The sequence below is a fragment of the Streptomyces sp. XH2 genome (assembly GCF_049725035.1).
GTDB classification, from domain to species: Bacteria; Actinomycetota; Actinomycetes; order Streptomycetales; family Streptomycetaceae; genus Streptomyces; species Streptomyces roseoverticillatus.
In genome coordinates this window covers 123905-181575 of sequence record NZ_JBMMMZ010000010.1, presented here as the reverse complement: position 1 = coordinate 181575, position 57671 = coordinate 123905, and the positions used below count along the sequence as shown (strand labels likewise).

Genomic DNA, 57671 nt, shown 5'->3' with positions numbered 1-57671 from the left:
CGGTACGCCTCGACCTGGTCCTCGGTGATCTGGTTGGTCTTCAGCAGGTACGGGCGAAGCTTGTCCCGGTACAGCTTGTCTGCGGCTTCGAAGTGAACACTGGTCTCGCCGCTGAACGCCTTGTCACCGCCGCCCGCGATCGCCGGGTACAGATCGCCCAGCGGTACGAGCTGCCCGAGCCGCCAGTCCTCGCGGTGGTCGACGAGCAGCTGGCTCATCAGCTTCAGGCCGGTGCGGGAGCGCTGCAGAGCGGCGGAGATGTGCACCAGGGTGTCCATGAACGCCGGCGGGAACGGATACGTCCGCCGGAAGGCGTCCTCGTCCGCGCCGGTGGTGGACTTGTCGTGGCCGAGCAGGGTGTCCCACACGTCCGGACCGAGCCTCTTGGCCCCGGCGAACGCAGCCTCCACCTTTGCCTCGGCCTCCGGGCTGGTGGGCTTGAGCAGGCGGGCCTGCGCGATCTGCGGGAGGTTGCGGTCCTCCAGAACGATCTTGTCAAAACGCCCGCCGCTGAGCTTCAGACTGTCCTGGACGGCGGCCTCGGCGGCCCCCGACATCTCCTCACCGACCAGCTCACGCAGGTCGCGCTGACGGGCGATGAACGACACCACCGGGATGGAGCGCCGCTCGTCGCCGCCCTCCACGAAGTTCGTGATCTTGTCAGCTTCGCGTGAGACGAACCTCTGATCGTGGATGCGGGAGGCCAGCCACAGGATCAGCTCGTCCATGAAGAGGACAAGACCGTCGTAGCCCAGGGACTTGGCGTGCGCGGATATGATGCCGAGCCCCTTGTCCAGGGAGACGAACCCGTCAGCATCCTCCACGGCGTTACGAGAGAACGACGGGAACAGGGTCTGGGTGAGGTCCTGCACGAGACGCGCCCGCAGTTCCCGCGGCGTGGAGGGGTTCTCCAGGTCGAGGTCCTTGGTGTTCTCGTGCTCCTCCGGCGCGTTCACTGCCTGGTCGAGCAGTTCGGTGGTCCAGGCGAAGCAGTCGCCCCACTCGTCTTCCTGGCCGTCGCCGGCGTCGGCGAGCTGCTCGATCACCCGGTCGTCGCCGTTGCGGCGGCGCTGCTCGGCGAAGTCCTCGAAGAGTCCGTCGGTCCGGTAGACCTGCGGCAGCGGGCATCCGGGGTGCAACTTGCGTACGTGCTCCACGTACTTGCCGAGCACGCGCTGCTCCAGGGACTTGGAGCCCAGCATGTGGTACGGCACCAACAGGAACTTGCGGTCGTCCGTATCCAGCCAGGAGTGCCGGGCCCGCACCGGGTCGAGGTCACCGCGCGCCCGGGCGGCCTGGTTCCGCGACAGCAGCGCGTAGAGCACCGCCATGAAATGCGACTTACCGGAACCGAACGAGCCGTGCAGGTAAGCAGCCTTCGACGAGCGGCTGTCCAGCGCCGACTTGATCAAGTCGAGCGCCTCGTCGAAGTTGCCGAGCAGCCGGTCGGTGACGACGTAGTTCTTCAGCGCAGCCTCGGCCCCCTCGGGGGTGACCGCTTCGTTCAGCTTCAACACGAAGTCGGAGGTGGACACCGACTCCGGGATGTCGATCAACTCCCGCAGCAGCGGGCGGTCCTCGGGGCGAGGGTTGTTCCTGCTCATGAACGCCATGGTGTCTTAACTCCTCGCCTGTTCAGGCGGACTCTGTGCCGCTGACGGCATCGGTGACGGTGTTCGTGTCGGCGTCGGTGAAGGACGTCTGGACGGCGGCCTTCGTGCTCGTGCGCTGCTTCGGCACAGCGGCCTTTTTCGCGCCGCGTCCTCGCGTGGCCGCGGACGGACGCCAGGCCCGCAGTGCATCGTCGGTCAACCCGACCTCGCCCTGCTTCTGCTGCCGGAACGCCAGGATCTCGGCAGCCGGCGACGCCCCGAACTCCGGGTCGTACTCGCCGTACCACTGCTCCAGCCACGGCTGCAGCTCAAGCAGCCCTGCCAGGTAGGGCACGAGGTCGTCGTCACTGAGACCGGCCTGCTGAATGTACGAGGCGAGCGCGAGGGCCTGCTCCAGGTGATCCCAGCCGGCCCAGCCGTACAGCTCCGGCGACTGCGTGTTGACCGTGCCGTATGAAATGAACCGCTCCTTGGGTACATCCAGCTTGCCGCGTGCACGCCAGTAGCTCGGCTTCAGGAAGTCCGCCGAGGTGTACTTCGGCGGTACGGGCGTCCGGTCACGGATCTTCCGCTTGGCGGGCTCGTCGGGCGCGGCATCCTCCTCGCGCTGGAGGTCCCAGACGTGTTCCCAGTCGGTGCGCTTCTTCAGCCCGGCGGGCTTGTACCGCAGTGCGGACACGAACGGGACGTGCTCCTCGGACAGCAGTTCGCGTACGGTCTTCGCGAGGTCCTGCCGGGGCGCGTACAGCTCGGCGACGGACACGAAGTCCTCGTCGGTGGAAAGGTTTTCGGCGAGGCGGGCGAGGGTGGTGATGGTGGGATTGCCGCTGGCGTCGAACCAGTGCGCCCGGTCCTCGACCCGGTCGAGCAGCCAGGACTTCAGCGCCTTCTGCCGCATCGCATCCCAGCCCTCGGTGGCCCAGCGCCGTTTGTATTCGGGGCGCTCCACCATGCCGATGGCGCGGTTCGACTCGATGACCTCGATCCGCCTCTGCACGAGGGCGCGGTAGTCGGCGGGCCAGTGCGCGGGCACCTCCGTGATCGGCTTGGAATCGTGCCGCTTGAACCACTCGTCACTGGCCTCACCGGCCGAAACCCGACGCGCCAGCACGATCTCGAAGGCCCGTTCGCCGAGGGCGAGTTTGGGCACGGTAGAGACATTGGGCAGACGAAGATCCTCGGAGTGCAAGTTGTAGAGGGAGTAGACCTGCCAGTCCAACTCCTCCTGGAGAGCGATCATGCGGGCTCGGGTGGAGCTGTAGTGGGATTGGGCTTCGCGGAGGGCGGAGGGAGTAGGGACGGACTTGGCCGCGATAGCGGCGGGAGTCGCCAAGGAGAGTTGTTGAGCGAGGCAATCGAGCTCGATTGCAAGGGTAGTGGGATACGAGGCCGGAAGGGGGAGGTCTTCAAGGCTGGAACTTGTGAATACAAATCGTTCCTCCCATGCCTCATTCTGAACCCCGCGCCCGAGCCCGCTTCCACCCTTTGCGAAGCTGACCATCTTGAGCCAGCATCCGACAGTGGAACTGTTGAGAAGGCCGAGCAACTTCAAGTGCTCTTCTTCGGCTACCTCCTCGCGCAGCTTGATCATTGGAGCGGTGCGATTGAATACTTTACCGCCTCGATCTAGCGCAAAGTGATTGTGGGTAGAAATTTCCGCAAAGGAGATCGCCCACGTGTGACACTCTGGGTTGGGGGTCACCTGGTGCCACTCGTACCAAGGGCGTCCGTCCGAGAAGTAAGTCCCCTTCGAAAAAGTTGCCCGGTGTCCTAGAGTTGTACGTCCGGGCCACATCCATTTGTAGGCGTTCGACTGGTCATCCAGGGGGAGCAAGGTGAACTTCCCGGCCGATTCGGCGTAAGGGAAGAAGGCGTATGTATCCTCTCGGTAATCCCAGTCTCTGAGCTCACTCCCGCGCACCACGGGGCGCCCGAGTGCTTCCTCCCCGCCGCGCCGAACCCATGCGTCATGAGTAAACAGCATGATGCTGTCTGCATTCGTTTGTCCCGTGTAGCCGAATCGCTTTGCATGTCCACGGAGCTTATCGCCAAAAACCCCGAGCGTCTTGAGTAGTTCGAGCTCCCCGTCGCCAAGAATCCAAGGGTGTGTCCCGAAGTATTCTGTGCGATCGAGATCGTCGACGGATACCCACTTGCTCGCACTGCCAGGATTGTCGATTTGATTCAAAATCGCAGACCAGACGTATCCCTGTGCTGCGTCGTTCGGAACTCCAGGCTCAGCCTGAATGGATCGCACTGTCCTGATGCGGGATCCGTGGCGCGGGGCCCTCGTTTGGCCAATCAAGATTACTGTTGGGGTGCCATGCTCGGGGATGTGTGCGCCCGAAGTGTCGATAATTTCGGTGAGGGTTACCTTTTGGTTGAAGAAATCCTCGATGAGCTTTTGGCCGAAATCTCGTTTAGTGAATGAGTTTGAAGTGATTTGCCCAACTCGCCCAAACCCTTGATTGGATTCGCGAGGGCCGGTCTTAGCTAGCTCAAAAAACCGCTGGGCAAACGGGACGCTGAGGCCATACTCCTTATAGCAGGAGCTGTACATCTCGCGGTAGCGCTGATTGAGCTCCTTGTCCTCAACACTGATGTACGGCGGGTTTCCCACGACTACGTGGTACCTCCCCTGCTCCAGGATCCCTGGGTAGTCGTGCACGTCCTCCGTCGCGTACGAGAAAACGACGAGCGGGTCACTGGCCGTCCCGCCTTCCTCCTCCTCGAGCCCGAGCCCCAACTGCAGCTCCAGCTGCCGGTCCTTGATGAGGGAGTCACCGACCGCGAGCTGGATGGGCCACTCGTACCGCCGGGCTTCCTCGAACGTTCGCATGCCGCTCGCGGCCATCGCCGCGACCAGGAGCCGGAAGCGGGCCACTGCGACCGCGAATGGGTTGAGGTCCACCCCGTGCACCGAGTTCAGGGCCGCTCGCACCCGCTCGTAAGCGCCAACCTCGGGACGCTGCTCGGCCCACATCCGTACCAAGCGCCGGAACGCGCCAAGCACGAAGTGGCCGGACCCGCACGTCGGGTCGATCATCTTCAGCTCTTCGAAGCCGAACTCCCGCACCGCCGGGGTCATCGTCCGGTCGAGGATGAACTCCTCCACGAACTCCGGCGTCTGCAACAGCGCGTACGTCTTGCGGGCCGCCTCGCTCAGGTCCTGGTACAGGTCGCCCAGGAACCGGGTGTCCCAGCCGTCGGTGCCGTTCTCGCTCAGCGGGTCACTGAAGTCGTGCACGAGCACCGGACCGCTCGCCTCTTCGTCCCCGCTGCCCTCGCCGGCACGCTGCTCCCGCCAGAACGCGAGCAGCGCGCCCGCTCCATCGTGCGAGAGCGGGATCTGGTAGAGCGGGTTGTGGTTGCGGTCGAAGAGCAGCCGCCCGGCCTGCCCAGCACCGAGTTCAGCAAAGGCCGTCTCCAGCCATCCTCGGTACGTCGGGTCGGCGTCCTTCTCCAGGTACTCCTCGTACCGAGCCTGCGCGGTCTCCCGCCCCGCCACGTCGGGGGAGGTGATGTACGGCTCGGCGATCAGCCGGTTGTCCTCGCTGAATCGCACGAAGACCGTGCCGAGCACCCAGGCCACCGCGACCTGGGTGATCCGCTCGCCGAGCCAGGCATTCCATGTCGCCGCCGTACGGCCTAACTTCCGGGCCTGGTCGTACTCGCCGCGCAGCCGCGTTCCGACCTCCGAGACGGCTTTGACCTGCTGCTCAAGGTCGATCTCTGCCGCCTTGACCTGCTTCTGCAGATCGGCGAGGAGGCTCTTGCGGTCGATCACGAACGGCTCCTGTGGAGAAGTGGGAGAGAACGGAAGAAGGCAAGGTCAGCAGGGGGACACAAAGGGGACACAAATCAGGCGTTCGGCGCGAGGTGCTTGCGTGAGACCCAGGCGTCCGGCACGGCGATCCACTCGTCGAACCCCGCCTGGTACGGAACGCTCTGTCCGGCCAGCCGCGGCGCCCGCGCCGGATCGGACTGCGCGACGAGCAGCCACAGTGGGCTGCCGCCCTGCCGAGCCTCCTCCGCGAGCCGCCCGAGCAGGTCGAGCGCGTCGTACCGGGCCAGAACCGCTGTGTCGGTGAGGAGCAGCGGGCCAGACGCCTCCGCCAGCCGCTCCCTCAGCCTCGGCTCGATCCGCCCCCACGCCTTGTCGGTGCGGATGCGCAGTTGCTGGTGGGCCCGGCTGCCCGGCTCGGCGGCGTCCGCCTTGAGGACGGTCTCCCAGGTCGGGCGGGCCGCCTCGCTGACCACTCCGCGCAGTTCGTCCACGAACAGTCCGGTCAGCGACACCGGCCGAGCCCCGTACGGCTCGTCGGCCAGCCACCGCACCGCATCCTCGGCACGCCGCTGGGGCACGGTCAGGAGCCGGAAGCCGTCCTGCCGTGCCGAGTGCGCGAGCCGCTGCTCGGCCTTGACGGCGGCGGCGACGGCCGCGTCTGCGTCGTACTGGGTGGGAGCAGAGCGGCGCGCTGCCGAGGCGCCCCAGCTCGCCGAGGTGAGCCCGGCGGTGGTGTCTCCGTACGGGCGGTCCGGGACGAGCCGGAGTACCTTGTCGTAGCGGGTCGCCAGCTTCAGCTCGAAGCCGGCCTGCTTCAAGTCGCGGACCAGGGCGCTGCCCGTGGGCAGCTCGCGCGGCGCCAGCGGATCGGTGCCCAGGTCGGGGAAGCGGGTGGCGACCCGCTTGTGCAGGGCGTCCACCGTCAGGCCAGGCTGCCGCTCTTCCTCGACGCCCGGCTGCACGGCGACCACACCAGCCTGGGTGATCCGCAGCGCACGCACCAGGTCCAAGTCGCGCGGGTAGATCTCCAGGCGCGGGGTGAGCGCGGCCCGGGTGGATGCGGCAACCGCGATCTCGGCGGTGCGTCGCTCGTCCCAGCCCAGGCTGCCCGGCGGCCGTCGCACCGCGTCCAGCTCGGTGAGGACCGTGCTCGCCGTCGGCAGGGACTCGAGTGCCGCGAGCCGGTCGGCCCGCACGCCCAGGTTCAGCGCGTATTCCTGCAGGGCAGGCAGCGCCGGGGTGTCCGGGCCGTCCACCTCCTCCCGGACATCCAGGGCGAGCAGACCGAGTACCGGATCGGCGCCCTTAGGCATCCGAGCGTGGAAGTAGCGGAAGAGGGGCGGGGACTCATTGTTGTAACTCTCGCGCTCCACCACCGCACGCAGCAGCGACAAGGCGAGCGCGCGACGGTCGCGCCGCTCGACGTGCTGGGTGCCGCGCCGGGCGATGAGCGCGTCGGCGAGCTCGATCACTGGAGCCACCCGTCCGCGCTCGGCGAGGATCTCCACCACTTGCTCACGCAGCAGCGCGAGGGCGGGGTTCTTGTACCAGCGTTCGCGTGCATTCTTCACGATCTGCGGGATTCGGCCCGCGGTGAGACCCACTGCATCGGCGACGTCCCGTTGCCGGACCCATGCCAGGCCCCCGGGCAGCGTGCCCGCCTCGTCGGGCAGCCGCAGCAGCAGTCGGATTACCTCACGCTCCTTGACATTGGAGCGGGCGCTACCGGTGGACGGCTGCGCCACCAGTCGGGCGGCGAGCGCGTCCAGGCTCAGGCTGCGCAGCACCTGCGGGTCGGCGACATCCCCGTCGGCTGCGGCGATCGACTCCGCGACCGCCCGTTCCAGCTCAGAGAGCTCCTGGCCTGCCGCCTTGCGGGCCTCCGCACTGAGCGGCGCAGGAGCCGGCTTGCCCAGGCGTGCGTTCCACTCCTTCTGACGACGCTGGATCTCCTCCCGGGTGCGCGAACCCATGCCCGGCGCAGTGAGGAACTTTTTCGCCGAGTACTCGAGAACGTCTCCGACTGTGTTCAGTCCCATCGCGAACAGCTGCGACTGCGCCGCGACCGTCAGACCGGCCACCGACAGAGGCGTCTTCCGGTCGGCGCGCTCGGCCTGCTGGTCGCGGACCTGCTCGGCGGAGACGTCGTCATCTTCCCGACCGATCCGCGGGTCCGCCGTGGACTCGGCAACCGCGGCCGCGCCGCTCTTCGTACCGCGCCCCGACTTCTCACCGTGACCGGTGCTCGGTGCCGTCGTCTGCTGTGCGTCCAGGAAGATCTTCTGCCAGGCACGCTCCATTGGCTTCAGATCCGGGAAGCGATCCCTCACGTCCCGGGCCAGGGCCTTACGAAAGAAAGCCACCAGGCCGTCCCGTACGGCCGGTTCGAAGGCGTCGGCCGCAAGCTGCGGGTACGGCCACTCCTTCGCATCCGTCTGCCGGGCCGTGACTGAGCCGTCGCCCCAGCGGGGTAGCTCGTTCGACGCCATCTCGTGCAGCGTCACGGCCAGCGCGTACCGCTCGGCGTGCCCGTCGTACGAGCCGCGCGTGATGATCCCTACGAAGGGGTCGAGATAGCCCTCGGTGCCTGCCTCGATCTCCTTCGCCGGATATCCGGCGAGCGAGAAGTCGATCAGCACCAGCTGCCGGGTGCCGTTGGGGCGGATCCGGATCGCGATGTTGTCCGGTTTCAGGTCCCGGTGCCAGATCCCCTCCGCCTCCAGGTGCTCCACCGCGCCGAACAGGTACTTCCCGTACGCCTCCAGCTGGTCCATGCCAAGGCGGCCGTTGTCCCGCAGCTGGCGAGCGACGGTGTCCTCACGGCGGCGTGGCCCCTTGACCGTCCCACCGTCCTGGTCCTTCAGCTCCCGACTGTCGCCCACGTACTCCAGCACCAGGACCCGGCGCCCGGCCAGCGTGAGCGGCTCGGGCTCGTACAGCGAGATGATGCTGGAGTCCCGGTGGATACGGCCCAGGACCTCCGCCTCTCGGTCCAGGACTGCGTGCTTGGCCTCGCTCAGCGCAACCTTCAGCACCGCCATCGGCAGGGCGCCGCTACGCCGCGGCTCGCCCTCCAGGTCCCGCACCAGGAATGCCCGGGCAGTCGAGCCCGTACCAAGCCGGCGTACGACTTCCCAGCGCCCGGCCAGCACATCCCCTGCCACCGCCTCCAGCGGATCCTTCTCCGGCTCGGACCGCTCCTCGGCCCCGGCTGTGGCCGAACCGCCGTCCCCGCCTGCACCTGCAGCCGTATTCCTGCCTCCTGGGACCTCCTCGACGAACGCCTCCTCGACGTACTCCAGCATTTCCAGGAAATCGTCAACCGTGGACAGACGCCGACCGGGTTCGTAGGCAGTGGACGCTTCCACCAGATCGTCGACGTCCGGATGGAGACCGTCGACCAGCGCGCTCGGACGCAGACTCTCGCCGGCCTCCAGGCGTGCCATGACCTCGCTCTGGCTCGCGCCCGGTGCCTGCCCGGTGACCAACAGGTACGTGAGAACGCCGAGCCCGTACACATCGAGACGCACCGGATCGGCCTTCGGGATCTTCAGTTCCGGAGCCAGATACGGATCGGCCTGCTCCGCGATATGGAACCCCGACACGTTGGTGGGAGCCAAGGTCAGCGGCCGACCGAGGCTGGTGCTTTCCCCGGTGGCGATCTGCCAGTCCGCGATCTGCGGCCACGGGCGCAGCCAGCGCTGTTCTTCGCTGAGCTCCCGCCCGCGTGGGCCGCGGTCACGCGGAATCACATGCACCGCGTGCGCCGACAGCGTGCGGTGGTGGACCCGCCGGGAGTGCGCGGAGCGCACTGTCTCGGCAAGCTGCCGCACCAGAGCGAGGCGAGCCTTCAGGTCCAGGCCGTCCCCGTGCTGGACCAGGTAGTCGTCCAGGCGCAGTGTCTCCGGGTGGTAGTCGAAGAGGATCGCGGGCCCGGCGGGATGCCCCGAAGGCAGATAGTTCTTCAGCTGCACTGCGCCCGGATGACGAAACCGGCTCAGTACCGACGCTTCGCGGGCGGCGGCTCGCTCCACCGAGCGCCGCTCGTCGTCGGAGGCGCCACGCTCGCTGAGGAACACCCGCACCCGCGCCAGATCGTGCAGCTGGGAATGGCGGCCCAGATAGTCAGCCCAGGTGGGCCCTGAGTCGAACGCCTTCGCCTCCAGGAGGTAGGAGCCCACCTCGTACTGGCGGCGGATCGGCGCGATACGGAGCTTCTTCAGGGCCGTATCGACAAGGCGGGACGTCGCGGCTGTGGTCTGGTACCGGGCGTTTCCCGGCGGTACGGCCAGCATCTCCACGAGCTGTTTGACCGTGAACACGCCGTTCATATCGGCGGCCGGAAGGTTCACCCGAAGTGTGTCGTCGGTGAAGCAGACCGCTTCACCCACCCAGATCTTCGTTCGGTCCGCAGGCCGACCGGAGACACCGTTGACCAGCCCCGACAGCTCCTTGGCCTTCCGGTTCGACAGGTGCAGCGGGTTACCGTGCCGACGGCTGGTCCCACCCGGTGTGGTCTGCACCCAGTCGTTGCCGCCGCCCTGGACCGAGCCGTGCCAATCCTTGAGCTCGACCAGGAACACTCCGGCCGGCGCTACGACCAGAAGATCGACCTCACGGACGTGCCCGCTGTTCGCGGTGAACTGGAAGTTCGCCCAGGCGCGCCACGGCTCCTCGTCCGGTAGGCGCCTGCGGATCGCCTCAAGACCGCGGCGCTCGTGCTCATACTCGGACTCGGTGACCGTCGTCCACCGGCCTTCCAGCATGCGGCCCCCCGCCTGTGACTGTTTGTGCGCGTGTGTGTCTGCCGCATTCCTGTCAGTGCGTCAGGAAGCCCGGCTCAACGCTCGGATGAATCTTAAAGGGTGATACTGACGCCGAGGGCGGCCTGAGCTTGCTCCGGTAGAGGCTCTGCAGCCCAGACCGGGCGGCGAGGGGCCGGGGAGGAGTGCACGGCGAAAGGATTCAGCCAGGCGGGGCAGGGTGATTTTCAGCCGTGGCGGCGCCGAGTCGATGCATGTACGGATGAAGCGATGGGTTGCGGGTCGGTGATCGTATCGCCGTACACGGTGACGTTATGCCTTTGTGCCGCAGCGATGGCTGACGCGGCGATGTCGGAGCGGTGTTCATGCGCCACCGGCTGCCGGGGGGGGGGAGCGACCATGGCATTCCCCTCCGGCCAGTCGGCCCCTCCCGCACTGAAGGCCGATCTTCACACAGCCAATGGATCCTACGCGGAGGGCGTCACCGTGACGGCCCGCTTGCCGTGGACCGTGCTGCGACGTCTCGATTGCCTGCTCGCACCCACACGCCAGGAGGTGCTAGACGTCTCGCCTCTCCGAGCAACTCGGCATGTTGTTGCGTTGATATGTACACGACTTAATTTCAGAATGTCGGGGAAGTGTTCCGACGCTTCGAGCCCGATCGAACCATCGAACGATTGCACCACGCCGGGTTGTTGTGCGAGGTCGTCGACCGGTTCCTTTCACTGGAACTGGGGGCCACCCTCTCTGCTGACGACATGGGGTTCGTGTTCGAGTGCCTCGTGCGGCGCTCTGCCGAACAAAAAGGAGGCGCCGGCATCGACGAGCACGTTCCCCCCCCGTGACGTCGGCCGACTGAGTCCGCACTGCTGGTGCGGCCCGATCAGCATGAGCTCGCGCTGCCTGGAGTGCTACGCACGGTCCACGATCCGGCTTGCGGAACCGTGGACTGCTCGATGAGGTGGCCGAGCGCATTCATTGTGAGGCCATCAACGCCGAGGCGCACGTGTCCCTGCACGGCCAGGAGGTCAACGCCGAGACATTGGCAGCCTCACCGTACCCAGTCCGCTGGAGCCGAACCGAGTGGTCCGGACTGGCATCGGCGTCCTTCAAGAATTGCTGGAGTTGAGGATGCAGAGCGGCAGCGCACGTCGGAGGTCAAGTCACAGCTCCTGAGCGCGATCACCATCTACCGCATGAACGGAGCTGGGGTTCGTTCCTACCAGTCGCGATATGAGCCGAGCGCGCTGTGGAATCCGTAATTGGGCAGCGCGCTCGGCGCGTTGTGATGATCGCGGTTCACGCGGAGAAGGCTCTCTCCAGCCATTCGACTCTCTTCAGTCGGTTTACACGGGCTCCAGGAACTGGCTGGGTCGTCCTGAGCAGGTGACCGCAGCTGCTCAGGGGCGTGTGTGGCGGTACATTAACTGCTTTGGTCGACCTGATAGTTGACGCCGGACTCGGTTGGACGCGGGCCGGATGCCCGTGAGCAGCCGAGCTCAGGAGAGAAGGCCGTCATGATCCTCCTCATACCGGTGGCATTTCTTGCCGCCATCGCGTTGGTCATGTTCTTCCTGCTTCGATCCCTCAAAGTTGCCTTGCCGGGGAACAGGCACTGGGCCGGATGGCGCCGTGTGGTCGTTGCTGCAACCTTTGCCTGCGCAGCCACGACTACTGCTTCCTACTCGTTGGGGGCCATCGATCTGATGTCGACCGTGGCTGTGGCGCAGGACGGCGGGGCGGACTCGGCTCCGTTCCCCTACAACCACCCGTGCCGGGCTCAGTTGAAGGGGGCGGTGGGGTATGACGTCCAGTTCCTCACCCTGCGCACCGTATGTGTCATGGAAGACGGAGAGCGTAAAGCAGTAGATGACGTGCCGCAGGGGGTTCGAGTGACGGCAGCGGCATCGATGGCCTGCACTGCCGTGTTGGCGGGGATCGCGTTGGCCACTCGGCCCCATGTGCACGCTTCTGTGAGTGGACGCCGCTAGTGCTCCGAGACGGGGAAGAGGCTCACCGGCTGTTGTCCGGCCGCCACCGCAACCGGACCTCCGCCCTGTTGGTGATGCCTGAGGCGACCTCGCGGTGCCGGCCGCTGGCTTGCTCCCGGATATGCACCTTGTCGATCACCCGCCCCATGACCTGGGCAGCGAGTCAGCATGAGGCAGCCGCGTGATCCGCCGGACATGCCCCGCTAATCCCAGTTCGCCTACGGCAGGCGGCGATCGGTGCGATCGGAATGGAGACCTGCTCGCCATCCATGTCAACGTACAGGTGTCCGGAAATCCGCAGGCCAGAGAAGGGATTCACGGTGACGATCAGCGTCACCACAGCCCACGCCGGCTCGCCCGCCACGCTCTCGACTGCACCCCACGCCGAGCAGCAGGAATGGCTGACGGGGCATGGTTGCGCGGAGCCGGTCATCGGCTTTTTGTGGGGGCCAGGGCTGGTCGTTCTCTGATGATCTCGCCAACAGTCGCCGTGCTCGGCGCGAGCGGCATAGGGTGCCGTGACAGCGGAGCCACAAGGGGGGGCGGCAATGACCGAGGAGACGGCGCTGCCGTATCCGGTGAGGGAACTGCTCACGGCGGTGCGTCTGGAGATCGCCGCGGAGCTGCGCAGTAACGGCAAGGACGGCGCGAAGGTGTCCCTTTCCGCGGGACGCAGGATCTCAGCCGCGGAAGGCAGGCACGAGTACGTCTTCGACTGCAAAAAGTGGCTGGACGCGTTGGACGGCAAGCCGGCACTGCTCCGTCCGTCACGCTCCAGTGGCGAGTGGGCCCGAGCCGAGGTGTCACGTATGCCCGAAGGCAGGGTGCGGGTTGTCACTTCGGCGGACCTCGGCGGAGCACCGGCCCATGTTCAGGTCCGTGAGGATGAAGCCGCTTCATGGCGGACCCTTGCGGAGCGGCTGGAAAAGGTGGGACAGCCGCAGCACCCGGTTCGGGCGGAGAGTGCGAGCTGGATGCTCGGTCGGGGCAGGCCGAACCTTGGCGGATCGGGAAACGTCGCAGGGTGGGTGGCGAACTGGGACTCTCTCCAGCTGAATCCGCGTCAGCGTCAGGCGGTTGGGCAGGCACTCACCAGTGATGTGCTGTTCCTATGGGGGCCGCCGGGTACCGGCAAGACAGATGTTGTCGGGCACATCGTCGAAGGCAGCTACCGCCAGGACCTGTCCGTTCTTTTCCTCGCACCCACCAAGGTCGCCGTGGACCAGGCTCTTGAGCGGATCTGTGAACTGCTCCACGGGGAGGAGAGATTTGATGACGGGCTCGTCCAGCGCGCCGGCGAGATCACCGTTGCCTCGCTCCGGGACAAGTTCGGAGAACAGGTCGACACCGAGCGCATCACGGCGCGGCTGACAGCCCGTATCGATGACTCTCTCACCCAGCTGGCGGTTGCTCTGCGCACCGCACACGAGGGCATCGCCGTATATGACAAGGTAGAGGGTCTGCGAGCGGATCTCATTTCAGCGCAGCAGGCCCATACCGATGCCGCAAAGGCGAGGAGGGCACATGCCGACGCGCAGAGTGCGGCTCGCTCTCGAATATCCGTTCACGAGAATGTCATCGCGAAGGCCGGGATGCCACGCGGGATGTTCGCGGCCCGGAAGCAGGCCCAGCTCGACAAAGCGCGGGCGGCTCTCCACGAGGCCACGATCCAGGTCCAGCAGGCGACTACGGGTCTGGCCGCAGCCGACCGTGATCTGCGTCGTGCCACTGCCGGTATCACGCGCATCAGGGAGGCGCTGTCGATCGAGTTGCCAAAGCTCGCCGGCCTGCCCGACCGCCAGGCCCTTACCGCTCAAGCCGAGCACATTCAGCAACAGATCGGCGGACTCGAGGAGCAGCGCAAGCAGACAGAGACTGTCGTCCGTGCGAAGTGCCGGGTGCTCGGTGCGACGATCGCCAAGGCCGTGCAGTCGCGGAAGCTGCTCGACCGTGTGGACGTCGTCGTCATCGACGAGGCGGGGATGGCCGATCTGCCATCAGCCTGGTATGCGGCGGGCCTGGCCGGCAAGCGTATCGTGGTGGCAGGCGACTTTCGGCAACTGCCTGCCGTAACAAAGGGGGACAATGACCGCAAGGCAACTCCCGCTGAGCGGGAGCACGCCCGGCAGTGGACGGCGCAGGACGTGTTCCACACGGCCGGACTCGTCACTGCCGGCGGTTCCGTGGCCCGTGACGCCCGGCTCGTGGCGCTGGACACGCAGTACCGGATGCGCAGCGCGATCTGCGACCTTGTGAACACCGTCGCCTATCCCGACGCTCCCTTGCAGACCGGCCGTAAAGATGGCTCCCGGATCCCCTTCAACTCCCTGGTGGACGCGCCGTTGATCTTGATCGACACTTCGCGTCAGCGCATCCCCGGTCGGGATCACCTCACCAACACCGTGCACGAGGCAGCCGTTCATGAGCTGATCCGCGGTCTGCAATACGAAGGTGTATTGCCCGGTCGGAAGTGGGAGGAGGTGCCGGCGGGGGAGCGGGCCACTGACCGCCTTGCCGTCATCGCCCCGTATCGGGCACAAGTGAAGGCGCTCAAGGCCAGCCTCGCCTACCGGTTCGGCGAGCAGTTCGAGGGGCTGGTGGACACGGTGCACCGTTTCCAGGGAAGCCAGCGCCCCATCGTCATCCTCGATACCACGGCGGGTGCCGGTACGACGCCCGGATACTTCTTCCAAGGCACGGGCTTGTCCTCGCACACCTGTCGCCTGCTCAATGTCGCCCTCAGCCGTGCTCAGGACCACCTCATCGTTCTCGCGGACGTCGAGCACCTTCGTCGGCATCTGCCGGCAGGGAGTGAGGCGCGGCGCATGCTCGACCACCTCGAGGCACATGCCCAATGCCTGTCGGTCGACCAGCTCATCCCCGTCCGTGAAGCTGCCCAGCTCGCCTCCCTCACGGAGGAAGAGCTGGCCCGGCCCGCCTTCTTCCCAGCTGACGAGGTAGCCAGGGCGGTGGGTTGGGATATTGACAGGGCCGCTCGAAGCATCGAGATTTACTGTCCGTTCCTCGACCCGCGGCCTGTGCGCAGCTGGTCGGCACAGCTCGCCAAGCGGATCACCGATGGTGTTGACGTGATCGTCCGGACTCGGGCCCCTGAAGAACAGACCACGGATGCGGCAGCCCAACGAGTCCAAGGCCTGGTCAATGAACTGCGGGGAGTCGGCTGCCGGGTGGAGTTCCGTGAGCGCATGCACGAGAAGGTCCTCATCCTTGACGGTGCCGTGCTCTGGCACGGCTCCCTCAACCTGCTGGCGAATGCGGGTCCGACTGACCTGATGATGCGGCTCACGGACCCTGCTGCGTGTGAGCGTGTGGGCCGCGTTATTGAGCGTGCACGCAAGGAGCGGAAGGCGTGGAACCCCAGGCCCTCCAGGACAATGGGCGGAGAGGCAGCACACAACGAGAAGCGGCTGTACTTGAACGTCCCGTATGCAGAGAAGGATGAGGCCAAGCAGTCGATCGGCGCTCGTTGGGACAAGGAAAGGCGCCAGTGGTATGTCGACGCCGACCGGGTCAGCCGAGAGCAGGCGGCACGATGGCTGCCACCATCGTCCTGAACGGGTGATTGGCTCGCCGTGTACTTCACCACTGTTGGCAACCGTGGCTGGGTGCGCTTCCGGCCGCATCTCCAGGGCAGTAGCCGCAACGGCGTCGGTGCTTCGTGCACCGCGGTCTTCGGAGGCTCACCTCCTGCACGGTCTCCACGAGCCGACCGCCGACGACGGAGCGGTACGCAGCCAGTCGGGAACTGTGAGTTCCCCGGCATTTCCCGTCGAGGACGGCATTCGTCGGACAGAATGACCGGGCGATGACTCCCACGCCTGAGAATCCGGCCTTCACCTCCACCGGATACGCCCCGTTCACGCATCTCACCGTGCCCAACGCCGCCCTCTACCGGCGGACGATGCGGGCGTTCCTCGCCGCCAAGGAGCGGTTCGCGGTGCACCTGCGGCCCGAGGACGTGCACGCCGCTCTGCCGGCCGGGGAGCGTCCGGCCGAGCTCGAGACCGTGGTCAAGGCGCTCGACAGCCTCGTCGAGTGGGGGAACCTGCGAGCCGATCCCGATACCGCGCGGGTCACCGCCGTCGAGGACTTCTACCGCAAGAGGTTCGTGTATCAGCTCACCCGGGCGGGGGAGGCTGCGGAGGAGGCGTTGTCCGCGTACGACGAGGCGCTCGGCCGGCGCGGAGCGCTGCAGGCGGTCGCCCTGCACGACATCGTCACCCAGCTGCGTGCCCTGCTCGTCCTGGGAGCCGGGGACGAACTGGACCCGGCCAAGACGTACCTCGCGCTCGACGTGCTGACCAGCAGGTTCGCGGCCCTCGCCGAGAATGCTCGCGCTTTCATGGGCTCCCTGCAGCGCACCATCGACCTGCACGACGTCGAGGAGGAGGTGTTCCTCGCCTACAAGGACCGGCTCATCCAGTATCTGGAGCGGTTCATCCAGGACTTGATCACCCTCGGCGGGCGTATCGCCCAGCTGATCCTGGAGCTGGAGGACGCCGGCTTCGTCGTGCCGCTGCTCCGGACCGCCGCTGCCCGCGAGGCCGCCGACGCCTCTCCGGAGGACGCGGCGCACGCGGAGCGTGAGGCGTACACGCGGTGGTCGGGGCGTTGGGAGGGGCTTGCGGCGTGGTTCATCAGCCGGGACGGGCGCGAGTCGCAGGCCCGGCTGCTGCGAGGACGGGCCCTCGGGGCGATTCCTCAGCTCCTGGCGGTCGTACGGTCGCTCAACGAGCGCAGAGCCGGGCGCTCCGACCGTTCCGCCGACTTCCGGACGCTGGCTCGCTGGTTCGCCGAGGCGCCCGACGACGACGCCCGGCACGGTCTGTGGCGGACCGCTTTCGGGCTCCACCCCGCCCGCCATCTCACCGTCGACGCCGAAACCCTCGCCGCCCGCACGGCACGGCCGGTCCCCGCCGCCACGCCGTGGGCCGAATCCGAGCCCCTGCGCATCAGCCCGCAGTTACGCCGTACGGGCAGTTACGAACGGCGCGGCAAGCCCCGCAGGGTCGAGGACCGCTCCGAGGCGCGCCGCCACCTCGCCGAGCTGGCCGCCAAGCAGGGGGCCGAGATCGCCGCCGCCCGAGCCCGGCTCGCCACCGGCGGTGTCACCCGCCTCTCGGCGCTCGGCGAACTCGACCCGCTCGCCTTCGGCCTCTTCCTCCAGCTCCTCGGCGATGCCCTGGCCACGTGGCGGCCCGGCATGACCCGTACCTCGGCCACCAGCAATGACGGCTCGATGGAGATCCGCCTGTCGGCGCTCGGCGACGGCGCGGTCGCGGAGATCACCACTCCCGGCGGCACGTTCCGGGGCCCCGATCACGCTGTGGAGATCGTCGATCTGACGGAGGAGGACAGCAGGTCATGAGCACGCCACTCGCCGAGGTGCTGGACGGGCAGCACGCCGCCGATTTGCGCAAGGCCGCCCGGGCTCTGCTCAAGCAGCCTCTCCTGCTCGCGCACGGCCCGCACTCCGACGACTTCCGGCTCATCCGCCGTCACGCTTCGGAACTGCGGGAGTGGTTCGACCGCAACACCGGCTGGTCCCTCCAAGTGGGTGCCGAGGCGGCCCGGTTGCGGAAGGTACCCGGCACTCTCGCCGGCCCGGCGCACCCCGCCCGCGAGGCCGGCCGAGCCGGTGCCCCCTTCACCCGGCGCCGCTACGTCCTGCTCTGCCTCGCCCTGGCCGCCCTTGAACGAGGCGAGGCGCAGATCGCGCTGGGCCGTCTCGCCGACCACATCGTCCTGGACGCCGCCGACCCCCGGCTCACGGCCACCGGAATCCACTTCACCCTGGACCGGCGCGACGAGCGTCTCGACCTCGCCGCGGTCGTACGGTTCCTGCTGAAGCTCGGCGTTCTCCGGCGCGTCGCCGGAGACGAAGAGGCCTATGTCAGCGGAGCGGGCGATGTCCTGTACGACGTCGAGCGGCGCGTGCTGGCCGGCCTGCTCGTCACCCGCCGAGGCCCTTCGACGGTCCATGCCGGCACCTTTGGGGGCCGTCTCGCCGAACTGGTCGCCGAAACAGCCCTGGACAGCGACGAGCTGCGGTTCCGCGCGATGCGCCGCTCGCTGACCCGGCGCCTGCTCGACGACCCGGTGCTCTACTACGACGAGTTGACGGACGCAGAACTGGCCTATCTCACCCGGCAGCGCGGCTTCCTCATCGCCCGCATCACGGAACTGACCGGACTCGTCGCCGAGGTGCGGGCCGAGGGCATCGCCATGGTCGACCCCGAAGACGACCTGACCGATGTCCGCATGCCCGAACAGGGCACTCACGGCCACATCACCCTCCTGCTCGCCGAACACCTCGCGGCAGTCGGCTCTCCCGTCACCACCGGCGACCTCCAGCAGAAGGTCCGTGACCTCGCCGCCGAGCACGGCGGCTTCTGGGCCAAGGCCGCCAGGGAACCGGGCGCGGAGGGGGAACTGGTCGAGCAGGCGCTCACCAAACTCTCCGCCCTCGCGCTCATATCCCGCCGAGGCGGCACGGTCGTGCCACGCCCGGCCCTCGCCCGGTACGCCGTCGGCGAGACCGTCGTACGCGAATCCGGCACCCCCCGCACCACGCGTATGCCTCAGCAGAGAAAGGCGAACCAGAGTTGACCGCCCTGCCCGTCCCCCTGCGCACTCGCTGGCAGCCGTTGCGCATCGGACTCGTCGACCTCTTCCACTACGACGTGGAGGAATTCCACTTCCGGGACGGACGCCTCCTGCTGCGCGGCAACAACGGCACCGGAAAGTCCAAGGTCCTCGCCCTGACCCTGCCCTTCCTGCTGGACGGCGACCTCTCGCCGCGCCGTGTCGAGCCCGACGGCGACCCGGGAAAGCGCATGGAGTGGAATCTGCTCCTCGGCGGCGAGCACCCGCACTCCGAACGGCTCGGCTACACGTGGATCGAATTCGGCCGACGGGACGGGACGAGCGGTGAAGAGCACTTCCGTACCCTCGCCTGCGGCCTCAAGGCCGTCGCCGGGCGCGGCATCGCCCGTCACTGGTACGCCGTCACCGACCAGCGCGTCGGCCGGGAGCTCAGCCTGCTCGACCCCACGGGCACCGCCCTGTCCCGCGACCGGCTGAACGAGGCGATCGCCGGGCACGGCATGGTGTACGACCAGGCCAAGGCGTACCGAAGGGCCGTCGACGAGGCACTGTTCGGACTCGGCGAGCAGCGCTACGCGGCCCTCGTCGACCTGCTCATCCAGCTGCGCCAGCCCCAGCTGTCCAAGCGCCCCAACGAGGCCGCCCTCTCCAGGGCCCTCACCGAGGCGCTGCCGCCCATGGACCAGGCGGTCATCGCCGATGCGGCCGAGTCGTTCCGCTCCCTCGACGAGGAGAGGGAGGAACTGCGGGCCGCCACTGAGGCCGAGCAGGCCGCCTCGGCGTTCCTGGACCACTACCGGCGCTACGCCCGCATCGCCACCCGCCGCCGGGCGCGGCTGCCGCGCAGTGAGCACTCCCGCTACGAGCGCTTCCAGCGGGACCTCACGGAGGAACAGGCGCACAAGGCCCGTGCGGAGGAGGACAGGGCGGCGGCGGAAGAACGGATCGCCGCCCTGGAAGAGGCCGAGGCCCGTCTGCGGGCCCAGGACGCCGCCCTGCGCGAAGGCCCCGAGATGCGCAGTGCCCGCGAGCTGGAGCAGGCGGCCGCGGAGGCGGCCCGCTCGGCGCGGGCGCAGGAGCGGGCGGCAGCCGACCGCGAGCAGGCCGCGCAGCTCCACACGCGGGCACTCGAGCGGCGCGGCGCGGCCGAGAACCGGCTCGCCGCGGCGCGGCGCCGGGCCGGAGACGTCCTCGGCCGCGTCCAGGGGGCGGCCGGGGACGCCCGCGTCCCGCTGCCTGATGAACCCACCCGGGAAGAAGCGGAGGCGGCGGCGGACCGCCGGCGGCGCACCCTCGCTCATGTCGAGGGCTTGGCGAACGAGGCCGACAGGGCGAAGGCCGAGCGCCACGCGGCCGCCGGGCGGCTCGACGAGGCGGAAGCCGATCTCGCCCTCGCGGCCGCGGAGCACAACCGGGCGGAGGAGGCCGCGGCAGCCGCCGGCCACGAGCTCGTGGACGCGGTACGGGAGCACGCCCGCACGTGCCGGGAGCTGACGTACCCGGATCCGGCCGGCCTCCTCGACGAGGTCCAGGACTGGGTGCGTCATCTCGACGGGCCCTGCCCGGCCCGCACCCACGCCGCGCGAGCCCACAACCGCGCTTCGGCGGAGCTCGCCGACCAGGTGGCCGGCCTGGCGCACCGCAGGACCGGGCTCGCCACCCGCCGCCAGGACGTGGAACGGGAACTGGCCGCACTCGAAGCCGGAGGCCAGCGGGGTCCCGAGGCCCCGTACACCCGTACCCCGGGCCTGCGTGAGCGCACGCCGGGAGCCCCGCTGTGGCGGCTGGCCGACTTCCGCGAGGGGCTGGGGGACGCCGACCGCGCCGGCCTGGAAGCGGCGCTGGAGGCATCCGGACTGCTGGATGCCTGGGTGAGCCCTGACGGTTCCCTCCTCGGCGGTGACGCGCACGATGTGCTGCTCGCCCCGCAGGCCGGGCCTGTGCCGGGGCCGTCGCTGGCCGACGTGCTGCGCCCTGCCGTGGACCACGGCGACGAGCGGGTCGCAGCGATCGGCGAGGAGGCGGTGGAACGGCTGCTCGCGGCGATCGGGCTGGGTGGGGACAGTGCCCGCGCCGTCCGGGCGGCGGGAGAGGGCGCGGACACCTGGGCAGCACTTGACGGGCGGTTCCGCGTCGGCTCGCTCACCGGCCGGTGGGCCAAACCCGCAGCCGAATACCTCGGCGAAGGGGCCCGGGAACAAGCACGGCGATCCCGCATCACCGCCCTGCAGGCCGATCTCGCCCTGCTTCAGGAAGAGTCGGCGGCCGTGACCGCCCAGGCGGATGCCGCCGCCGTGCGCCGCCGCAAGCTCGACGCCGAACTGGCCGCCGTCCCTGACGAGGCCCCGCTCCGGCAGGCGTACGCCCGTGTGTCCGCGGCCGCCGACACCGTCCGCCGGGACCGTGGCCGACGCGACGAACGGGCCTCCGGCTTCGCCGAGGCCGCCCGGACGGCCGAGCAGGCCGCGGCCGAACTGGACACGACCGCGACCGACCTGGGCCTGCCCGCCGACAGGGCCGGGCTCGCCGCCGTGCGCCAGGCCCTCACCGACCTCGACCTCGCCTTCGCCGCTCTGTGGCCCGCCCTGCGGGAGCGCACCGAGGCGGCCCGGCAGGCACAAGAGGAGCACGACGAGGCCGAACAGGTGGGGCAGCGGGCCGCGGAGCAGGCGATGCGCGCCGAGGAAGCCGCCCGCGAAGCCGCCGTGGCGGACGAGCGCCACACCACCCTCCGCTCCACCGTCGGCGCAGCCGTCGCCGAGCTGGAACGACGTCTCGCCGAGACCGCCCGCTCTCTCCGCGACTGCGGCACCGAGCAGCGCCGTGCCCGTGAGCTGCACACGGACGCCGACCGGCGGGCCAGCCGCGCCGAAGGCCGCATCGAGCAGCTGGAAAGGGGGCTCGCCGAGGCCACGGCCGCCCGAGCCGAAGCCGTCGCGGCCCTCCAGCGGTTCGCGACCACGGGTCTGATCACGGTCGCGCTGCCCGGCCTCGCCGTACCGCCGCTGAAGGAGGGCCCGTGGGCGGCCACCCCCGCCGTCGCCCTCGCCCGCTCCGTCGAGACCGAACTCTCCAGGACGGATGACTCCGACGGCGCTTGGGAACGCGTACAGCGGCATCTCAGCGAAGAGTTCAAGTCCCTTCAGGACGCCCTGTCCCGGCACGGGCACACCGTCTCCGCCCGCATGGTCGAGGACGGCATGGTCGTCGACATCGTGTACCAGGGCCGCGAACGCGCCGTGCCCGAACTCGCCGAGGCGCTCGCCGCAGAGGTCCGTGAGCTCACTCGCATCCTGTCCGCCCACGAGCGGGAGATCCTCGAAACCCACCTCATCACCGAGGTGGCGGGCACGCTGCAGGAGATGATCAGCACGGCCGAACGGCAGGTGCAGGCCATGAACGCCGAGCTGGAGGAACGCCCCACGTCGACGGGCATGAAGCTGCGCCTGGTCTGGCGGGCCTCGCGCAAGGCCCCGGCGGGTCTCGACCGCGCGCGCGAACGCCTGCGCCAGTCCGCGGACGCCTGGACCCCCGAGGACCGGATGGCGGTCGGCGAGTTCCTGCAGGCGCAGATCGCCCAGCAGCAGACCGGCGACGCCGCCGGCAGCTGGCTCGAACACCTCACCGCCGCCCTCGACTACCGCTCCTGGCACGAATTCGGCATCGAGCGTCACCAACAGGGCCGATGGGTCCCGGCCACCGGGCCCGCCTCGGGCGGTGAACGCGTCCTCGCCGTGTCCGTGCCCCTGTTCGCCGCCGCGTCCTCGCACTACGCGAGCGCGGGGAGCCCGTACGCCCCCCGACTGGTCACCCTCGACGAGGCGTTCGCAGGCGTCGACGACGACTCGCGCGCCAAGTGCCTGGGCCTGCTGCACGCCTTCGACCTGGACGTGGTGATGACCAGCGAGCGGGAGTGGGCCTGTTATCCACAAGTGCCCGGCATCGCCATCGCGCAGCTCTCGCGGGTCGACGGGGTGGCGGCGGTCCTGGTCACCCGCTGGGAGTGGAACGGCAGCGCACGGCGGCGAGGCGAGGACCCGGCACCGGCACCGGCACCGGCATCGGCACCGGCACCGGTCCACGGCCGGGAAGCGGCCGGGCCGCAGAGTCAGGAGACCTTGTGGGCGTGAACTCCTCGCCGCCCCGCGGTGTCGACGCCGAACGCCTGCACCGGCTCCTCGGCACTCCTGAGCTGGCCTGGCTGGTCGAGCGCATACGCCGGCGTCTCGAACGGGAGCAGCCGCTCACCGGGCCCGTCTCACTGGCCACCCCCACCCAAGCCCAGCGAGCTGCCGTCGAGCGATTGCTGGGCCGGCCCCCGAGCGGCGGCCGGTCCCTGTCCGTACGGCTCGACGCCGTGGACGCCGTCCTGCGTCGCTCCGGCATCAGCCCCGACGGCCTCGCCGTGGCCGTCACAGCCCTCACCGGGCCCGTCACCCCCCTCAGCCAGGCCCACCGCGACGAGTCCCGTGCCTGGAGGGAGGCCTACGCCCCGCTCGACGCCCTCGGCCACGACCGCCCCCACTTCGCGGCATGGGTCGCCCGGCTGCGCACCGAGGGCCTCGTACGACGTCTCGCCCGCACCCCCGGCGTCGCGCGGACACTGCTCGCCGACACTGCGCGAGTGCTCCGTGAACTCCCGGCCACTCCCGCGGTGTCCCTGCCCGCCTTCTCGGCCCGGGTGCTGGGCAGCGCACACGCGCTGGACGACGGAACACCCCTGGCCACCCTCACGCTGTCGGGCGTCCGCGCCCTCACCGGCCTTCCCGGTGGCAGCGGAGCCTCATGGCGGCGCGACGCGTGGGCGTCGGCAGGACTGCTGCGCGACGACTTGTCGTCGACGGTCCTCACCCTGAACCTGCGCGGTGACACCGCTCTCGACTGGATGGCCGACGCGGGAGAGCCCTGCGTGCTCACCCTCCGGCAACTCACCCGCCGGCCACCTGCAGAAGCACCGCCGACGGTACGGATCTGCGAGAACCCCGCCGTCCTGGCGGCCGCCGCCGACGTCCACGGCGCTGACTGCCCACCACTGGTCTGCCTCCAGGGCCAGCCGTCCGCCGCCGCCCACACGCTCCTGCGCCACCTCCGTGAAGGCGGCACGAGGCTGCTCTACCACGGCGACTTCGACTGGGGCGGGCTGCGCATCGCGACGGTGCTGCTGCGCGGCGTGCCCTGGCACCCTTGGAGGTACACGGCCGCCGACTACCGCGCCGCCGCCTCCGCCGCCCCGTCGCTGCCGCCCCTGACGGGCACACCCACCGAGGCCCCCTGGGACCCCGCCCTGGCACCTGCCCTCACCGAGCTCGGAGTCCGCGTCGAGGAGGAGACGGTCCTGGACCTGCTCCTCTCGGACCTCGCGTGATCACAAGCTGTCGACTCTGACCCGTCCAGCTGTCATCCGGCAGCGGGTCGTGCTGGACCGCACCGGCCGTGCCGCGGTCAGGCGTGTCATTGGTCCCGACGGGTGACGATTGTCCCTAGGATTGTGGGATGCATATAGCGAGCACGTTCCCCGGAGGGGTGAGCCGGTGAACAGGTCCGAGGCCACCGACGAGCAGTGGGAGGGGCTGGCCGAGGTCGTCCCGCTCCGTGGTCACCACGCATGGCCGTCCTGGCCCAACCACCGGGCCCTGCCCGAGGAGGAGCAGCAGCCCGATCCGAACCAGCGGCGCATGGTCGTGCTGCGGGTCCAGGTCTTCGCGGACGCCCGCGAGGTCGCCGAGCACCTGATGGCGCGGGTGCCGGTGCTGCTGGACCTCACCAGTGCCGACACGGACGTCGCCAAGCGCATCCTCGACTTCTCCAGCGGAGTCGTCTTCGGCCTGGGCAGCGGCATGCACCGGGTCGACACCAACGTCTTCCTGCTGGCTCCCGAAGGGACGGAGGTGGCATCGGGGTACCCCGATCGTAGGAAAAGTGATCAGCCGAAACGGTTTGGCTGATTATGTGACACATACGGTCCGGGCATGGACACTCGCTGTGCCCGACCGGACGTTCCTTCCGGCATTCCCTCCGGCATTCCTTCCGTAGTCTCCCCTGCGTCCTCCGGTACGCAGCGGCCCGTGGTGACCGAGTTACGGCTCTCCGCCTTCAAGTCGCACCGCAACGCCGCCTTCGCGCTCGGCCCGCTCACCCTCTTCCGGGGGCCGAGCGGATCCGGCAAGTCCAGTGCGCTCCAGGCGTACGAGGTGCTCGCGCGGCTGGCCGGCGGTGACGCCCTGGGGGAGGCCCTGTCCCTCGTCGACGGCGGCCCCGGCGCGTGCGTGCCCCAGCAGGCGCGGCCCGACGCCCAGGGGCGGCGCGGCTTCCGCATCGGCTGCACCGTCGAGGGGCCCGTGGGGCCCGTACGGGTCGACGTCGCCGTGCAGGCCGAGCCCGAACTCCGCATCGTCGGCGAACGGATGACGGGCTGCGGCCGCACGCTTCTCTCGACGGCACTTCGTGACCCCGGCCGCCGCGCCGTGGAGGCCGCCTGGCACACCGCCGGCGCCGTTCCCGTCACCCGGGCGCCCCTGCCGGACGACCGGCTCGGCACCGCGCTGCTGCCCCTGCGCGTCGCGGGCAAGACCGCCGGGCAGCGCCTCGTCCTCGACGCCGCCGAGCAGGTCGTCGTGGCCCTGCGCGCGGTCTTCGCCTGCGACCCGCGCCCGGAGCTCATGCGCCTGCCCGCCGCCGCGCACGACGGGCTGCTGCGCGGCGCCTGCGACAACGTCGCCGCGGTCCTGGACCGTACGCGTCACGAGTGCGCTACCCGCCACGCGGCGCTCGTGGCGGCGGTGGGGGCCGGCTGCCGCGTGCCGGTGGACGGGCTGGGCGTACGGGAGGCGGGCGGCGGCCGCCTGCAGGCCGTGCTGGAGCGGAGGCTCGGCGACGGGACGCCCCTGGAGCGGCTGGGCGATGGTGAGTTGCGCTACCTCGCGCTCTGCCTGGTGCTGATGACCGGACCCGGAGTCCTGGACATGGACCCCGTCGGCGAGGTGCTGCAGGCGCGGCAGGCGCTCACCGTCCTCGCGGACGACTTCGACCGCTGCCTGGACGCCCGGCAGGCGCGCGAGCTGACGGCCTTGGCGGTACGGATGGGGGAGCGCGGGCATGTGCGGCTGGTGGGGACGGTGCGGGGAACGGGCGACGGGGATGCTCCGGCCGAGGGGGTCTCGGTGGTAGATCTTGGGGGTGAATGCTGAACATCGAGAAGGCCGGGAAGAGCGCGGCGGGGCCGGCGAGAGCGCAAGCGAGCTGCGCGTCCTGCAGCGGCGCCTCGCCGACTTCGCGGCCGCGCGCCACTGGCAGCCGTACCACACGCCCAAGAACCTCGTCGCGGCGCTCAGCGTCGAGGCGTCGGAACTGGTCGAGATCTTCCAGTGGTTGACGCCGGAGGAGTCGGCGCGGGTGATGGACCGGCCGGGGACGGCCGAGCGGGTCGAGGACGAGGTCGCCGACGTGCTGGCGTACCTGCTGCAGTTCTGCGAGGTGCTGGGCATCGACGCGGCGGCCGCCCTCGCCGCGAAGATCGAGCGCAACGAGCGGCGGTTCCCGGTGCCGGACCGGGACACTCCGGATTCGCCGGATCGTCACTCTCCGGAGTGATTGAGTTATCCACACCCCATCTGGTATCCACAGATTTCTGAATTCCCCTGGCGTTTCCGGCGGTTAGTCATCACTCTGGGTAGTGAGAAGGTGTGGGCACGGCACAGTCGGGAAGTTGGGGGACCGGGTCATGGACGCAGTGCGGCTCATCGGAGCCACCCGGACGGCCCTGGCGCAGGCCAGGGCCGTCCACGACAACGTCACCGAGGCATGGCAGACCCAGGCGCTGGCGGGAGCGGTCGGCGGCCACCTCGCGGTCCACGGGCCCTTCGAGGCCCGCGCCGCCGCGGGGAGTCTGAGCGAGGCCGGGGCCCGCGCCTCCGGCGCGCTGCGTCAAACGCTGCGCGCCGGAGCGATACGGGCCGGGCAGCTCACCGAAGTCCGCGACCCCTGGAGCGCGTTGACCGGGCTCTGCGGGCTCCTCGGGGAAGTGGGCATCGCCCTGGTGGGGGTCGCCTGCTCCTCCGACGAGGACGCCATGTACTGGCAGTGCATAGAAGCGATAGACGCCGCCGACGAGACGAGCGACAGAGTGCGCTGGTTACAGAGACGGCTCGCGTCGCGCGAGCGGGAAGGCGGTGCCGCGTGAGGCGCGGGCGCTCAGCGGGCATCCCCTCCGTCGACGGACGCGTCGACGGGCACATGAGCGGGCACATCGATGGGCGCGTCGATGGGCGCATCGGCGGATGCGCCGGCGGGCGCTCCGGTGGTTGTGCCCGCGGTGGCGCCGGCGGGCGCCGGGTGCCCGTCACGCGGCTGCAGGTCCGCGTCGAGCTGCGACAGGTCGGCGTTGAGCGCGGCCATCAGCTCCTCCATCTGCTGCAGCAGGCCCTTCGGCGTGCCGGGCTGCCCGGCGGCGGGCTGGGCGGGCACCGTTTCGTCGGGCACGGCTTCCTGGGTCATCGCGGCCTCCTCGGCCCCGGCCCTCCCGGTGCGGGAGAGCGGTGTTGCGGTCGTCGCCTCCGGCAGGGTGCACCGGTGCGCGGGCCGGGCGGTCCGGCTCCGCCCGAGCCAACGACCACCGGCCGCGGCGGACACTGGCCGGAGCTCACCCGCCCGGCGGGGGCGGCGGAATTTCACCCGACCGGGGCGGGTGTACCGCCGCAGGGCGCAGTCGGTTGACGCCTGTTCGGCAGTGCAGGATGGAGGCATGGATCTGCGAATCTTCACCGAGCCCCAGCAAGGGGCCAGCTACGACACGCTGCTGACGGTCGCCAAGGCCACCGAGGACCTCGGCTTCGACGCCTTCTTCCGCTCCGACCACTACCTGGCCATGGGCTCCGCGGACGGCCTGCCCGGGCCGACCGACGCCTGGATCACCCTCGCGGGCCTCGCCCGTGAGACGCGCCGCATCCGGCTCGGCACCCTGATGACCGCGGGCACGTTCCGGCTGCCCGGCGTGCTGGCCATCCAGGTGGCGCAGGTGGACCAGATGTCCGGCGGGCGGATCGAGCTGGGCCTGGGCGCGGGCTGGTTCGAGGAGGAGCACAAGGCCTACGGCATCCCCTTCCCGAAGGAGAAGTTCGGGCGGCTGGAGGAGCAGCTCGCCATCGTGACGGGCCTGTGGGAGACGGAGACGGGCAAGACCTTCGACTTCGACGGCACGTACTACCGGCTCACCGACAGCCCGGCGCTGCCCAAGCCCGCGCAGCAGAAGCTGCCCGTGCTCATCGGCGGGCACGGCGCGAAGCGCACGCCGCGCCTCGCCGCGAAGTACGCGGACGAGTTCAACATCCCGTTCGCCTCGGTCGAGGACAGCGAGCGGCAGTTCGGCCGGGTGCGGGCGGCCGCGGAGGAGGCCGGCCGCAAGGGCGACGACCTCGTGTACTCCAACGTGCTCGTCGCCTGTGTCGGCAAGGACGACGCGGAGGTCGCGCGGCGGGCGGCGGTCATCGGGCGCGAGGTGGCCGAGCTCAAGGAGAACGGCCTGGCCGGCTCCCCGGCCGAGGTGGTCGACAAGATCGGCCGGTACGCGGCCGTCGGCTCGTCCCGGATCTACTTCCAGATCCTGGACCTGGACGACCTCGACCACCTGGAGCTGATCGCCTCAGAGGTCCAGTCCCAGCTGGCCTGACAGCGGCCCGCATCCGGCTTCCGGTCCCGGCAGCCGTCCCCACCGAGGAGCACCCCTGTGACGCCCGCCCCCACCGTCCCCTTCGCCGCCGCGCTGGCGCGCGGTCCGCTCGTCCTCGACGGCGGGCTGTCCAACCAGCTGGCGGCCCAGGGCTGCGATCTGTCCGACGCGCTGTGGTCGGCCCGGCTGCTCGCCGACGACCCCGGGCAGATCGAGCAGGCGCACGCCGCGTACGTACGGGCGGGCGCGCAGGTCCTCATCACCTCCAGCTACCAGGCCACGTTCGAGGGCTTCGCCCGCCGCGGTCTGGGCCGGGCGCAGGCGGCGGAGCTGCTGCGGCGCAGCGTGGAGCTGGCCCGCAGCGCCGCGGAGAAGGAAGCCCCGGGGAAGGACGTGTGGGTCGCCGCGTCCGTCGGCCCGTACGGGGCCTTCCTGGCCGACGGCAGCGAGTACCGCGGCCGGTACGGGCTGAGCGCGACGGAGCTGGAGCGCTTCCACCGGCCGCGGATCGAGGCGCTGGTGGAAGCGGAGCCGGACGTCCTCGCGCTGGAGACCGTGCCGGACGCGGCCGAGGCGGAGGCGCTGCTGCGGGCCGTGGCGGGCTGCGGCGTGCCCGTATGGCTCTCGTACAGCGTGGCGGGCGGGCGCACCCGCGCGGGACAGCCGCTGCGCGAGGCCTTCGCCCTGGCCGCGGGGAACGACCAGGTCGTCGCCGTGGGGGTGAACTGCTGCACCCCCGCCGACGCCGACGCGGCGGTCCGGACGGCCGCGGAGGCGGCTCGTAAGCCCGTCGTGGTCTACCCCAACAGCGGCGAGGAGTGGGATGCCGCCGCCCGCTCCTGGACGGGCGAGCCGACCTTCACCCCCGACCGCGTCACCGCGTGGCGCGCGGCGGGCGCCCGCCTCGTGGGCGGCTGCTGCCGCGTGGGCCCGGACGACATCGCGGCCCTGTCCCGGGCGCTCGGCGCGGGGCCTGTATAGACGGGTCCCCTTTGCCCGGCGCGTTCGGCAGGCGGAGGGCGGGCGGCCTGGCCGCTAACACCCATGCATACGAGGCAAGTTGATGCAACAGCGAGTGCGGGCCACCGGTTCACGGTTAGCGTGGATGCGGACGTGAACACAGCGTCACCGGGGAACGACGACCGGGGGTGTGGAGGGATGGCCCAGCAATCCACCGAGGCGGCAGTCAGGGTGAGACCGGCGGACCTCGCGCCGGGCGCGGTGATCGCGCAGTCCCTGGACAACCAGTGGGTGACGGCGGAGCTGACCAGGGACATGGTCGCGCGCGGGAAGTCGCTCCAGGACATCGGGAGCGCGCGGGACAAGGAGGTGCGCGCCGAGTACTTCCGCAGCCTGATCAACACCCGGCAGGTGGTGGCCAACCGGGTGTTCTTCTACAACAACGCGGCCGTGAGCCGCGACCTCCTGGAGGGCGGCGCGGCCCGCCGGGCGCATCAGAAGCTGCTGGCGCAGGAGGCCCTGGTGCCCTACCTGCTCAACGAGCGCGACCCCGCCGAGCCGCCGCGCCCCGGCCTGGACTACGACGCGCGGGCGTTCACGGCCTGGCAGGAGACCCTCGAAGGGATGCCCGCCGGGGAGCGCGTGAAGTGCGTCCGGTTCTCCTGGGAGGACCGGGAGAACCGGGACGCCACCCGGTCCGCGCTGTTCAACGCGTTCGCCGCGCGGGTGCAGGCGCTCACCGCGAAGGACATTCCCCTCCTCGCCCGCCAGGTCGGGGTCCCGGAGCCGCGGTACGGGGCGTTCGCGGTGCGGATCGGCGAGGTGGTCCGGTGGAGCAACGAGCACAGCGTCCGCGGCGACCTCGTCACGCGCAACCTGCTCTACGAGAAGTTCGTGACGGTGCCGGGCACTCCCGTCTCCGAAGGCCGCTACGACGGGACCAAGCCGTTCGCCGCGGAGATCAAACAGCTCCTCGACCTCATCTACAGCGTGAACCTCGCCGACGCCCTCGGCATGTACCCGCTCACCCCGGCCGGCAGCCTGCGGCGGGTCGCCCTCCAGGAGTGGCGGGACGTCCGCACGACCGCGGCCGGTACGGTCACCGACCCCGAGCAGCTGCTGCTGTTCCTGCAGCGCCAGGCGTTCTCCACGGTCCAGGACCGGCTCGCCCTGACCCCCTCCGCCGTCGACGCGCTCGCCCTGGAGGACATCTGCAGCCTGCGTCAGAGCGACGCCTGGAACGCGTACATCCGTGCCTTCGACGCGCTGACATCCGACCCGGCGGCCTTCCAGGAGCGGGTGGGTCCCGTCTTCGACCGCTACGTCCGGCTCAACTCCGAGATCGTCCGCCTCGCCGATGCCCGCGGCGACCGGCGGGCCGGGGCCAATAGGTGGCTGCCCGTCATCGAGGTCGTCGTCACTGTCGGCGGTGCCGTCTTCACGGCGATCACCGGCGACGAGTCCTGGAGCGTGGCCGGCAGCCTCGGCGGGATCTCGGCCAAGTACGGCGGCTCCGTGCAACTGGTGCTCCGCAACCGGGTGGAGGGGCGGCGCGAGCAGAAGTTCGCGCGGGAGCTGGCCGCGGTCCGGTTCGACAGCACCCGGGAGTGGGAAAGGTTCCACGGCATGGTGCGCAGGCTGCCCGGGTACCGGGAGGAGGGCGGCGCCCCGGCCGCCACCGGCTCCGCCACCGTGCAGGACGACATCCCGGAGTACTGAGACGACATCCCGGAGTGCTGAGCCGATGCCAGACGAGACCGCGGCCACCCCGTACGACCGGCTGCGCGCCACCCGCCCCGAGCTGTTCGGCAACGCCCCGGGCGGGATCGACATCCTCCTCGACCCGGCCGAGGTCGAGGAGGCCCGGCGCGCGGCGCACGGCGCGCCGGCGGCCGGAGCGCCGGAGGAGGGTGCGCCCCCCGCCGACGACCCGCCCCCCGTCGGCGTCGTCTACGCCGACCGCTTCGTCACCCTCGTACGGGACGCCGTCCGGTTCCCCGGCGGCGCCCTCGGGCTCTACATCCGCATGCTCTCCACGGACGCGAGCCCCGGTGCCGTCGTCCTCCCCCTCACCGCCACGGGCGATGTCGTCCTCGTCGAGCACTACCGCCACGCCACCCGCTCCTGGCACTGGGAAGTGCCCCGCGGCATGGGCGCACCGGGCGCCACCGGCGCGGAAAGCGCCGCCCGGGAACTCGCGGAGGAAATCGGAGCGGAAGCCACCGAATGGATTCCCCTGGGCCGGCTGCATCCCGACAGCGGCCTCCTCGGTGACCACGTCGAGCTGTTCGCCGCCCGTATCGGCGGGTTCGGCGTGCCGGAGACCTCCGAAGGCATCCGGCGGATCGTCACCCGCCCCTGGCCGGAGGTCTCGGGGATGGTGGCGGAAGGGGAGATCACCTGTGGGTTCACCATCGCGGTCCTCACCCGTGCCCTCCTGAACGGCCTCCTGGGAGGAAACGGCCTCCTGGGGTAGGGAAGGCCGGCCGCCGGCGAAAAGAGTTGGTCGAATATGGACGCTCCGGGCGATACTCGACCGCGTGTTCCTGACGATATCCACCACCGGCACGCCCGGATCCCCCGCGACCGATCTCGGATTCCTGCTGCACAAGCATCCTGACAAGGCGCAGCGTTTTTCGACTTCCCACGGCACCGCGCACGTCCTCTACCCCGAGGCCGGTGCGGAGCGCTGCACCGCCGCGCTCCTGCTGGAGATCGATCCGGTCGCGCTGGTGCGGCGGGCGAAGGGCAAGGGCCGCGGCGGGGCGCCCGACTCGGCTCTCGCCCAGTACGTCAACGACCGCCCGTACGCGGCGTCCTCGCTGCTCGCCGTCGCCATCGGCAGCGTCTTCTCCACCGCGCTGAAGGGCCAGTGCAACGCCCGGCCGGAGCTGCCGGGGGTCGCGCGCCCGCTGCGCGTCGAGGTGCCGGTGCTGCCCGCCCGCGGCGGCGCGGCGCTGGTGGAGCGGCTGTTCGCGCCGCTCGGCTGGACGGTGGCCGCCGAGCCGGTGGCGCTGGACGAGAAGTTCCCGCAGTGGGGCGACTCGCGCTACGTGCGCCTCGTGCTGGAGGGCGAGCAGCGGCTCGCGGACGCCCTGCGCCACCTCTACGTGCTCCTGCCGGTCCTCGACGACAGCAAGCACTACTGGGTGGCGCCCGACGAGGTCGAGAAGCTGCTGCGGGCCGGCGAGGGCTGGCTGGAGGACCACCCCGAGCAGCGCCTGATCGCCGGCCGCTACCTGGGCCGCCGCTGGTCGCTGACCCGCGACGCCCTGGAACGGCTGGCCCTCGCCCGCCTTGCGGAGGCCGACGACACCGAGGCCGAGGCGCTCGACAACGCCGTCGACGAGGAGACGGACACCGAGGAGCGGCCCGTGCCGCTGGCCGTGCAGCGCCGCGCGGCGATCCTCGACGCCCTGCGCGCCGCCGGTGCCGCGCGCGTCCTCGACCTCGGCTGCGGGCAGGGCCAGCTCGTGGGAGAGCTCCTCAAGGACCCGCGGTTCACCGAGGTGGCCGGCGTGGACGTGTCGACGCGCGCCCTGAAGGAGGCCGCGCGGCGGCTGCGTCCGGACCGGATGAGCGAGCGGCAGGCGGCGCGGGTCACGCTGTTCCAGGGCTCGCTCGCGTACACCGACCGCAGGCTCGCCGGCTATGACGCGGCCGTGCTCAGCGAGGTGATCGAGCACCTCGACCTGCCGCGGCTGCCCGCGCTGGAGCACGCGGTGTTCGGCGCGGCCCGCCCCGCGACGGTCGTCGTCACCACCCCGAACGCCGAGTACAACGTGCGCTGGGAGACCCTGCCCGCCGGGCACGTGCGCCACGCCGACCACCGCTTCGAGTGGACGCGCGAGGAGTTCCGCACGTGGGCGGCGCAGGTCGCGGAGCGCTACGGCTACGAGGTCGCCTTCGCGCCCGTGGGGACGGACGACCCGGAGGTCGGGCCGCCCACCCAGCTGGGTGTCTTCACCCGTACAGAGAAAGAGCCGGAGCAGGAGAAGGCCGCATGACCACCACAGCAACAGCCGCCGCGGCACGGGCGAAGCGCACCCTCGCCGTCACCGACCTCTCCCTCGTGGTCCTGATCGGCGCGACCGGCTCCGGCAAGTCCACCTTCGCCCGCAAGCACTTCAAGCCCACCGAGGTGATCTCCTCGGACTTCTGCCGCGGCCTCGTCGCCGACGACGAGAACGACCAGAGCGCCAGCGGCGACGCCTTCGACGTCCTGCACTACATCGCGGGCAAGCGCCTCGCTGCCGGCCGCCTCACCGTCGTCGACGCGACCAACGTCCAGCCGGAGGCACGCCGGCAGCTGGTCCGCGTCGCCCGGGAGCACGACGTGCTGCCCATCGCGATCGTCCTCGACCTGCCCGAGGAGGTGTGCGCCGCGCGCAACGCCGGCCGCGCCGACCGGGCCGGCCTGCCCCGCCACGTCATCCAGCGCCACCGCCGCGAGCTGCGCCGCTCGCTGCGCGGCCTGGAGCGCGAGGGCTTCCGCAAGGTGCACGTGCTGCGCAGCGTCGAGGAGGCCGAGGCGGCCGAGGTCGTCCTGGAGCGCCGCTACAACGACCTCCGGCACCTCACCGGGCCCTTCGACATCATCGGCGACATCCACGGCTGCAGCTCCGAGCTGGAGACCCTGCTCACCCGGCTCGGCTACACCGACGGCGTCCACCCCGAGGGCCGCACGGCCGTCTTCGTCGGCGACCTCGTCGACCGCGGCCCCGACAGCCCGGGCGTGCTGCGCCGCGTCATGGGCATGGTCGCCTCCGGCAACGCCCTGTGCGTGCCGGGCAACCACGAGAACAAGCTCGGCCGCTGGCTGCACGGCAAGAAGGTGCAGCACACCCACGGCCTGGCCGAGACGATCGAGCAGCTGGAGCGGGTGGACGCCGAGGACCCCGCCTTCCGCGAGCGGGTGCGGGAGTTCGTCGACGGGCTCGTCAGCCACTACGTCCTCGACGGGGGCAAGCTGGTGGTCTGCCACGCCGGCCTGCCGGAGAAGTACCACGGCCGCACCTCGGGCCGCGTGCGCTCGCACGCGCTGTACGGGGACACCACGGGCGAGACCGACGAGTTCGGCCTGCCCGTGCGCTACCCGTGGGCCGAGGACTACCGCGGCCGCGCCGCCGTGGTCTACGGCCACACCCCCAACCCGTCGGCCACCTGGCTGAACAACACCATCTGCCTGGACACCGGCGCCGTCTTCGGCGGGAAGATGACCGCGCTGCGCTGGCCCGAGCGCGAGCTGGTGGACGTACCGGCCGAGCGGGTCTGGTACGAGCCGGCCCGCCCGCTGGCGAGCGACGCGCCCGGCGGGGAGGACGGCCGCCCGCTCGACCTGGCCGACGTCACCGGCCGCCGCGTCGTCGAGACCCGGCACATGGGCCGGGTCGCCGTGAAGGAGGAGAACGCCGCGGCGGCGCTGGAGGTCATGAGCCGCTTCGCCGTCGACCCGCGGCTGCTGCCCTACCTCCCGCCGACCATGGCGCCGTGCGCGACCTCCCAGGAGGAGGGCTACCTGGAGCACCCGGCGGAGGCCTTCGCCGCCTACCGCGCCGACGGGGTGCGGCAGGTGGTGTGCGAGGAGAAGCACATGGGCTCGCGGGCCGTGGCCCTCGTGTGCCGTGACGCGGACGTGGCGCGGGAGCGCTTCGGCGCGACCGGCGGGGTCAGCGGCGCGCTGTACACCCGCACCGGCCGGCCGTTCTTCGACGACCCCGCGATGACCGAGCGCGTCCTGCGGCGGCTGAGCAGGACGGCCGGTTCGGCCGGGCTGTGGGAGGAGCTGGAGACCGACTGGCTGCTGCTCGACGCCGAGCTCATGCCCTGGTCGCTCAAGGCGCAGGGGCTGCTGCGCCACCAGTACGCGGCCGTGGGCGCCGCGTCCGGCGCCGTCTTCCCGCCGGCGCTCGCCGCGCTGGAGTCGGCGGCGGAGCGCGGCGTGGACGTGTCCGGGCTGCTGGACCGCCAGCGCGAGCGGGCCGCGGACGCGGCGGCGTTCACGGAGGCCTACCGGCGCTACTGCTGGACCACCGGCGACAGCGCGCAGGGCTGGCCGGGGGAGCAGGCGGAGACGCAGTCCCCGCGCCGGGTCGGCTCCAAGGGCACGGACGGCCTCGACGGCATCCGGATGGCACCGTTCCAGATCCTGGCGGTGCAGGGCCGCAGCCTGGCCGCGCTCCCGCACGACCAGCAGCTCGCCCTGATCGACCGGATGATCGAGGAGGAGATGTACGGCACGGAGGCGAACAACGGCCTCTGCGCGTACATCCCGGTCCACATGAACCGCCTGCTCGCCCCGACCCGCAGGCTCGTCGTCGACACCGAGGACGAGGCGTCCGTCGCCGCGGGCGTGCAGTGGTGGCTGGACCTGACCGGCGCCGGCGGCGAGGGCATGGTCGTCAAGCCGCTGCAGGCGCTCGTACGGACCGGGGGCGGGCGGCTGGTCCAGCCGGGCGTCAAGTGCCGCGGCCGGGAGTACCTGCGGATCATCTACGGCCCCGAGTACACCCGCCCGGACAACCTGTCCCGGCTGCGCGCACGCCACCTCGGCCACAAGCGCTCGCTCGCCCTGCGCGAGTACGCGCTCGGCCTGGAGGCGCTGGACCGGCTGGCGGAGGGCGAGCCGCTGTGGCGGGTGCACGAGGCGGTCTTCGGGGTGCTCGCCCTGGAGTCCGAGCCGGTCGACCCGCGGCTGTAGGAAGGCGGGCCGCCGCCCGTACGGGCCGCCTCCGGTCGCCGCCCCGCAGGGGCGGCGGCATGCTGGCCGCATGAGTACCCCGCATCCGGGTGGCGGCGGCCCCGGGCACGGCCAGTGGGTGCCGCCCCCTGCCCATGTCCGCAAGGGGCGCCGCAAGTGGCCGTGGGTGCTGCTCGCCGCGGTGCTCCTGCTGGCCGGCGGGTGCGCGGCGCTCGTCCTCGGGCTCGCCGAGGAGACCGACAAGACGGTCCGGGTGCGGTACGAGGTGACCGGCAGCGCGAAGGGCGTGGCCATCGCGTACACCACCTGGCAGGGCGGGGCCCTCGTCACGCAGAAGGAGGGCCCCCGGGACCTGCCCTGGCGCAAGGAGCTGGAGACGAAGGACTTCGTCAAGGGCGGCCTGCTGGCGGTCACGACCGGGAAGGGCGGCGGCACGGTGTCCTGCTCGGTGACGGTGAACGACAGACGGCCGTGGACCGCCACGGCCTCCGGCCCGGACGCGACGGCGACGTGCTCGGGCTTCTGACCCCGGCGCCGACCGGCCCCGCGGCGCCCGGCCGCTGCGACGTCCGCAAGCAGCCGCTGCGCCGGCGGCAAGAAGAATCCCGCCGCAACGGCGCCACGCCACAGACGTCAGGGTCCGGCGGCATGGCCGGCCGGTTCCACAGGAACGCCGACGGACAGCCCGCCGCACGGCGTCACGGCAGCATCGCGATCCCGTCCAGCTCCACCAGCGCCTCCTCGTCCCACAGCCGCACCACGCCGACGACGGCCATGGCCGGGTAGTCCCGCCCGGCCAGCCGCCGCCAGATGCGGCCCAGTTCCCGCGCGTGCTCCCGGTAGCCGGCGACGTCCGTGGCGTAGACGGTGACGCGCGCGAGGTGCCCGGGCCCGCCGCCCGCGGCGCGCAGGGCGTGGAGCAGGTTGCCCAGCGCCCGCTCGAACTGCTCGGGCAGGCCGCCCGGCACGATGCGCCCCGCGGTGTCGAGCGCGGTCTGGCCGGCCAGGAACACCAGCCGCCCGCCGGTGACGGTGACGGCGTGCGAGAAGCCCGCCGGCGGCGCGAGCCCGGGCGGGTTGACCCGGCGCACCTCCCCGCCCCGCTCGCCGTCCGCACTCACCGGTACAGCTCCTTCGCGATGATCGTGCGCTGGACCTCGCTCGCGCCCTCGTAGATCCGTGGCGCGCGCACCTCCCTGTACAGGTGTTCCAGCAGGTGCCCCCGGCGCAGGGCGCGGGCGCCGTGCAGCTGGACGGCCGCGTCCACGACGTACTGCGCGGTCTCCGTGGCGAAGAGCTTGGCCATGGCCGAGCGGGCCGCGATGCCCGGCTCGCCCGCGTCGTACGCCGCGGCCGCCGCGTACACCAGCAGCGCCGCCGCCTCCGTCCGGGTGGCCATCTCGGCGAGCTGGTGGGAGACGGCCTGCAGGTCCTTCAGGGGGCCGCCGAAGGCCCGCCGCTCCCCGGCGTGGGCGACGGCGGCGGCGAGCGCGGCCCGCGCCATGCCGACGGCGAACGCGCCCACGCTCGGCCGGAAGAGGTCGAGCGTGCGCATCGCGACGCGGAAGCCGCCGCCCGGCACGCCGAGCACGTCCCCGGCGCCGACCGGCACGCCGTCGAACGTCAGCGTGCCGATGGGGTGCGGGCTGAGCATGTCCAGGCGGCGGCCGGACAGGCCCGCGCTGTCGCCCGGCACGAGGAAGGCCGTGACGCCGCGCGAGCCCGGCGCCTGCCCGGTGCGGGCGAAGACGGTGTACACGTCGGCCTCGGGGGCGTTGGAGATCCACGTCTTCTCGCCCGTCAGGCGCCAGCCGTCCCCGGCGCCCGACGGGTCCGGCTCGGCGCACAGCTCCAGCGCGGCCGCGTCGGACCCGGCCGCCGGCTCGCTCAGCGCGAACGCGGCCACGGCCCGGCCCGCGACGACCTCCGGCATCCACCGGGCGCGCTGCCGTGCGCTGCCGGACTGCACGACGGGGTACGCGCCGAGGCCCTGGAGGGCGAGCGCGGTCTCGGCCTCCGTGCACTCGCGCGCGAGGGACTCCCGCAGCAGGCACAGGTCCGTGGCGCGCACCGGCCCGTCGGCGGGGAAGAGCCGGGCCAGCAGGCCGAGTTCGCCGAGGGCGGCGACGAGGGGCCGGTCGACGCGGCCCGGCTCTCCGGCGGCCGCGAGCGGGCGCAGCCGCTCCGCCGCGAGGGTGCGCAACTCCTGGCTCCAGGCGCGCTGTTGCGGGTCGAGGGCGAACGGGGTGACCATGGGCGGCCCCTTCTGGTCGCTGAGGTCGGCATATCGCGCTGTATTGACTGCCGTCACCAAGTCGCTACGCTGACAGCGGATCCGTACAGCTGGCAAGACCCCCGTTCACCTCCATGTCAACGGCGCGAGGGGGCGCACAGCGATGGCAGCGATGGAGCTTCAGCCCTCGGTCCATGCCGACACCTTCCCGCGCGACCACCTCCCGCCCCCCGGCCAGTGGCCCGACCTCCTCCTCGGCCCGCGGAACGGCGTCCTCCCGGCCTACCCGGACCGCCTCAACTGCGGCGCCGAGCTGCTCGATGCCACCATCGCCCGCCTGGGACCGGACCGCCCCGCCGTGCACGACGGCCACGGCGGCCTCTGGACCTACGGGGAGCTCGCCGCGCACGTCGCCCGGATCGCCCGCACCCTCACCGACGACCTCGGCGTCGTCCCCGGCAACCGCGTCCTGCTGCGCGGCCCCACCAGCCCCTGGCTCGCGGCCTGCTGGCTCGCCGTGATGAAGGCCGGAGCCGTGGCCGTCACCGTCCTGGCCGCCCAGCGCCCGCACGAACTCGCCACGATCTGCGAACTCGCCCGCATCCGCCACGCCCTGTGCGACGCCCGCTCCCTCGACGGCCTCCAGGCGCCCGGAGGGGGCCTCCGCGTCACCCCCTACGGCGGCGACACCCCCGGCGACCTGCTGCACCTGGCCGCGGACAAACCCCCATCGTATGCGGCCGCCGACACCGCCGCGGACGACGTCGCCCTCATCGCCTTCACCTCCGGCACCACCGGCCGCCCCAAAGGCTGCATGCACTTCCACCGCGACGTGCTCGCCATAGCCGACACCTTCTCCGCCCACGTCCTGCGGCCCGGCCCCGACGACGTCTTCGCCGGCAGCCCGCCGCTGGGCTTCACCTTCGGCCTCGGCGGCCTCGTCGTCTTCCCCCTCCGCGCGGGCGCCGCCACCCTCCTCACCGACTGGCACGGACCGGAACGGCTCCTCGCCGACATCCGGCGCCACCGCGTCTCCGTGCTCTTCACCGCCCCCACCGCCTACCGCTCCATGCTGGAGCTGCTGGACGAACGGCCCGGCGCGCACGACCTCTCCTCGCTGCGCCGCTGCGTCTCCGCCGGCGAACACCTGCCCGCCGCCCTCTGGCACGCCTGGCGCCGGGCCACCGGGCTGCGCGCCATCAACGGCATCGGCGCCACCGAAATGCTGCACATCTTCATCTCCGCCGCCGACGACGCGATCCGCCCCGGCACCACCGGCCTGCCCGTCCCCGGCTACGAGGCGCGCGTCGTCGGCCCCGACGGCCGCCCCCTCCCGGACGGCGAACCCGGGCTGCTCGCCGTGCGCGGCCCCACCGGCTGCCGCTACCTCGCCGACGAGCGGCAGCGCGACTACGTGCGCGACGGCTGGAACCTCACCGGCGACACGTACGTCCGCGAGACCACGGGCCACTACCGGTACGTCGCCCGCGCCGACGACATGATCATCTCGGCCGGCCACAACATCGCCGGGCCCGAGGTCGAGGAGGCCCTGCTGCGCCACCCCGACGTCGTGGAGGCGGCCGTCGTCGGGCGCCCCGACGAGCGGCGCGGCGAGATCGTCGTCGCCTGCGTGGTCCTGCGGGACGGCGTGCCGCCGGCCCCGGAAACCGCCGCGGCGCTGCGGGAGTTCACCAAAAAGGAGATCGTTCCCTACAAGTGCCCTCGCGAGATCGAGTTCCTGGCCGCCCTGCCCCGTACGCCCACCGGCAAGCTGCAGCGATTCCGGCTGCGTGACGGCTCTTGACGGAGCTTTACAGTTTCCCCGTGACTGACCAGCAACCACTCCCTCCTCTCCACACTCCCCGGTCCCTCATCGTCACGTTCTACGGCGCGTACGGCCGCGGCGGCGCCCGCCACTCGGCCGGCCGGCCCGTGCCGATCGCGGCCCTGATCCGGTTGCTGGGTGCCGTCGGCGTGGACTCGCCCTCGGTGCGGTCGGCCGTCTCGCGCCTCAAACGGCGCGGGCTGCTCGTCGCGGGCCGCACGGCCGGCGGCGCCGCGGGGTACGGGCTCTCCGACACCGCCCGGCAGCTGCTCGACGACGGCGACCGGCGCATCTACGGCCGCGCCCCCGCGCGGACGGCCGGCGGCTGGCTGCTGGCGGTCTTCTCGGTGCCGGAGGAGGAGCGGAACAAGCGGCACCTGCTGCGCTCCCGGCTCGCGCGGCTCGGCTTCGGCACGGCGGCGCCGGGGGTGTGGATCGCCCCGGCGCACGTGCACGACGAGACGCGGCACACGCTGCAGCGCCTCGGACTCGCCTCGTACGTCGACCTCTTCAAGGGCTCCCACCTCGGCTTCGAACCGACCGCGGAGGCGGTGGGCCGCTGGTGGGACCTCGACGCCCTGGCCGCCCAGCACCGGGCGTTCCTGGCCGCCCACGAGCCGGTGCTCCGGCGGTGGGCGCGGCGGCGGGTCGTCCCGCCGCGGGAGGCGTACCGGGACTACCTCCTCGCCCTGGACTCGTGGCGCCACCTGCCCTACGCGGACCCGGGCCTGCCGGGCGGCCTGCTGCCGGCGGACTGGCCCGGGATGCGCTCGGCACGGGTCTTCGGCGCGCTGCACGCGCGGCTGAGGGAGGCGGGGGCCAGGTTCGTGGCGGGGGAGCTGGCGTAAGGGGCGAGCGGATGGCGGGGCCTCGGCCGCACCGCCTTCCGCCGGACCCTCACCGCGGGGGCGGACCGTGCCGATCGCCGCGCGAGGGCCCGTCCCGGCCTCGGGTCCGTCCCGGCCGGGGGCAAGTTCTCCGCCGCGACGGCGAGGTACCACGACATGGCGGTCCGGCGGTGCCGGACTCCGCTCGCAGGGCGTCGGACGGGGTCCGGGCCCGGGTGTTCAGCCCCGGCCCGTCGGCGGCCGCCGGCTCCCCGCCCGGTACGGCGCGGGCCACGGCGCACCCGGCCCCGCGTACCCCTGTTCCGCCGCCGCGTGCAGGGTCCAGTGCGGGTCGTACAGGTGCGGCCGGCCGAGCGCGCAGAGGTCGGCGCGGCCCGCCAGGATCAGGGAGTTGACGTCGTCCCAGGACGAGATCGCGCCCACGGCGATCACGGGGACGCCCGCCTCGTGGCGGATGCGGTCCGCGAACGGCGTCTGGTACGAGCGGCCGAACGCGGGCCGCTCGTCGGCGACGACCTGGCCGGTGGAGACGTCGAGCGCGTCCGCCCCGTGCGCGGCGAAGGCGCGGGCGACGGCCACGGCGTCCTCGGCCGTCGTGCCGCCGTCGGCCCAGTCCGTGGCGGAGACGCGTACGGTCATGGGCCGGTCGGCGGGCCACACGGCCCGCACCGCGTCGAACACCTCCAGGGGGTAGCGCAGGCGGCCCTCCAGGCCGCCCCCGTACGCGTCGTCGCGGTGGTTCGTCAGCGGGGAGAGGAAGCCGGACAGCAGGTAGCCGTGGGCGCAGTGGAGTTCGAGGAGGTCGAACCCGGCCCGGGCGGCGGCCTCCGCCGACCGTACGAACTGATCCCGTATCGCGGCCATTCCGGCGGTCGTCAGCTCCCGCGGCGTCTGGTTGACGCCGGGCCGGTACGGGAGCGCCGAGGCGGCGACGACCGGCCAGTTGCCGTCCGGGAGGGGCTCGTCGATGCCTTCCCACATCCGGCGCGTGGAGCCCTTGCGGCCCGCGTGCCCCAGCTGGAGGCCGATCGCCGTGCCCGGCGCCTGTTCGTGGACGAAGCCGGTGATGCGGCGCCAGGCCCGCTCGTGCGCGGGCGCGTACATGCCCGAGCACCCGGGCGTGATCCGGCCCCGCTCGCTCACGCAGACCATCTCCGCCATGACGAGGCCCGCCCCGCCCAGGGCGCGCGCGCCGAGGTGGACGAGGTGGAAGTCGCCGGGGGTGCCGTCGGCGGCGGAGTACATGTCCATGGGGGAGACCACGACGCGGTTGCGCAGGGTCAGGCCGCGCAGCCGGAAGGGGGTGAACATCGGCGGCGTGCCGGGCGGCACGCCGGCCTCGTCCTCGACGGAGGCGACGAAGCCCGGGTCGCGCAGCCGCAGGTTGCCGTGGGTGACGCGGCGGCTGCGGGTGAGCAGGTTGAAGGCGAACCGGCGGGGCGGCTGGTCCGCGTGCACGGCGAGGTCCTCGAACCACTCCAGGCTCGCGCGGGCGGCGCGCTGCGTGGAGGCGACGGCCGGGCGCCGCTCGGCCTCGTAGGCGGCGAGCGCGCCGGGGACGTCCGGGTGCCGCTCCAGGGCCCGCGCGAGCGCGAGGGCGTCCTCGACGGCGAGCTTGGTGCCGGAGCCGATGGAGAAGTGCGCGGTGTGGGCGGCGTCGCCGAGCAGCACCGTACGGCCGTGGTGCCAGCGTTCGTTGACGACCGTGCGGAAGGCCGTCCAGGCGGAGCGGTTGGAGCGCAGGGGGCGCCCGCCGAGGGCGTCGGCGAAGTACTTGCCGCAGGCCGCGAGCGTGCCCTCCTCGTCGCAGCGGTCGAGGCCCGCGCGGCGCCAGACCTCCTCGCGCATCTCGACGATGACGGTGCTGGCGTCCTGCCGGTACGGGTAGCCGTGCAGCTGCATGATGCCGTGCTCGGTCTCGGCGATCTCGAAGCGGAAGGCGTCGAGGGCGAAGTCGGCGGAGAGCCAGATGTAGCGGCAGCGGTGCGTGGTGAGGACGGGACGGAAGTGGTCCGCGTGGGCCTCGCGGGTGCGGCTGTGGACGCCGTCGGCGGCGACGACGAGGTCGTGGGTGCGGGCCAGCTCGGCGGCGGGCGGCGCCTCCGTGCGGAGGCGGAGGCGGACGCCGAGGCCGTGGCAGCGCTCGTGGAGGATGCCGAGGAGCCGGCGGCGGCCGAGGGCGGCGAAGCCGTGGCCGCCGGAGCGCAGGGTGGTGCCGCGGTGGACGACGTCGATGTCGTCCCAGCGGACGAACTCGCGGCACAGGGCGGCGTGGACGTCCGCGTCGGCGCTCTCGATGCCGCCGAGGGTCTCGTCGGAGAGGACGACGCCGAAGCCGAAGGTGTCGTCGGGGGCGTTGCGCTCCCAGAGGGTGACCTCGCGCTCGGGGGCGAGCCGTTTCAGCAGGGCCGCGGCGTAGAGGCCGCCGGGGCCGCCGCCGATGACGGCTACGCGCGCGGCGGCCGTCATCGCCCCCGCCACTTCGGCGGCCGCTTCTCGGTGAAGGCGGCGTGGAACTCGGCGTAGTCGGCGCTGTTCATGAGCAGCGCCTGGGTCGCGGCGTCGAGCTCGACGGCGGCGGCGAGCGGCATGTCGAGCTCGGCGGTGAGCAGGGCCTTGGTCTGGGCGTGGGCGAGGGCGGGCCCGTCGGCGAGGCGGCGGGCGAGGGCCTGCGCCGCGTCGCCGGCCCGGCCTTCGTCGGTCAACTGGCTGATCAGGCCTATGCGTTCCGCTTCGGCGGCGCGCACGGGCTCGCCGAGCATCAGCAGCCGCGTGGCGTGGCCGAGGCCGACGACGCGGGGGAGGAGGTAGGCGGCGCCCATGTCGCCGCCGGAGAGGCCGACGCGGGTGAAGAGGAACGCGAAGCGGGCCGTGGGGTCGGCCACGCGGAAGTCGGCGGCGAGCGCGAGGACGGCACCGGCGCCCGCGGCGACCCCGTGGACGGCGGCGATCACCGGGAACGGGCACTCGCGCAGGGCCCGTACGGTCTGGCCGGTCATCCGGTTGAAGTCGAGGAGCTGCCCGGTGTCCATGGCCAGCGTCGCGCCGATGATCTCGTCGACGTCGCCGCCGGAGCAGAAGCCCCGGCCCTCGCCGCCGAGCACGAGGGCGCGCACGGAGCCGTCGCGGGCCAGCTCGGGCAGGAGGTCGCGCAGGTCGGCGTAGGCGCCGAAGGTGAGGGCGTTGAGCTTGCCGGGGCGGGCGAGGGTGACGGTCGCGACGCCGGCGTCGAGGCTCAGGCGCAGGTGCCGCCACTCCTCGGTACGGGACGCGGAGCCGGTGAACGGGCTCACGGAGCGGCCTCCTTCAGCCGGGGGCTGGTGTGTGCCTGCTCCGTGAAGCTATCACCGGACTGTGACTGTCGTCACGAGTGCGCGATACCCTCCGGCGGATCCGGGAACGCGTCGGCCGCGGTGACCGCGGAGTGCGCGGTCACCGCGGGGGGCGCGGGTACGGGGGGGGCCGGGGGCCCGGGGGTGGGGGGGCCCCCCGCGGCCCGGCACGTGCGGCGCCGTCCGCCGGTGCTAGCCGGCCAGCGTGGCGACCATCACCGCCTTGATCGTGTGCATCCGGTTCTCCGCCTGGTCGAAGACGATCGAGTGCGGTGACTCGAAGACCTCGTCGGTGACCTCCAGGGAGGTCAGCCCGTGCCGCTCGTGGATCTCGCGGGCGACGCTCGTCTCCAGGTCGTGGAAGGCCGGCAGGCAGTGCAGGAACTTCACCGCCGGATTGCCGGTGGCGCGCAGCACGTCCATGGTCACGGCGTACGGCCCGAGCAGGGCGATCCGGGCGTCCCACACCTCCTTGGGCTCGCCCATCGACACCCACACGTCGGTGGCGATGAAGTCGGCGCCCTTCACGCCCTCGGCGACGTCCTCCGTGAGCTTGACCCGCGCCCCGCTCGCCGCGGCGAGCCGCCGCGCGTCCGCGATGACCTCGGGGGCGGGCCACAGCTCCTCGGGCGCCACGATGCGCACGTCCATGCCGAGGAGGGCGCCCGTGATGAGGTAGGAGTTGCCCATGTTGTAGCGGGCGTCGCCGAGGTAGGCGAAGGTGACGTGGTCCAGGGACTTGGCCGTGTGCTCGGACATGGTGAGGACGTCGGCGAGCATCTGCGTGGGGTGCCACTCGTCCGACAGGCCGTTGTAGACCGGCACCCCCGCGTGCGCGGCGAGCTCCTCCACCACGTCCTGCCCGTGCCCCCGGTACTCGATGGCGTCGAACATCCGGCCGAGCACCCGGGCGGTGTCCTTCACCGACTCCTTGTGCCCGATCTGGGAGCTCGCGGGGTCGAGGAAGGTCGTGCGGGCCCCCTGGTCGCCCGCCGCCACCTCGAAGGCGCAGCGGGTCCGGGTCGAGGTCTTCTCGAAGACGAGCGCGATGTGGCGGCCGAGGAGCCGCTGCTCCTCGACGCCGGTCTGCCGGGCGGCCTTGAGCTCGGCGGCGAGCTCGACGAGGCTGTGGAACTCCTCGGCGGTGAAGTCCGTCTCCTTGAGGAAGTGACGGCCCTTGAGGTCTGTCGCCATGGGATTGGGACTCCTAGCTTGCTCACGGGATGCTCACGACTGCTGCAGAAGAGTGAAACTATACGAACATCCGTATTGCTATGCAATCAAGTGTGCGATGTGTCTCAGGTCCCGGGCGCTCAGACGGCGTCCCGCTCGATCGGGCAGCTCATGCACCGCGGCCCGCCCCGCCCGCGCCCCAGCTCGCTGCCCGGGATGGTGATCACCTCGATGCCGTTCTTCCGCAGGTGCGTGTTGGTCGTCGCGTTCCGCTCGTAGGCCACCACCACGCCCGGCTCGATGGCCAGCACGTTGCAGCCGTCGTCCCACTGCTCCCGCTCCGCCGCGTGCACGTCCTGCGTCGCGGTCAGCACCCGCACCGAGTCCAGGCCCAGCGCGGCGGCGATCGCGCGGTGCATGTGCTCCGGCGGATGGTCGGTGACCTTCAGCTCGCGCTCGCCCACACCCGGCTCGATCGTGTACGAGCGGAGCATCCCGAGCCCGGCGTACTGCGTGAACGTGTCCCCGTCCACCATCGTCATCACCGTGTCCAGGTGCATGAACGCGCGCCGCTTGGGCATGTCCAGCGCCACGATCGTCCGGGCCGAGCCGGCGGCGAAGAGCCGGTGGGCGAGCATTTCCACGGCCTGCGGAGTGGTCCGCTCGCTCATGCCGATCAGCACGGCGCCCTCGCCGATCACGAGCACGTCACCGCCCTCGATCGTCGACGGATAGGCCGCCTGTCCCTCGGACCAGACGTGGAAGCCGCCGCCCGAGAACAGCGGGTGGTAGCGGTACAGCGCCTCGTAGTGCACGGTCTCGTGCCAACGCGCGGGCCAGCGCATCGCGTTGACGCACACCCCGTCGTAGACCCAGGCCGAGGTGTCCCGGGTGAAGAGGTGGTTGGGCAGCGGGTTGATCAGGAAGTCGTCCAGCTCCATGGCGTGGAAGCGCACCGAGACCGGCTCGCTGTACCGCTCCAGGAATTCCCGCTTGGTCATCCCCCCGACCAGCCACTCGCCCAGCTCCGCCGCCGGCAGCCCCTCGAACGCCTCCCGCAGGTGGCCCGTCGCCAGCGGCCCGTACTCCTTCTCGTCGAAGACCCGGTCCAGCACCAGCTCCCGCGCCTCCGGGACCGTCAGGCTCTCCTCCAGCAGGTCCTGGAAGAAGTGCACCTCGACCCCGCGCTCGCGCAGCACGTCCGCGAACCCGTCGTGCTCGGCGCGCGCCCGGCGCACCCACAGCACGTCGTCGAAGAGCAGAGCGTCCTTGTTGGAGGGCGTGAGCCGCTTCAGCTCCAGGCCGGGGCGGTGCAGTATGACGCGGCGCAGCCGCCCGGCCTCGGAATCGACATGGAATCCCATGCCACCATCCTGGCGCGGATCACGCGCGATGGACCGGTTCACCACGACGAAACGCTCACCGGCTCCCCGCCGCGCACGCGCCGGGGAGCCGTCAGACGGCCGGGGCCGGCAGCCGGTCGGCGACGTCGTCGCCGAGCTCGTAGGGGTCGCGGAGCCGGCAGCCCGCCCCGCGAACACGTCGCGGGACGGGCTGGTGTGCCGTTCGTGTGCTGCTCCCCGGACGCCGTGTCGCTAGATGTCCCGGAAGATCTCGATCTGGGCGCCGATCGTGTTGAGGCGTTCGGCCAGGTCCTCGTAACCACGGTTGATGACGTACACGTTGCGGAGCACGGACGTGCCTTCGGCGGCCATCATGGCCAGGAGGACGACCACGGCGGGGCGCAGGGCCGGCGGGCACATCATCTCCGCCGAGCGCCAGCGCGTGGGGCCCTCGACGAGGACGCGGTGCGGGTCGAGGAGCTTGACGTCGGCGCCGAGGCGGTTGAGGTCGGTGAGGTAGATGGCGCGGTTGTCGTAGACCCAGTCGTGGATGAGGGTCTGGCCCTGGGCGGTCGCGGCGATGGCCGCGAAGAACGGCACGTTGTCGATGTTCAGGCCGGGGAACGGCATGGGGTGGATCTTGTCGATCGGCGCCCGGAGCTTGGAGGGGCGCACGGTCAGGTCGAGCAGGCGCGTGCGGCCGTTGTTCGCCGGGTACTCGGGGCTGCGCTCGTGGTCGAGGCCCATCTCCTCCAGGACGGCGAGCTCGATCTCCAGGAACTCCACCGGCACGCGCCGGATGGTCAGTTCGGACTCGGTGACGACGGCGGCGGCCAGCAGGCTCATGGCCTCGACCGGGTCCTCGGAGGGCGCGTAGTCCACGTCGCGGTCGATGGTGGCGACGCCGTGCACGGTGAGGGTGGTCGTGCCGATGCCCTCGACGCGGACGCCGAGCTCCTCCAGGAAGAAGCAGAGGTCCTGCACCATGTAGTTCGAACTGGCGTTCCGGATGACGGTGACGCCGTCGTGGCGGGCGGCCGCCAGGAGGGCGTTCTCGGTCACGGTGTCGCCGCGCTCGGTCAGCACAATCGCCCGGGTGGGTGCGACCGAACGGTCGACCTGCGCGTGGTACGTGCCGTCGGTCGCCGTGACCTCCAGGCCGAAGTGGCGCAGGGCCGTCATGTGCGGCTGGACGGTGCGGGTGCCGAGGTCGCAGCCGCCCGCGTACGGGATCTTGAAGTGGTCCATGCGGTGCAGGAGCGGGCCGAGGAACATGATGACGCTGCGCGTGCGGCGGGCGGCCTCGGTGTCCATCGCGGCCAGGTCGAGCTCCGCGGGCGGCACGATCTCCAGGTCGTTGCCGTCGTTGATCCAGCGGGTGCGGACGCCGATGCTGCCCAGCACTTCCAGGATCCGGTAGACCTCCTCGATCCGGGCGACCCGGCGCAGGGTGGTGCGGCCCGCGTTGAGGAGCGTCGCGCAGAGCAGGGCGACGCACGCGTTCTTGCTGGTCTTGACGTCGATCGAGCCGGAGAGCCGGCGGCCGCCGACCACCCTGAGATGCATGGGACCGGCGTAACCGAGGGAGACGATTTCGCTGTCCAGCGCCTCACCGATGCGGGCGATCATATCAAGGCTGATGTTCTGATTTCCTCGCTCAATGCGGTTCACGGCGCTCTGGCTGGTGCCGAGGGCTTCCGCGAGCTGCGACTGGGTCCAGCCTCGGTGCTGCCGGGCGTCACGGATCAGCTTGCCGATACGGGCGAGGTATGCGTCGGTCATGCCGTAGACGTTATCTCACATATGAGATTTCATCCGCATGGCGGTTCTGGCCATTGGTTGTTCTATTACGATGCGTACAACTCGGAGGTGACATGACTGTGTCCCCGCGCCCGGTGAGCGGCCTGCGTGCGCCCCTCGTCGTGGCCGCTGCCCATCTGCTGGCCTGCGCCGCCTTCCTGACGGTCTTTCTCGCCCAACACGACCGCCTGCCCGACCCCGTCGCCACCCACTTCTCCGGTTCCGGCGGCGCCGACGACTTCACGACCCTCGACGCCTTCCCGTACGGGGCGCTGGGCATCCTGCTCATCATGGCGCTGCTCTGCACGGGGCTCGTGTACGCGACGCGCGGCCACCGCGTGCTCGTCGGCCTCGGCTGCGCCGTCGCGGGCCTCGTCGGCACCGTGGTCGTGGCGGTCGTCCTGAACAACGCCGGGGCGGAGACGGCCGACGCGGTGCGGCTCGGCCCGGGCACGCTGGGCGCCGCCCTCGCCGTGGCCGCCGCGGCCGCGGGCCTCGGCGTGCCGGCCGGCGGGCGCGGCCCCGCGGCGCCGGAGGCGAAGCCGGAGGACGCCGTGGAACCGGCGCCCCGCTTCGTGCTCCGCGAGGGCGAGAGCGTGCTCTGGACCCGCGGCGCCGGCTCGCGCCCCGTGCTCGTCGGCGGCGCGTCCCTCCTGGCGGCCGGCGCCCTCCTGGTCCCGCTCGCCGGCTGGGCCGCGGGCCTGGGGCCGGCGGCCGGGGGAGTGGCGCTGTGCGCCTGCTTCGCCGTCCGCGTCACCGTCGACCGGCACGGCCTCACCGTCCACGTGCTCGGCCTGCCCCGCCCGCGCGTCCGCATCCCCCTCGACCGGATCGCGGAGACCGGGCACCGCCACGTCGAGCCGCTGCGCGACCTCGGCGGCTGGGGCTACCGCGCCGTCCCCGGCCGCAGCGGCTTCGGCCTGCGCTCCGGCCCCGCCGTGGTGGTCCGCCTGACGACCGGCAGCGAGTTCGTCGTCACCGTCGACGACGCCGCCACGGCCGCCGCGCTCCTCGGCGCCCTGGCCGAGCGCGCCCGTACGACGACCGGAGGAGGCTGAGATGCTCGTCCGCCTCGATCACGGCTCGCCGGTCCCGCTCGGCGACCAGATCGCCGCCGCCGTGCGCGGCGCCATAGCCGACGCCACCGTCCGCCCGGGCGAACGCCTCCCCGCCGCCCGCGCCCTCGCCGACTCCCTCGGCGTCAACGTCCACACGGTCCTCCGCGGCTACCAGCGCCTGCGCGAGGAGGGTCTCATCGAACTCCGCCGCGGCCGCGGCGCGGTGGTCACGGCCGACCCGGCCGCCCCCGGCCGCGCCCGCCTGACGGACGGCGTCCGCGCCCTGGTCGCGGACGCGCGGGCGCTGGGCGTGTCCGACGAGGAACTCGTCAGCCTCGTACGGGGCGGGCTGGCGGGGCGGTAGGACTGCCGGGTCAGGACACGGCACTCCCCGCCGGCGGAGCGCCCGTTCGGCCCGGCTGCCGCTCGAACTGGTGACCCCCCGGCTGTCGGGCCGGACCGGCCCCCTGCGAAGATCGAATCGACGGTGGCCGCACCGGCCACCCGTAGGGGGGAGGCCGCCTCATGGGCACTCAGATCAGTTCCTTCGCCGGCGAAGCCGCCCGCGCGCGGATCCTCGGCGCCTACGACAAGGCCATGGCCTTCTGGCCGGAGCCGCGTGGGCAGAAGGACGTCGCGACGTCCTTCGGGACCACCCGCGTGCACACCTACGGAGGCGGCGCCGGCACCCCGGTCGTCCTACTGCACGGTCAGAGCGCCACGCCCGCGGAGTGGGCGCCGCACGTCGCCGCGTTCGCCGAAGGCGGCCGGCCCGTGCTGGCCGTCGACCGGGTGGGCGAGCCGGGCCACAGCACGCAGACGGCTCCCGTCCGCACCGCGGACGACACCGCCGACTGGCTGGAAGAGGTCCTTGCCGGCCTAGGACTGGAGCGGGCGCACCTCGTCGGTCACTCGTACGGCGGATGGGTCGCCCTCGGCCACGCCGCCCGCCGGCCCGGCCGGGTGGCCTCCGTGACCGCCTACGAGCCGCCCCGCGCCCTGGCCCCCCTGAAGCCGGGCTTCCTCCTCGGTGCCGCCGCCGCGTTCCTGAGCGGTTCCGAGAAGTTCCAGCGCCGCTGGTTCGCCCGGCTCATCGGCGACACGGGCGCGGACCCGGCGGAGGCCGAGGCCATGACGCGGCTCACCCTGGCGGCGATCCCCGGCTTCCGTATCCGTCTGCCGCAGCCGCAGCACATGACCGACGAGGAACTGCGCTCCGTCAGCACGCCCGTCCTGATCCTGCTCGGCGGCGCCGACAAGGCCATGGACGCGCGGCGCGCCGAGGAGCGGGCCCGGCGGCTGATCCCGGACGTGCGGACGGAGATCGTGCCCGGTGCCGGGCACGGCATGCCGGTGAAGGTGCTGAACGACCGCCTTCCGGCCTTCCTGCGCGAGGTGGACGCGGCCGCGGAGGCGGCGACGGGCGAGCGCGGCTGAGAGGGCCGCCGGAAACCCGAACGGCCCGGCAGGGCGGGTGACGCTCACCACGGGCCGTCCTCGCCGCCGCGCCACCGGAATGGCCGTACCGGCCCCGAGCTCTCCACCGGCCCCCCCGCGCCCTCGCACCAGGGCCCGGACCGCGCGGGCCGGTCCTGTCAGGGCATGGATCGGTCCCGTCAGGACATGACCGTTCCTCAGCGATGTATTAGAGTTATCTCGACATCGAGATATCTGCCGAGAGGCGTACCGCTGTCGCGCCAGTAAGGCATGCCTAACTAAGGCACACCTTATCGGATCGGCGGGACCGTGGGGCGGCAGGATGGCCGCAGTACGCGAATTCATGCATGAAGGAGACTGTCGTGTCGGCGAACAGCTTCGACGCCCGCAGCACGCTGCAGGTGGGCGACGAGTCGTACGAGATCTTCCGGCTGGACAAGGTCGAGGGCTCCGCGCGCCTTCCCTACAGCCTGAAGGTGCTGCTGGAGAACCTGCTCCGCACGGAGGACGGCGCGAACATCACCGCCGATCACATCCGCGCGCTGGGCAACTGGGACTCGCAGGCCCAGCCCAGCCAGGAGATCCAGTTCACGCCGGCCCGCGTGATCATGCAGGACTTCACCGGCGTCCCCTGCGTCGTCGACCTCGCCACCATGCGTGAGGCCGTCAAGGAGCTCGGCGGCGACCCGGCGAAGATCAACCCGCTGGCCCCGGCCGAGCTGGTCATCGACCACTCCGTCATCGCCGACAAGTTCGGCACGAAGGACGCCTTCGGCCAGAACGTCGAGCTGGAGTACGGCCGCAACAAGGAGCGCTACCAGTTCCTGCGCTGGGGCCAGACCGCCTTCGACGAGTTCAAGGTCGTCCCCCCGGGCACCGGCATCGTCCACCAGGTGAACATCGAGCACCTGGCCCGCACCGTCATGGTCCGGGGCGGCCAGGCGTACCCCGACACCCTCGTCGGCACCGACTCGCACACCACCATGGTCAACGGCCTCGGCGTGCTCGGCTGGGGCGTCGGCGGCATCGAGGCCGAGGCCGCGATGCTCGGCCAGCCGGTCTCCATGCTGATCCCGCGCGTCGTCGGCTTCAAGCTGACCGGTGAGCTCCCGGCCGGCACCACCGCCACCGACCTCGTCCTCACGATCACCGAGATGCTGCGCAAGCACGGCGTCGTCGGCAAGTTCGTCGAGTTCTACGGCGAGGGCGTCGCCGCCACCTCGCTGGCCAACCGCGCCACCATCGGCAACATGTCGCCGGAGTTCGGCTCCACCGCCGCGATCTTCCCGATCGACGGCGAGACCCTGAACTACCTCAAGCTCACCGGCCGCTCCGAGCAGCAGGTCGCGCTCGTCGAGGCGTACGCCAAGGAGCAGGGCCTCTGGCTGGACCCGGCCGCCGAGCCCGACTTCTCCGAGAAGCTGGAGCTCGACCTGTCGACGGTCGTCCCGTCGATCGCCGGCCCGAAGCGCCCGCAGGACCGCATCGTCCTCGCCGAGGCCAAGGCCCAGTTCGAGCGTGACGTCCTCAACTACGTCTCCACCGCCGACGAGGCCGGCGAGGAGTCCTTCCCGGCCTCCGACGCCCCGGCCGCGTCCAACGGCGTGCCGACCAACCCGGTCACCGTCACCGCCCCCGACGGCTCGACCTACGAGATCGACCACGGCGCCGTCACCGTCGCCGCGATCACCTCCTGCACCAACACCTCGAACCCGTACGTGATGGTGGCCGCGGCCCTCGTCGCGAAGAAGGCGGTCGAGAAGGGCCTGACCCGCAAGCCGTGGGTCAAGACCACCCTCGCCCCGGGCTCGAAGGTCGTCACCGACTACTTCGACAAGGCGGGCCTGACCCCGTACCTCGACAAGGTCGGCTTCAACCTCGTCGGCTACGGCTGCACCACCTGCATCGGCAACTCCGGCCCGCTGCCGGAGGAGGTCTCCAAGGCCGTCAACGACCACGACCTGGCCGTCACCTCGGTGCTCTCCGGCAACCGCAACTTCGAGGGCCGGATCAACCCCGACGTCAAGATGAACTACCTGGCCTCCCCGCCGCTGGTCGTCGCGTACGCCATCGCGGGCTCCATGAAGGTGGACATCACCAAGGACGCCCTGGGTACGGACACCGACGGCAACCCGGTCTTCCTCAAGGACATCTGGCCGTCCGAGGCCGAGGTCAACGACGTCGTGGCCAACGCCATCGGCGAGGACATGTTCAACAAGTCCTACCAGGACGTCTTCGCGGGCGACGCCCAGTGGCAGGCCCTGCCGATCCCGACCGGCAACACCTTCGAGTGGGACGCCGAGTCCACCTACGTCCGCAAGCCCCCGTACTTCGAGGGCATGACGATGGAGACCACCCCGGTCACCGACATCTCCGGCGCCCGCGTGCTGGCGAAGCTCGGCGACTCGGTCACCACCGACCACATCTCCCCGGCCGGTGCCATCAAGGCCGACACCCCGGCCGGCCAGTACCTCACCGAGCACGGTGTCGAGCGTCGTGACTTCAACAGCTACGGCTCCCGCCGCGGCAACCACGAGGTCATGATCCGCGGTACGTTCGCCAACATCCGCCTGCGCAACCAGATCGCGCCGGGCACCGAGGGCGGCTTCACCCGCGACTTCACGAAGGAAGGCGCCCCCGTCTCCTTCATCTACGACGCCTCGCAGAACTACCAGGCCGCCGGCATCCCGCTGGTCATCCTGGGCGGCAAGGAGTACGGCTCCGGCTCGTCCCGCGACTGGGCGGCCAAGGGCACGGCCCTCCTCGGCGTCAAGGCCGTCATCACCGAGTCGTACGAGCGCATCCACCGCTCGAACCTCATCGGCATGGGCGTCCTGCCGCTCCAGTTCCCGGCCGGCCAGTCGGCCGACTCGCTCGGCCTGACCGGCGAGGAGACCTTCTCCATCGCGGGCATCACCGAGCTGAACGAGGGCACCACCCCGAGCACGGTCAAGGTCACCACCGACACCGGTGTCGAGTTCGACGCGGTCGTCCGCATCGACACCCCCGGTGAGGCCGACTACTACCGCAACGGCGGCATCATGCAGTACGTGCTGCGCTCCCTGATCCGCAAGTAAGCGGTTCCGGCAGCACAGCCGAGCGGCACAGGGCCGCACCCCGTCTCGTACGGGGTGCGGCCCTTCCGCGTTTCCGGGGGCACGCGGGTTAACTCCTGCGCCGGGGACGCGCGTTCGCCCCTGCACCCCCTGGGGGCAAATCCCAACTCGTCCGGGTGATCGGGGCGTTGGCGAAGTGTTGGACATTCCGCTCCTGGTTAATCTCCGGCGGGGATCGACGCCGGGACGATGCGGTCCCCCAGGGAGGGAACAACCATGGAATCCGCCGTCACTTTCGGGGAACTCGAACGCCTCTCGGGCGAAGAACTCCCCCCTCGGCTCGCGCTGTCGAGCGTGCTGTCGGCGGGCACCGACCAGCCGGTCCACCCGGTGATGGTGAAGACCGACCACGGCACGACGGTCGCCTACGCCTGCCAGTACCGGCAGAACGCGGGAAGTCCTCCGCTCCTCGTCTTCCTGGGGCTCGCGTCCCAGGACCCCGGCTACACGACGACGTGCATTCCCGCGGCCATCTCCAGCCATTGAGCACTGACCCGTAATCAGAAAAGGGGAATGGAATGGACAACGCCATCAGCTTCGAGGAACTCGACGGCGTCGCGGGCGAGCTGCTGCCCGAGCGCACGGTCATGGGCATCCTGGCCACCCCGCTCGCGCTCGGCCACGGTGACGGCGACGGCGGCTCCGGCGCCGGTGCCGGCAGCTCCAGCAGCAGCTCCGCGGCGGCCACGGGCGGCGGCGTGTTCGCCCCGCAGCCGCACGACCACGGCACCGTGGCGCTGTCGGCCTGCCAGTCCACGAACCACCCGGGCACGCCGGGCCTGTTCGGCTCGCTCGGCCTGCCGTCCACGGCCCCGGCCTCCGACCTGACCTGCATCCCGGCGGCCGTCTCCAGCCACTGACGTCCGCACGCGTGCATCAGGGGCAGGGCCGGGTGCGTCCGGTCCTGCCCCGTACGCTGTCCCCCCTTACGGAGAGCGCAGAATGACACTGCCCGCGCTGGTGGCCGGTACCGAACTGGTCGGAGAGTTCGAGGACTCCGGCTACCGCGAACCGCCGCACCTGGTCTGCCGCCCCGACGGGCAGATCGTCCGCCTGCCCCCACTGCTCTACCAGGTCGCGCGGGCGCTGGACGACGGCCGGCCCGTGGCGGGCGTGGCCGAGCGGCTCAGCCGGGAGACCGGGCGGCGGTTCACGGCGGACCACGTCGTCTTCCTCCTCGACAAGAAGCTCGCCCCGCTCGGCATCACGACCTACAGCGACGGCTCACCGCCCCCGCAGGTGCGCAAGAACGATCCGTTCCTCGCCTTCCGGTTCCGGCTGGCGGTCGTCCCGGAGCACGTCACGTGGTTCCTCTCCGGCGTCTTCGCCTGGCTGTTCCGGCCGGCGCTCGTAGCGGGGACGCTCCTCGCGTTCGTGGCGGGCGAGGCGTGGCTGTGGGCGACGCAGGACACCGGCACGGCGCTGCGGTCCGTGCTGTCGTCGCCCGCCGACGTCCTCCTCGTGGTGGCCCTGGCCATCGCCTCGTGCGTCTTCCACGAGCTGGGCCACGGCGCGGCCTGCCGCTACGGAGGCGTACGGCCGGGGCGGATGGGCTGCGGCATCTACCTGGTGTGGCCCGCGTTCTACACCGACATCACCAACTCCTACCGGCTCGGCCGCGGCGGCCGCATCCGCGCCGACCTGGGCGGCGTCTACTTCAACGCGCTCTTCGTGCTGGTCCTGCTGGCGGCGTACGGGGCGACCGGGAGCCCGCTGCTGCTGGTGGCGGTCCTCTCCGTCCACCTGGAGATGGTCCAGCAGCTGCTGCCCACGCTCCGGTTCGACGGCTACTACATCGTCGCCGACCTGGTCGGCATCCCCGACCTGTTCAAGTACATCGCCCCGATCCTGAAGCGGGTCGTCCTGCGGCGCCCGGAGGACGAGCGGCTGCGCGCGCTCAAGCGGTGGCCGCAGATCGTGGTCGCGGCGTGGGTCCTGTTCCTGGTGCCGGCGCTCACGCTGCAGCTGGGCTGGGTGCTCGTCAACCTGCCGGACCTGCTGCGGGCCGACTGGCGGACCGTCGAGCTGCTCCTGCAGAACGCCCATTCCGGTTCGTCCGGGTACCAGGTCCTCGGCACGGTGACGGCGTGCCTGCAGGTGCTGCTGCTGACCCTCCCGGTCGCGGGGCTCGCCCTGGCCCTCTTCCGGCCGGTGCGTGCGCTGGCCCGTGCGATCCGGCGGTGGTGGCTTCCCGGTACGGGGAGCTGAGCGCGCGCGGGCGGGCCCGTCCGGGGCCCTGCCGTCCCGGACGGGCCCGCCTCGCGAGCCGTGTCAGAACATCAGGCCGTACTGGTTCCAGCCCGAGTTGCCGATCTTCACCTTGTAGTCGTACGGCTGGTCCGTGCGGCCCGTGCCGCGGTACAGCCACAGCGCGCCGTCCTTGTCGCGCGCGATGAGGTCGGCCTTGCCGTCCAGGTCGACGTCACCGGTGCCGACCAGCTTGCTGAACTGGTTCCAGCCGCCGCCGATCCGCTGCTTGTACTCGAACGGCTTGGTGTAGTCGCCGGTGCCCTTGTAGAGCCACAGGACGCCGTCCTTGTCGCGGGCGACGATGTCGGCCTTGCCGTCACCCGTGAGGTCGCCGCGGCCGGCGATCTCGGTGAACTGGTTCCAGCCGGGGCCGACCTTCTTGCGGCCGGTGAGCGTGCCGTCCGGGTAGGCGAGGTAGAGCCACAGGACGCCCTCGCGGTCGCGGACGAGGATGTCCGACTCCTTGCCGCCGCCGAGGTTGCCGGGGGACATGAACTGGTCGTACTGGCCCCAGTCGTCCGCCACGATGCTCGGGCTCTTGCCGGCCGGCGCGAAGATGATGTTCTGCGCGTTGTCGCGGACGTACAGGCCGTCGGCGATGCCGTCCCGGTCGTGGTCGACGCGGGCGGCGGAGTTGATCGCGCTCCAGCCGTTGGTGACGTACTCCTTGGGCGTGATGCCGCCCTTGCCGTCGGGCCAGTAGAAGTACAGGTCGTCGTTGTTGACGGCGCTGAGGGGGATGAAGGGGGCCTCGGCGATGGGGCCGTCGGCCTTGACGCCCTTGCGGGGGGCCGCGAGGCGCGGGGCCTGCGGGGCCACGGCGCCCGACGTGGGGTAGTCGCCGGACTTCGCCTCGCCGCGCAGCGCCTCGGAGCGGTGCGTGAACGACGTGTCGGCGGGCAGCTTCGTCGCCCGCTCGGCCGCGGCGGCGGCGCGCCCGGAAGAGGGGGTCTTGGGGCCGTCGGCCAGGGCCGTGCCGGCGGTGGTGCCGACCAGGGCGGCGGCTATCGCCGCGGTGGCGATGCGCTGCACCGCGCGCGTGCGCGGGCGGCCGGGAAGGTGAGCCACGTGGGTTCTCCAAGAGGGTCTCAGTGAAGAGTGGCGGGGCCCCCGGCACGGGGCCCCCCCAGGCCACACCCCACCGAGTCAAA

Annotated in this window: 40 protein-coding genes (1 of these 40 cut by a window edge); 28 read left to right on the top strand and 12 right to left on the bottom strand. The window is 71.4% G+C overall.

The features are described 5' to 3' along the window. The 3 genes from pglY to pglW all read right to left on the bottom strand — a co-directional run. On the bottom strand, positions 1-1613 hold the start of the coding sequence (gene pglY / locus ACOTKD_RS21540; protein WP_424890624.1) for a BREX-2 system ATPase PglY. 2287 nt of this gene lie to the left of the window's left edge; only the first 1613 of its 3900 coding nucleotides appear in the window; the start codon lies at positions 1611-1613; its stop codon lies off the left edge, out of view. A 22-nt stretch (positions 1614-1635) separates the two neighbouring features. After that, positions 1636-5400: a BREX-2 system adenine-specific DNA-methyltransferase PglX gene (gene pglX / locus ACOTKD_RS21535; RefSeq protein WP_424890623.1), complete on the bottom strand. Its 3765-nt coding sequence runs from the start codon at positions 5398-5400 to the stop codon at positions 1636-1638. Positions 5401-5474: 74 nt separating this feature from the next. Then, positions 5475-10166 carry a BREX system serine/threonine kinase PglW gene (pglW, locus tag ACOTKD_RS21530; RefSeq protein ID WP_424890622.1) on the bottom strand — a complete coding sequence of 1564 codons (4692 nt, stop codon included), beginning with the start codon at positions 10164-10166 and terminating at the stop codon, positions 5475-5477. 635 nt (positions 10167-10801) lie between these two features. On the opposite strand from pglW, the gene ACOTKD_RS21525 reads away from it, so the two are divergent. The 12 genes from ACOTKD_RS21525 (at position 10802) to ACOTKD_RS21470 (ending at position 26960) form a co-directional block, all read left to right on the top strand. Then, on the top strand, positions 10802-11008 hold the full coding sequence (locus ACOTKD_RS21525; RefSeq protein WP_424890621.1) for a hypothetical protein: 207 nt from the start codon (positions 10802-10804) through the stop codon (positions 11006-11008). Positions 11009-11680: 672 nt separating this feature from the next. Beyond that, on the top strand, positions 11681-12154 hold the full coding sequence (locus ACOTKD_RS21520; RefSeq protein ID WP_424890620.1) for a hypothetical protein: 474 nt from the start codon (positions 11681-11683) through the stop codon (positions 12152-12154). A 320-nt stretch (positions 12155-12474) separates the two neighbouring features. Beyond that, positions 12475-12624 carry a hypothetical protein gene (locus tag ACOTKD_RS21515; RefSeq protein ID WP_424890619.1) on the top strand — a complete coding sequence of 50 codons (150 nt, stop codon included), beginning with the start codon at positions 12475-12477 and terminating at the stop codon, positions 12622-12624. 78 nt (positions 12625-12702) lie between these two features. Continuing rightward, entirely contained in the window at positions 12703-15729 is a 3027-nt protein-coding gene (locus tag ACOTKD_RS21510; RefSeq protein WP_424890618.1) for an AAA domain-containing protein, read from the top strand. Positions 15730-15980: 251 nt separating this feature from the next. Then, positions 15981-17543, top strand: a complete 1563-nt coding sequence (locus ACOTKD_RS21505; protein WP_424890617.1) for a TIGR02677 family protein — start codon at positions 15981-15983, stop codon at positions 17541-17543. Further along, on the top strand, positions 17540-18784 hold the full coding sequence (locus ACOTKD_RS21500; protein WP_424890616.1) for a TIGR02678 family protein: 1245 nt from the start codon (positions 17540-17542) through the stop codon (positions 18782-18784). The genes ACOTKD_RS21505 and ACOTKD_RS21500 overlap by 4 nt, the downstream gene beginning before the upstream one ends. Further along, a complete protein-coding gene (locus ACOTKD_RS21495) occupies positions 18781-22911 on the top strand; it encodes a TIGR02680 family protein (protein WP_424890615.1) in 4131 nt (1376 codons plus the stop codon). The genes ACOTKD_RS21500 and ACOTKD_RS21495 overlap by 4 nt, the downstream gene beginning before the upstream one ends. Beyond that, the gene (locus ACOTKD_RS21490) at positions 22908-24146 is read left to right on the top strand and encodes a TIGR02679 family protein (protein ID WP_424890614.1); all 1239 of its coding nucleotides are present in this window, start codon (positions 22908-22910) and stop codon (positions 24144-24146) included. The genes ACOTKD_RS21495 and ACOTKD_RS21490 overlap by 4 nt, the downstream gene beginning before the upstream one ends. 166 nt (positions 24147-24312) lie before the next feature. Further along, positions 24313-24726 carry a cell division protein SepF gene (locus ACOTKD_RS21485; protein WP_424890613.1) on the top strand — a complete coding sequence of 138 codons (414 nt, stop codon included), beginning with the start codon at positions 24313-24315 and terminating at the stop codon, positions 24724-24726. Positions 24727-24750: 24 nt separating this feature from the next. Next, positions 24751-25968, top strand: coding sequence for an ATP-binding protein (locus ACOTKD_RS21480; RefSeq protein WP_424890612.1), 1218 nt, complete (start codon positions 24751-24753; stop codon positions 25966-25968). Positions 25969-26020: 52 nt separating this feature from the next. After that, the gene (locus ACOTKD_RS21475; RefSeq protein WP_424890769.1) at positions 26021-26371 is read left to right on the top strand and encodes a nucleotide pyrophosphohydrolase; all 351 of its coding nucleotides are present in this window, start codon (positions 26021-26023) and stop codon (positions 26369-26371) included. Positions 26372-26501: 130 nt separating this feature from the next. After that, positions 26502-26960, top strand: coding sequence for a DUF6099 family protein (locus ACOTKD_RS21470; protein ID WP_424890611.1), 459 nt, complete (start codon positions 26502-26504; stop codon positions 26958-26960). 11 nt (positions 26961-26971) lie between these two features. Here the strand turns inward: ACOTKD_RS21470 and ACOTKD_RS21465 are convergent, their stop codons facing one another. Further along, positions 26972-27274 carry a hypothetical protein gene (locus ACOTKD_RS21465; protein ID WP_424890610.1) on the bottom strand — a complete coding sequence of 101 codons (303 nt, stop codon included), beginning with the start codon at positions 27272-27274 and terminating at the stop codon, positions 26972-26974. Positions 27275-27521: 247 nt separating this feature from the next. Here ACOTKD_RS21465 and ACOTKD_RS21460 point away from each other — a divergent pair, with 247 nt between their 5' ends. The 7 genes from ACOTKD_RS21460 (at position 27522) to ACOTKD_RS21430 (ending at position 36631) form a co-directional block, all read left to right on the top strand. Beyond that, on the top strand, positions 27522-28445 hold the full coding sequence (locus ACOTKD_RS21460) for an LLM class F420-dependent oxidoreductase (RefSeq protein WP_424890609.1): 924 nt from the start codon (positions 27522-27524) through the stop codon (positions 28443-28445). Positions 28446-28502: 57 nt separating this feature from the next. Next, positions 28503-29426: a homocysteine S-methyltransferase gene (gene mmuM, locus ACOTKD_RS21455; protein WP_424890608.1), complete on the top strand. Its 924-nt coding sequence runs from the start codon at positions 28503-28505 to the stop codon at positions 29424-29426. A gap of 177 nt (positions 29427-29603) precedes the next feature. After that, on the top strand, positions 29604-31124 hold the full coding sequence (locus ACOTKD_RS21450) for a hypothetical protein (RefSeq protein ID WP_424890607.1): 1521 nt from the start codon (positions 29604-29606) through the stop codon (positions 31122-31124). A 25-nt stretch (positions 31125-31149) separates the two neighbouring features. After that, a complete protein-coding gene (locus tag ACOTKD_RS21445) occupies positions 31150-31881 on the top strand; it encodes an NUDIX hydrolase (protein WP_424890606.1) in 732 nt (243 codons plus the stop codon). A gap of 64 nt (positions 31882-31945) precedes the next feature. Further along, positions 31946-33412, top strand: coding sequence for a 3' terminal RNA ribose 2'-O-methyltransferase Hen1 (locus ACOTKD_RS21440; protein WP_424890605.1), 1467 nt, complete (start codon positions 31946-31948; stop codon positions 33410-33412). Continuing rightward, positions 33409-36105 (top strand): polynucleotide kinase-phosphatase, encoded by a 2697-nt coding sequence (locus ACOTKD_RS21435; protein WP_424890604.1) that lies wholly within the window; start codon positions 33409-33411, stop codon positions 36103-36105. Before ACOTKD_RS21440 ends, ACOTKD_RS21435 begins: the two co-directional genes overlap by 4 nt. A gap of 70 nt (positions 36106-36175) precedes the next feature. Continuing rightward, a complete protein-coding gene (locus ACOTKD_RS21430; RefSeq protein WP_424890603.1) occupies positions 36176-36631 on the top strand; it encodes a hypothetical protein in 456 nt (151 codons plus the stop codon). 172 nt (positions 36632-36803) lie between these two features. Here ACOTKD_RS21430 and ACOTKD_RS21425 read toward each other — a convergent pair whose 3' ends face one another. Both ACOTKD_RS21425 and ACOTKD_RS21420 read right to left on the bottom strand, forming a co-directional pair. Next, positions 36804-37226 carry a RidA family protein gene (locus ACOTKD_RS21425; protein WP_424890602.1) on the bottom strand — a complete coding sequence of 141 codons (423 nt, stop codon included), beginning with the start codon at positions 37224-37226 and terminating at the stop codon, positions 36804-36806. Continuing rightward, positions 37223-38359 carry an acyl-CoA dehydrogenase family protein gene (locus ACOTKD_RS21420; RefSeq protein ID WP_424890601.1) on the bottom strand — a complete coding sequence of 379 codons (1137 nt, stop codon included), beginning with the start codon at positions 38357-38359 and terminating at the stop codon, positions 37223-37225. Before ACOTKD_RS21420 ends, ACOTKD_RS21425 begins: the two co-directional genes overlap by 4 nt. A 151-nt stretch (positions 38360-38510) precedes the next feature. On the opposite strand from ACOTKD_RS21420, the gene ACOTKD_RS21415 reads away from it, so the two are divergent. Then, positions 38511-40142 (top strand): AMP-binding protein, encoded by a 1632-nt coding sequence (locus ACOTKD_RS21415; protein ID WP_424890768.1) that lies wholly within the window; start codon positions 38511-38513, stop codon positions 40140-40142. A 20-nt stretch (positions 40143-40162) separates the two neighbouring features. After that, the gene (locus ACOTKD_RS21410; RefSeq protein ID WP_424890600.1) at positions 40163-41011 is read left to right on the top strand and encodes a PaaX family transcriptional regulator C-terminal domain-containing protein; all 849 of its coding nucleotides are present in this window, start codon (positions 40163-40165) and stop codon (positions 41009-41011) included. A gap of 219 nt (positions 41012-41230) precedes the next feature. Here the strand turns inward: ACOTKD_RS21410 and ACOTKD_RS21405 are convergent, their stop codons facing one another. From ACOTKD_RS21405 to ACOTKD_RS21385, 5 genes are all read right to left on the bottom strand, one after another. Continuing rightward, positions 41231-43480 carry a bifunctional salicylyl-CoA 5-hydroxylase/oxidoreductase gene (locus ACOTKD_RS21405; protein WP_424890599.1) on the bottom strand — a complete coding sequence of 750 codons (2250 nt, stop codon included), beginning with the start codon at positions 43478-43480 and terminating at the stop codon, positions 41231-41233. Beyond that, positions 43477-44304 (bottom strand): enoyl-CoA hydratase family protein, encoded by an 828-nt coding sequence (locus ACOTKD_RS21400; RefSeq protein ID WP_424890598.1) that lies wholly within the window; start codon positions 44302-44304, stop codon positions 43477-43479. The genes ACOTKD_RS21405 and ACOTKD_RS21400 overlap by 4 nt, the downstream gene beginning before the upstream one ends. A gap of 231 nt (positions 44305-44535) precedes the next feature. Next, entirely contained in the window at positions 44536-45537 is a 1002-nt protein-coding gene (argF, locus tag ACOTKD_RS21395) for an ornithine carbamoyltransferase (RefSeq protein WP_424890597.1), read from the bottom strand. Positions 45538-45656: 119 nt separating this feature from the next. Continuing rightward, complete coding sequence (locus tag ACOTKD_RS21390; RefSeq protein WP_424890596.1) at positions 45657-46880, bottom strand: arginine deiminase; 1224 nt, start codon at positions 46878-46880, stop codon at positions 45657-45659. 231 nt (positions 46881-47111) lie between these two features. Next, positions 47112-48641: a helix-turn-helix domain-containing protein gene (locus ACOTKD_RS21385; protein WP_424890595.1), complete on the bottom strand. Its 1530-nt coding sequence runs from the start codon at positions 48639-48641 to the stop codon at positions 47112-47114. 92 nt (positions 48642-48733) lie between these two features. Between ACOTKD_RS21385 and ACOTKD_RS21380 the strand changes: the two genes are divergently transcribed. From ACOTKD_RS21380 to ACOTKD_RS21350, 7 genes are all read left to right on the top strand, one after another. Beyond that, positions 48734-49717, top strand: coding sequence for a hypothetical protein (locus ACOTKD_RS21380; RefSeq protein ID WP_424890594.1), 984 nt, complete (start codon positions 48734-48736; stop codon positions 49715-49717). Between the two features lies 1 nt (position 49718). Next, positions 49719-50081, top strand: coding sequence for a GntR family transcriptional regulator (locus tag ACOTKD_RS21375; protein WP_424890593.1), 363 nt, complete (start codon positions 49719-49721; stop codon positions 50079-50081). A 161-nt stretch (positions 50082-50242) separates the two neighbouring features. Continuing rightward, positions 50243-51154 carry an alpha/beta fold hydrolase gene (locus ACOTKD_RS21370; RefSeq protein ID WP_424890592.1) on the top strand — a complete coding sequence of 304 codons (912 nt, stop codon included), beginning with the start codon at positions 50243-50245 and terminating at the stop codon, positions 51152-51154. A 362-nt stretch (positions 51155-51516) separates the two neighbouring features. Continuing rightward, positions 51517-54231 carry an aconitate hydratase AcnA gene (gene acnA, locus ACOTKD_RS21365; protein WP_424890591.1) on the top strand — a complete coding sequence of 905 codons (2715 nt, stop codon included), beginning with the start codon at positions 51517-51519 and terminating at the stop codon, positions 54229-54231. A 255-nt stretch (positions 54232-54486) separates the two neighbouring features. Next, the gene (locus tag ACOTKD_RS21360; protein ID WP_424890590.1) at positions 54487-54756 is read left to right on the top strand and encodes a hypothetical protein; all 270 of its coding nucleotides are present in this window, start codon (positions 54487-54489) and stop codon (positions 54754-54756) included. 32 nt (positions 54757-54788) lie between these two features. Further along, positions 54789-55130 carry a hypothetical protein gene (locus ACOTKD_RS21355; RefSeq protein ID WP_424890589.1) on the top strand — a complete coding sequence of 114 codons (342 nt, stop codon included), beginning with the start codon at positions 54789-54791 and terminating at the stop codon, positions 55128-55130. A gap of 82 nt (positions 55131-55212) precedes the next feature. After that, positions 55213-56478, top strand: coding sequence for a hypothetical protein (locus ACOTKD_RS21350; protein ID WP_424890588.1), 1266 nt, complete (start codon positions 55213-55215; stop codon positions 56476-56478). Between the two features lie 63 nt (positions 56479-56541). On the opposite strand, the gene ACOTKD_RS21345 is transcribed toward ACOTKD_RS21350, so the two are convergent. Continuing rightward, the gene (locus ACOTKD_RS21345) at positions 56542-57588 is read right to left on the bottom strand and encodes an FG-GAP repeat domain-containing protein (RefSeq protein WP_424890587.1); all 1047 of its coding nucleotides are present in this window, start codon (positions 57586-57588) and stop codon (positions 56542-56544) included. Positions 57589-57671: the final 83 nt, after the last annotated feature.

What these genes read in the sequence shown, in the direction of transcription:
- ACOTKD_RS21370 (WP_424890592.1), top strand. Translation starts at nt 50,243, where the DNA reads ATGGGCACTCAGATCAGTTCCTTCGCCGGCGAAGCCGCCCGCGCGCGG.
- ACOTKD_RS21350 (WP_424890588.1), top strand. Translation starts at nt 55,213, where the DNA reads ATGACACTGCCCGCGCTGGTGGCCGGTACCGAACTGGTCGGAGAGTTC.
- ACOTKD_RS21465 (WP_424890610.1), bottom strand. Translation starts at nt 27,274, where the DNA reads ATGACCCAGGAAGCCGTGCCCGACGAAACGGTGCCCGCCCAGCCCGCC.
- ACOTKD_RS21355 (WP_424890589.1), top strand. Translation starts at nt 54,789, where the DNA reads ATGGACAACGCCATCAGCTTCGAGGAACTCGACGGCGTCGCGGGCGAG.
- ACOTKD_RS21445 (WP_424890606.1), top strand. Translation starts at nt 31,150, where the DNA reads ATGCCAGACGAGACCGCGGCCACCCCGTACGACCGGCTGCGCGCCACC.
- ACOTKD_RS21435 (WP_424890604.1), top strand. Translation starts at nt 33,409, where the DNA reads ATGACCACCACAGCAACAGCCGCCGCGGCACGGGCGAAGCGCACCCTC.
- ACOTKD_RS21500 (WP_424890616.1), top strand. Translation starts at nt 17,540, where the DNA reads ATGAGCACGCCACTCGCCGAGGTGCTGGACGGGCAGCACGCCGCCGAT.
- ACOTKD_RS21520 (WP_424890620.1), top strand. Translation starts at nt 11,681, where the DNA reads ATGATCCTCCTCATACCGGTGGCATTTCTTGCCGCCATCGCGTTGGTC.
- ACOTKD_RS21480 (WP_424890612.1), top strand. Translation starts at nt 24,751, where the DNA reads ATGGACACTCGCTGTGCCCGACCGGACGTTCCTTCCGGCATTCCCTCC.
- ACOTKD_RS21360 (WP_424890590.1), top strand. Translation starts at nt 54,487, where the DNA reads ATGGAATCCGCCGTCACTTTCGGGGAACTCGAACGCCTCTCGGGCGAA.
- ACOTKD_RS21510 (WP_424890618.1), top strand. Translation starts at nt 12,703, where the DNA reads ATGACCGAGGAGACGGCGCTGCCGTATCCGGTGAGGGAACTGCTCACG.
- ACOTKD_RS21470 (WP_424890611.1), top strand. Translation starts at nt 26,502, where the DNA reads ATGGACGCAGTGCGGCTCATCGGAGCCACCCGGACGGCCCTGGCGCAG.
- ACOTKD_RS21460 (WP_424890609.1), top strand. Translation starts at nt 27,522, where the DNA reads ATGGATCTGCGAATCTTCACCGAGCCCCAGCAAGGGGCCAGCTACGAC.
- argF (WP_424890597.1), bottom strand. Translation starts at nt 45,537, where the DNA reads ATGGCGACAGACCTCAAGGGCCGTCACTTCCTCAAGGAGACGGACTTC.
- ACOTKD_RS21375 (WP_424890593.1), top strand. Translation starts at nt 49,719, where the DNA reads ATGCTCGTCCGCCTCGATCACGGCTCGCCGGTCCCGCTCGGCGACCAG.
- ACOTKD_RS21430 (WP_424890603.1), top strand. Translation starts at nt 36,176, where the DNA reads ATGAGTACCCCGCATCCGGGTGGCGGCGGCCCCGGGCACGGCCAGTGG.
- ACOTKD_RS21405 (WP_424890599.1), bottom strand. Translation starts at nt 43,480, where the DNA reads ATGACGGCCGCCGCGCGCGTAGCCGTCATCGGCGGCGGCCCCGGCGGC.
- ACOTKD_RS21380 (WP_424890594.1), top strand. Translation starts at nt 48,734, where the DNA reads ATGACTGTGTCCCCGCGCCCGGTGAGCGGCCTGCGTGCGCCCCTCGTC.
- ACOTKD_RS21420 (WP_424890601.1), bottom strand. Translation starts at nt 38,359, where the DNA reads ATGGTCACCCCGTTCGCCCTCGACCCGCAACAGCGCGCCTGGAGCCAG.
- ACOTKD_RS21505 (WP_424890617.1), top strand. Translation starts at nt 15,981, where the DNA reads ATGACTCCCACGCCTGAGAATCCGGCCTTCACCTCCACCGGATACGCC.
- ACOTKD_RS21450 (WP_424890607.1), top strand. Translation starts at nt 29,604, where the DNA reads ATGGCCCAGCAATCCACCGAGGCGGCAGTCAGGGTGAGACCGGCGGAC.
- pglW (WP_424890622.1), bottom strand. Translation starts at nt 10,166, where the DNA reads ATGCTGGAAGGCCGGTGGACGACGGTCACCGAGTCCGAGTATGAGCAC.
- ACOTKD_RS21390 (WP_424890596.1), bottom strand. Translation starts at nt 46,880, where the DNA reads ATGGGATTCCATGTCGATTCCGAGGCCGGGCGGCTGCGCCGCGTCATA.
- ACOTKD_RS21415 (WP_424890768.1), top strand. Translation starts at nt 38,511, where the DNA reads ATGGAGCTTCAGCCCTCGGTCCATGCCGACACCTTCCCGCGCGACCAC.
- ACOTKD_RS21385 (WP_424890595.1), bottom strand. Translation starts at nt 48,641, where the DNA reads ATGACCGACGCATACCTCGCCCGTATCGGCAAGCTGATCCGTGACGCC.